This window comes from Flavobacterium sp. HSC-32F16 (assembly GCF_024171645.1).
In the GTDB taxonomy this organism is placed as follows: Bacteria; Bacteroidota; Bacteroidia; order Flavobacteriales; family Flavobacteriaceae; genus Flavobacterium.
On the sequence record NZ_JALKAC010000010.1, the window covers coordinates 57672 to 115342 of the forward strand.

70 protein-coding genes (1 of these 70 only partly in view) are annotated in these 57671 nt (G+C 31.6%); 1 reads left to right on the top strand and 69 read right to left on the bottom strand.

Annotated features, from left to right (window positions below):
- The 36 genes from L1276_RS21460 to L1276_RS21635 form a co-directional block, all read right to left on the bottom strand.
- Positions 1–918, bottom strand: partial view of a GDP-L-fucose synthase gene (locus L1276_RS21460; protein WP_253791462.1) — the 5' portion only. 18 nt of this gene lie to the left of the window's left edge; only the first 918 of its 936 coding nucleotides appear in the window; its start codon is at positions 916–918; its stop codon lies off the left edge, out of view.
- Between the two features lie 17 nt (positions 919–935).
- A complete protein-coding gene (gmd, locus tag L1276_RS21465) occupies positions 936–2048 on the bottom strand; it encodes a GDP-mannose 4,6-dehydratase (RefSeq protein WP_253791464.1) in 1113 nt (370 codons plus the stop codon).
- A 29-nt stretch (positions 2049–2077) separates the two neighbouring features.
- Positions 2078–2962: a glucose-1-phosphate thymidylyltransferase RfbA gene (rfbA, locus tag L1276_RS21470; protein WP_253791466.1), complete on the bottom strand. Its 885-nt coding sequence runs from the start codon at positions 2960–2962 to the stop codon at positions 2078–2080.
- A 35-nt stretch (positions 2963–2997) separates the two neighbouring features.
- The gene (gene rfbD, locus L1276_RS21475) at positions 2998–3843 is read right to left on the bottom strand and encodes a dTDP-4-dehydrorhamnose reductase (RefSeq protein ID WP_253791468.1); all 846 of its coding nucleotides are present in this window, start codon (positions 3841–3843) and stop codon (positions 2998–3000) included.
- Positions 3843–4391: a dTDP-4-dehydrorhamnose 3,5-epimerase gene (gene rfbC, locus L1276_RS21480; protein WP_253791469.1), complete on the bottom strand. Its 549-nt coding sequence runs from the start codon at positions 4389–4391 to the stop codon at positions 3843–3845. The genes rfbD and rfbC overlap by 1 nt, the downstream gene beginning before the upstream one ends.
- A gap of 31 nt (positions 4392–4422) precedes the next feature.
- The gene (locus tag L1276_RS21485) at positions 4423–5556 is read right to left on the bottom strand and encodes a DegT/DnrJ/EryC1/StrS aminotransferase family protein (protein WP_253791470.1); all 1134 of its coding nucleotides are present in this window, start codon (positions 5554–5556) and stop codon (positions 4423–4425) included.
- Positions 5549–5974, bottom strand: coding sequence for a WxcM-like domain-containing protein (locus L1276_RS21490; RefSeq protein ID WP_253791471.1), 426 nt, complete (start codon positions 5972–5974; stop codon positions 5549–5551). Before L1276_RS21490 ends, L1276_RS21485 begins: the two co-directional genes overlap by 8 nt.
- Positions 5964–6935: a glycosyltransferase family 4 protein gene (locus L1276_RS21495; protein ID WP_253791472.1), complete on the bottom strand. Its 972-nt coding sequence runs from the start codon at positions 6933–6935 to the stop codon at positions 5964–5966. Before L1276_RS21495 ends, L1276_RS21490 begins: the two co-directional genes overlap by 11 nt.
- 36 nt (positions 6936–6971) lie before the next feature.
- Positions 6972–7865 carry an NAD-dependent epimerase/dehydratase family protein gene (locus tag L1276_RS21500; protein WP_253791473.1) on the bottom strand — a complete coding sequence of 298 codons (894 nt, stop codon included), beginning with the start codon at positions 7863–7865 and terminating at the stop codon, positions 6972–6974.
- A gap of 1 nt (position 7866) precedes the next feature.
- Entirely contained in the window at positions 7867–8970 is a 1104-nt protein-coding gene (locus L1276_RS21505) for a glycosyltransferase family 4 protein (RefSeq protein WP_253791474.1), read from the bottom strand.
- 26 nt (positions 8971–8996) lie between these two features.
- Positions 8997–10364, bottom strand: coding sequence for a hypothetical protein (locus L1276_RS21510; protein ID WP_253791475.1), 1368 nt, complete (start codon positions 10362–10364; stop codon positions 8997–8999).
- Complete coding sequence (locus L1276_RS21515; protein WP_253791476.1) at positions 10361–11155, bottom strand: glycosyltransferase family A protein; 795 nt, start codon at positions 11153–11155, stop codon at positions 10361–10363. Before L1276_RS21515 ends, L1276_RS21510 begins: the two co-directional genes overlap by 4 nt.
- Positions 11152–12327: a hypothetical protein gene (locus L1276_RS21520; RefSeq protein ID WP_253791477.1), complete on the bottom strand. Its 1176-nt coding sequence runs from the start codon at positions 12325–12327 to the stop codon at positions 11152–11154. Before L1276_RS21520 ends, L1276_RS21515 begins: the two co-directional genes overlap by 4 nt.
- A 14-nt stretch (positions 12328–12341) precedes the next feature.
- A complete protein-coding gene (locus tag L1276_RS21525) occupies positions 12342–13424 on the bottom strand; it encodes an EpsG family protein (RefSeq protein WP_253791479.1) in 1083 nt (360 codons plus the stop codon).
- A gap of 68 nt (positions 13425–13492) precedes the next feature.
- Complete coding sequence (locus L1276_RS21530) at positions 13493–14383, bottom strand: glycosyltransferase family 2 protein (protein ID WP_253791481.1); 891 nt, start codon at positions 14381–14383, stop codon at positions 13493–13495.
- The gene (locus L1276_RS21535; RefSeq protein ID WP_253791483.1) at positions 14384–15523 is read right to left on the bottom strand and encodes a glycosyltransferase family 4 protein; all 1140 of its coding nucleotides are present in this window, start codon (positions 15521–15523) and stop codon (positions 14384–14386) included.
- Positions 15516–16484 (bottom strand): glycosyltransferase family 2 protein, encoded by a 969-nt coding sequence (locus L1276_RS21540; RefSeq protein ID WP_253791485.1) that lies wholly within the window; start codon positions 16482–16484, stop codon positions 15516–15518. The genes L1276_RS21535 and L1276_RS21540 overlap by 8 nt, the downstream gene beginning before the upstream one ends.
- The gene (locus tag L1276_RS21545; protein ID WP_253791498.1) at positions 16485–17966 is read right to left on the bottom strand and encodes an oligosaccharide flippase family protein; all 1482 of its coding nucleotides are present in this window, start codon (positions 17964–17966) and stop codon (positions 16485–16487) included.
- Positions 17967–18980 carry a glycosyltransferase gene (locus L1276_RS21550; protein ID WP_253791499.1) on the bottom strand — a complete coding sequence of 338 codons (1014 nt, stop codon included), beginning with the start codon at positions 18978–18980 and terminating at the stop codon, positions 17967–17969.
- A 10-nt stretch (positions 18981–18990) separates the two neighbouring features.
- Positions 18991–19521, bottom strand: a complete 531-nt coding sequence (locus L1276_RS21555) for an acyltransferase (protein WP_253791500.1) — start codon at positions 19519–19521, stop codon at positions 18991–18993.
- 52 nt (positions 19522–19573) lie between these two features.
- Positions 19574–20680, bottom strand: a complete 1107-nt coding sequence (locus L1276_RS21560; RefSeq protein ID WP_253791501.1) for a DegT/DnrJ/EryC1/StrS aminotransferase family protein — start codon at positions 20678–20680, stop codon at positions 19574–19576.
- Positions 20677–21228, bottom strand: a complete 552-nt coding sequence (locus L1276_RS21565; RefSeq protein ID WP_253791502.1) for an acyltransferase — start codon at positions 21226–21228, stop codon at positions 20677–20679. Before L1276_RS21565 ends, L1276_RS21560 begins: the two co-directional genes overlap by 4 nt.
- Entirely contained in the window at positions 21225–21641 is a 417-nt protein-coding gene (locus tag L1276_RS21570) for an FdtA/QdtA family cupin domain-containing protein (RefSeq protein ID WP_253791503.1), read from the bottom strand. Before L1276_RS21570 ends, L1276_RS21565 begins: the two co-directional genes overlap by 4 nt.
- Positions 21631–22035: an FdtA/QdtA family cupin domain-containing protein gene (locus tag L1276_RS21575; RefSeq protein ID WP_253791505.1), complete on the bottom strand. Its 405-nt coding sequence runs from the start codon at positions 22033–22035 to the stop codon at positions 21631–21633. Before L1276_RS21575 ends, L1276_RS21570 begins: the two co-directional genes overlap by 11 nt.
- Positions 22036–22047: 12 nt before the next feature.
- Entirely contained in the window at positions 22048–23121 is a 1074-nt protein-coding gene (locus tag L1276_RS21580) for a Wzz/FepE/Etk N-terminal domain-containing protein (protein ID WP_253791507.1), read from the bottom strand.
- A 7-nt stretch (positions 23122–23128) separates the two neighbouring features.
- The gene (locus L1276_RS21585; protein WP_253791509.1) at positions 23129–25630 is read right to left on the bottom strand and encodes an SLBB domain-containing protein; all 2502 of its coding nucleotides are present in this window, start codon (positions 25628–25630) and stop codon (positions 23129–23131) included.
- Between the two features lie 48 nt (positions 25631–25678).
- Positions 25679–26725 carry a dTDP-glucose 4,6-dehydratase gene (rfbB, locus tag L1276_RS21590; RefSeq protein WP_253791511.1) on the bottom strand — a complete coding sequence of 349 codons (1047 nt, stop codon included), beginning with the start codon at positions 26723–26725 and terminating at the stop codon, positions 25679–25681.
- Positions 26726–26737: 12 nt separating this feature from the next.
- Positions 26738–27745 carry a mannose-1-phosphate guanylyltransferase gene (locus tag L1276_RS21595; RefSeq protein WP_253791513.1) on the bottom strand — a complete coding sequence of 336 codons (1008 nt, stop codon included), beginning with the start codon at positions 27743–27745 and terminating at the stop codon, positions 26738–26740.
- 32 nt (positions 27746–27777) lie between these two features.
- On the bottom strand, positions 27778–29067 hold the full coding sequence (locus L1276_RS21600; RefSeq protein ID WP_253791515.1) for a nucleotide sugar dehydrogenase: 1290 nt from the start codon (positions 29065–29067) through the stop codon (positions 27778–27780).
- Between the two features lie 291 nt (positions 29068–29358).
- Positions 29359–29823, bottom strand: coding sequence for a UpxY family transcription antiterminator (locus L1276_RS21605; RefSeq protein WP_253791518.1), 465 nt, complete (start codon positions 29821–29823; stop codon positions 29359–29361).
- Between the two features lie 93 nt (positions 29824–29916).
- Positions 29917–31308 carry a UDP-glucose 6-dehydrogenase gene (locus L1276_RS21610; protein ID WP_253791519.1) on the bottom strand — a complete coding sequence of 464 codons (1392 nt, stop codon included), beginning with the start codon at positions 31306–31308 and terminating at the stop codon, positions 29917–29919.
- A 22-nt stretch (positions 31309–31330) separates the two neighbouring features.
- Complete coding sequence (locus tag L1276_RS21615; protein ID WP_253791521.1) at positions 31331–32314, bottom strand: SDR family oxidoreductase; 984 nt, start codon at positions 32312–32314, stop codon at positions 31331–31333.
- Positions 32315–32321: 7 nt separating this feature from the next.
- Positions 32322–34775, bottom strand: coding sequence for a polysaccharide biosynthesis tyrosine autokinase (locus tag L1276_RS21620; RefSeq protein WP_253791523.1), 2454 nt, complete (start codon positions 34773–34775; stop codon positions 32322–32324).
- 14 nt (positions 34776–34789) lie between these two features.
- Positions 34790–35578: a polysaccharide biosynthesis/export family protein gene (locus tag L1276_RS21625; protein WP_253791525.1), complete on the bottom strand. Its 789-nt coding sequence runs from the start codon at positions 35576–35578 to the stop codon at positions 34790–34792.
- Between the two features lie 70 nt (positions 35579–35648).
- Positions 35649–36269: a recombination mediator RecR gene (gene recR, locus L1276_RS21630; protein ID WP_253791527.1), complete on the bottom strand. Its 621-nt coding sequence runs from the start codon at positions 36267–36269 to the stop codon at positions 35649–35651.
- A 176-nt stretch (positions 36270–36445) separates the two neighbouring features.
- On the bottom strand, positions 36446–36811 hold the full coding sequence (locus L1276_RS21635; RefSeq protein ID WP_253791529.1) for a CoA-binding protein: 366 nt from the start codon (positions 36809–36811) through the stop codon (positions 36446–36448).
- 151 nt (positions 36812–36962) lie between these two features.
- On the opposite strand from L1276_RS21635, the gene L1276_RS21640 reads away from it, so the two are divergent.
- Positions 36963–37592 (top strand): MarC family NAAT transporter, encoded by a 630-nt coding sequence (locus L1276_RS21640; RefSeq protein ID WP_253791531.1) that lies wholly within the window; start codon positions 36963–36965, stop codon positions 37590–37592.
- 75 nt (positions 37593–37667) lie between these two features.
- Here the strand turns inward: L1276_RS21640 and ctlX are convergent, their stop codons facing one another.
- From ctlX to rplC, 33 genes are all read right to left on the bottom strand, one after another.
- Positions 37668–38603: a citrulline utilization hydrolase CtlX gene (gene ctlX / locus L1276_RS21645; RefSeq protein WP_253791533.1), complete on the bottom strand. Its 936-nt coding sequence runs from the start codon at positions 38601–38603 to the stop codon at positions 37668–37670.
- An 88-nt stretch (positions 38604–38691) separates the two neighbouring features.
- On the bottom strand, positions 38692–39606 hold the full coding sequence (locus L1276_RS21650; RefSeq protein ID WP_253791536.1) for a dimethylarginine dimethylaminohydrolase family protein: 915 nt from the start codon (positions 39604–39606) through the stop codon (positions 38692–38694).
- Positions 39607–39669: 63 nt separating this feature from the next.
- The gene (locus L1276_RS21655) at positions 39670–40947 is read right to left on the bottom strand and encodes a citrate synthase (RefSeq protein WP_253791538.1); all 1278 of its coding nucleotides are present in this window, start codon (positions 40945–40947) and stop codon (positions 39670–39672) included.
- Positions 40948–41103: 156 nt separating this feature from the next.
- Complete coding sequence (gene eno / locus L1276_RS21660; RefSeq protein WP_053470835.1) at positions 41104–42396, bottom strand: phosphopyruvate hydratase; 1293 nt, start codon at positions 42394–42396, stop codon at positions 41104–41106.
- A 102-nt stretch (positions 42397–42498) separates the two neighbouring features.
- The gene (carA, locus tag L1276_RS21665; protein WP_253791540.1) at positions 42499–43617 is read right to left on the bottom strand and encodes a glutamine-hydrolyzing carbamoyl-phosphate synthase small subunit; all 1119 of its coding nucleotides are present in this window, start codon (positions 43615–43617) and stop codon (positions 42499–42501) included.
- 241 nt (positions 43618–43858) lie between these two features.
- Complete coding sequence (rplQ, locus tag L1276_RS21670) at positions 43859–44350, bottom strand: 50S ribosomal protein L17 (RefSeq protein ID WP_042565880.1); 492 nt, start codon at positions 44348–44350, stop codon at positions 43859–43861.
- A gap of 36 nt (positions 44351–44386) precedes the next feature.
- Positions 44387–45379 (bottom strand): DNA-directed RNA polymerase subunit alpha, encoded by a 993-nt coding sequence (locus tag L1276_RS21675; protein ID WP_008464329.1) that lies wholly within the window; start codon positions 45377–45379, stop codon positions 44387–44389.
- Between the two features lie 21 nt (positions 45380–45400).
- Positions 45401–46006, bottom strand: a complete 606-nt coding sequence (gene rpsD / locus L1276_RS21680; RefSeq protein WP_029272055.1) for a 30S ribosomal protein S4 — start codon at positions 46004–46006, stop codon at positions 45401–45403.
- Positions 46007–46095: 89 nt separating this feature from the next.
- Positions 46096–46479, bottom strand: coding sequence for a 30S ribosomal protein S11 (gene rpsK, locus L1276_RS21685; protein WP_053470832.1), 384 nt, complete (start codon positions 46477–46479; stop codon positions 46096–46098).
- A gap of 8 nt (positions 46480–46487) precedes the next feature.
- Positions 46488–46862 carry a 30S ribosomal protein S13 gene (gene rpsM, locus L1276_RS21690; protein WP_012022478.1) on the bottom strand — a complete coding sequence of 125 codons (375 nt, stop codon included), beginning with the start codon at positions 46860–46862 and terminating at the stop codon, positions 46488–46490.
- Positions 46863–46864: 2 nt separating this feature from the next.
- Entirely contained in the window at positions 46865–46981 is a 117-nt protein-coding gene (ykgO, locus tag L1276_RS21695; protein WP_002987490.1) for a type B 50S ribosomal protein L36, read from the bottom strand.
- 12 nt (positions 46982–46993) lie between these two features.
- Positions 46994–47209 (bottom strand): translation initiation factor IF-1, encoded by a 216-nt coding sequence (infA, locus tag L1276_RS21700; RefSeq protein WP_007136545.1) that lies wholly within the window; start codon positions 47207–47209, stop codon positions 46994–46996.
- Between the two features lie 7 nt (positions 47210–47216).
- Positions 47217–48563 carry a preprotein translocase subunit SecY gene (gene secY / locus L1276_RS21705; protein ID WP_017495008.1) on the bottom strand — a complete coding sequence of 449 codons (1347 nt, stop codon included), beginning with the start codon at positions 48561–48563 and terminating at the stop codon, positions 47217–47219.
- 13 nt (positions 48564–48576) lie between these two features.
- Complete coding sequence (gene rplO / locus L1276_RS21710; RefSeq protein WP_017495009.1) at positions 48577–49029, bottom strand: 50S ribosomal protein L15; 453 nt, start codon at positions 49027–49029, stop codon at positions 48577–48579.
- A gap of 11 nt (positions 49030–49040) precedes the next feature.
- On the bottom strand, positions 49041–49223 hold the full coding sequence (gene rpmD, locus L1276_RS21715; protein WP_017495010.1) for a 50S ribosomal protein L30: 183 nt from the start codon (positions 49221–49223) through the stop codon (positions 49041–49043).
- A gap of 12 nt (positions 49224–49235) precedes the next feature.
- Positions 49236–49760, bottom strand: coding sequence for a 30S ribosomal protein S5 (gene rpsE / locus L1276_RS21720; RefSeq protein ID WP_085950926.1), 525 nt, complete (start codon positions 49758–49760; stop codon positions 49236–49238).
- Between the two features lie 3 nt (positions 49761–49763).
- Positions 49764–50114, bottom strand: coding sequence for a 50S ribosomal protein L18 (gene rplR, locus L1276_RS21725; RefSeq protein ID WP_253791542.1), 351 nt, complete (start codon positions 50112–50114; stop codon positions 49764–49766).
- Between the two features lie 11 nt (positions 50115–50125).
- On the bottom strand, positions 50126–50668 hold the full coding sequence (gene rplF, locus L1276_RS21730) for a 50S ribosomal protein L6 (RefSeq protein ID WP_253791544.1): 543 nt from the start codon (positions 50666–50668) through the stop codon (positions 50126–50128).
- Between the two features lie 18 nt (positions 50669–50686).
- The gene (rpsH, locus tag L1276_RS21735) at positions 50687–51085 is read right to left on the bottom strand and encodes a 30S ribosomal protein S8 (protein ID WP_029272051.1); all 399 of its coding nucleotides are present in this window, start codon (positions 51083–51085) and stop codon (positions 50687–50689) included.
- 78 nt (positions 51086–51163) lie between these two features.
- Positions 51164–51433: a 30S ribosomal protein S14 gene (gene rpsN, locus L1276_RS21740; RefSeq protein WP_031456037.1), complete on the bottom strand. Its 270-nt coding sequence runs from the start codon at positions 51431–51433 to the stop codon at positions 51164–51166.
- A 3-nt stretch (positions 51434–51436) separates the two neighbouring features.
- Entirely contained in the window at positions 51437–51988 is a 552-nt protein-coding gene (gene rplE, locus L1276_RS21745; RefSeq protein WP_017495015.1) for a 50S ribosomal protein L5, read from the bottom strand.
- Positions 51989–51990: 2 nt separating this feature from the next.
- Entirely contained in the window at positions 51991–52305 is a 315-nt protein-coding gene (rplX, locus tag L1276_RS21750) for a 50S ribosomal protein L24 (RefSeq protein WP_253791546.1), read from the bottom strand.
- A gap of 11 nt (positions 52306–52316) precedes the next feature.
- Positions 52317–52685, bottom strand: a complete 369-nt coding sequence (gene rplN / locus L1276_RS21755) for a 50S ribosomal protein L14 (RefSeq protein WP_007803649.1) — start codon at positions 52683–52685, stop codon at positions 52317–52319.
- Positions 52686–52687: 2 nt separating this feature from the next.
- On the bottom strand, positions 52688–52948 hold the full coding sequence (gene rpsQ / locus L1276_RS21760) for a 30S ribosomal protein S17 (RefSeq protein WP_007803646.1): 261 nt from the start codon (positions 52946–52948) through the stop codon (positions 52688–52690).
- 17 nt (positions 52949–52965) lie between these two features.
- Positions 52966–53157, bottom strand: coding sequence for a 50S ribosomal protein L29 (rpmC, locus tag L1276_RS21765; RefSeq protein ID WP_008464297.1), 192 nt, complete (start codon positions 53155–53157; stop codon positions 52966–52968).
- Between the two features lie 12 nt (positions 53158–53169).
- Positions 53170–53595 carry a 50S ribosomal protein L16 gene (gene rplP / locus L1276_RS21770; RefSeq protein ID WP_017495016.1) on the bottom strand — a complete coding sequence of 142 codons (426 nt, stop codon included), beginning with the start codon at positions 53593–53595 and terminating at the stop codon, positions 53170–53172.
- Positions 53596–53614: 19 nt separating this feature from the next.
- Positions 53615–54373, bottom strand: coding sequence for a 30S ribosomal protein S3 (gene rpsC, locus L1276_RS21775; protein ID WP_012022487.1), 759 nt, complete (start codon positions 54371–54373; stop codon positions 53615–53617).
- A 5-nt stretch (positions 54374–54378) separates the two neighbouring features.
- Positions 54379–54792: a 50S ribosomal protein L22 gene (rplV, locus tag L1276_RS21780; RefSeq protein ID WP_007803631.1), complete on the bottom strand. Its 414-nt coding sequence runs from the start codon at positions 54790–54792 to the stop codon at positions 54379–54381.
- A 6-nt stretch (positions 54793–54798) separates the two neighbouring features.
- Positions 54799–55077: a 30S ribosomal protein S19 gene (gene rpsS / locus L1276_RS21785; protein WP_012022488.1), complete on the bottom strand. Its 279-nt coding sequence runs from the start codon at positions 55075–55077 to the stop codon at positions 54799–54801.
- Positions 55078–55083: 6 nt separating this feature from the next.
- A complete protein-coding gene (gene rplB, locus L1276_RS21790) occupies positions 55084–55908 on the bottom strand; it encodes a 50S ribosomal protein L2 (RefSeq protein WP_035650459.1) in 825 nt (274 codons plus the stop codon).
- Between the two features lie 9 nt (positions 55909–55917).
- A complete protein-coding gene (gene rplW, locus L1276_RS21795; RefSeq protein WP_012022489.1) occupies positions 55918–56208 on the bottom strand; it encodes a 50S ribosomal protein L23 in 291 nt (96 codons plus the stop codon).
- Between the two features lie 7 nt (positions 56209–56215).
- Positions 56216–56845, bottom strand: a complete 630-nt coding sequence (gene rplD, locus L1276_RS21800) for a 50S ribosomal protein L4 (RefSeq protein ID WP_056200553.1) — start codon at positions 56843–56845, stop codon at positions 56216–56218.
- Entirely contained in the window at positions 56845–57462 is a 618-nt protein-coding gene (gene rplC, locus L1276_RS21805) for a 50S ribosomal protein L3 (protein ID WP_253791548.1), read from the bottom strand. The genes rplD and rplC overlap by 1 nt, the downstream gene beginning before the upstream one ends.
- Between the last annotated feature and the right edge of the window lie 209 nt (positions 57463–57671).

Genomic DNA, 57671 nt, shown 5'->3' on the forward strand with positions numbered 1-57671 from the left:
ATCTCTTATTTCTTTATAAACCTTCCTGATACCTTCTTCTAGACTCGTTTTAGCTTTCCATCCAAAGCCATTTAGCTTTGAAACATCCATTAATTTACGAGGAGTTCCATCAGGTTTAGAAATATCCGTTAGAATTTCTCCTTCAAAACCAACTATTTTTTTTACTAAAACGGCCAAATCTAAAATTGAAATATCCTCTCCCACACCAACATTTACTAATCCTTGTTCATTATAATTTTCCATTAAAAACAAAGAGGCATCAGCAAGATCATCAACATATAGAAATTCCCTTTTAGGGTTTCCTGTGCCCCATATAGTTACGGAGTTTTCATTATTACGTTTTGCTGTAATAAACTTCCTCAACATCGCAGGTAGGACATGCGATTTTTTTAGATCATAATTGTCATTAGGTCCATATAAATTGGTTGGCATAACCGAGATAAAATTACATCCAAATTGACTTCTATATGCATCACACATCTTAATTCCTGCAATTTTAGCAATTGCATATGGCTCATTAGTTGGCTCTAACTCTCCAGTAAGCATATATTCTTCCTTTAGTGGTTGAGGTGCCATTTTGGGATAGATGCATGAAGATCCTAAAAACATTAACTTTTTTACATTATTTAAACATGATTGATGGATAACATTATTTTGTATCATCAAATTTTCATAGATAAAATCTCCTCTGTAAGTATTATTTGCTAAAATTCCACCAACCTTTGCTGCTGCTAAAAAAACATAATCTGGCTTTTCTGTCTGAAAGAAATCAGCGACATCCTGTTGATTTCTCAAATCTAATTCTGCAGAAGTTTTTAAAATAAAATTTGTAAAACCTTTTATTTTTAACTGACGTAAAATAGCTGAGCCTACCATGCCACGGTGTCCCGCTACATATATTTTATCACTTTTATTCATTCATAAATTTCTGAAAATTATTCAAATTGATTTTTTATAAAATAACCCGCGTCTTTCAAAACCTTTTCTTTTTGAAAATGTTCAACATCTGCGGCCATCATTTCTTTTACTAATAATGGCAGATCATATTTTGGTTCCCATCCCAGTTTTGTTTTTGATTTCGTTGGATCGCCAATTAATAAGTCAACTTCCGTTGGCCTAAAATATGCGGCGTCTACAACTACAACTTCTTTTCCTGGTTCAATTTGATAGGCAGGATTTGAACATGAAACTATATAGCCTTTTTCCTCAGTACCTTCTCCTTTAAATTCAATTTTTATACCAACTTCACTAAATGACATTGTAACAAAATCTCTAACGGTTGTTGTTACTCCCGTAGCAATAACATAATCTTCCGGCTGATCTTGTTGCAGGATTAGCCACATTGCTTCTACATAATCTTTAGCATGCCCCCAATCGCGCCTAGCATCTAGATTTCCTAAATACAAACAATCCTGAAGTCCTAGAGCCATTTTAGAAACAGCTCTCGTAATTTTACGGGTTACAAATGTTTCTCCTCGCAATGGGCTTTCATGATTAAATAAAATTCCATTACAAGCAAAAATACCATAAGCTTCGCGGTAATTAACAGTTATCCAATATGCATAAAGCTTCGCCACAGCATATGGAGATCTTGGATAAAATGGGGTTGTTTCTGATTGAGGTACAGCCTGAACTAAACCATACAACTCTGAAGTTGAAGCCTGATAAATTTTTGTTTTTTTAGTAAGATTCAATATTCTCAAAGCTTCTAATAATCGAAGTGTCCCAACTCCATCAGCATTTGCCGTATATTCAGGAGTATCAAAACTCACTTTTACATGGCTCATTGCTCCTAAATTATAAATTTCATCCGGTTGTACTTCCTGAATGATCCGAATAAGATTAGTTGAATCGCTCAGATCTCCATAATGCAATTTAAAACGAATATTTTTCTCATGAGGATCTTGATACAAATGCTCAATACGATCTGTATTAAATAAGGAACTGCGACGTTTAATACCATGTACCTCGTATCCTTTTTTTAAGAGTAAATCTGCTAAATAAGCGCCATCTTGTCCCGTAATCCCTGTTATAAGTGCTATTTTCATTTTTTAATTTAACCTATTAAATATTCCATTTATATATTAATGGTCTTTTTCTTTTGTTTAAGAAAATCTAATAAATAAGTACCATATCCAGACTTAAGCAATGGTTGAGCTAATTCTTCAAGTTCAGCATCATCAATAAATCCTTGTCTCCATGCAATTTCTTCTATACAACCTACTTTTAAACCTTGCCTTTCTTCTAAAACCTGTACAAATTGACCTGCTTGCATTAAGCTATTAAATGTACCTGTATCTAACCATGCTGTACCTCTGCTTAAAATACCTACTTTTAAGGCTTTCTTTTCTAAATATACTTTGTTAACATCGGTAATTTCATATTCACCACGAGCACTTGGCTTAATATTTTTAGCAATTTCTACTACTGAGTTATCATAAAAATACAATCCCGGAACTGCAAAATTAGATTTTGGTTCTTCAGGCTTTTCTTCAATAGAAATTGCATTTAGATTTTCATCAAATTCTACAACTCCATAACGTTCTGGATCAGAAACATGGTATGCAAAAACAACACCTCCCTCTGGTTTTGTATTAGATTTTAAGAGTTCTTGCATATTAGAACCGAAAAAAATATTATCTCCGAGTATTAATGCTACATCATCATTACCTATAAACTCTTCTCCAATTACAAAAGCTTGTGCAAGACCATTTGGAATAGCTTGTTCTGCATAACTAAATTTACATCCTAAACTGGATCCATCCCCCAATAATTTTTTAAAATTTGGTAAATCATGTGGAGTCGATATGATAAGGATTTCATTTATTCCAGACATCATCAAGGTTGATAAAGGATAATAAATCATTGGTTTGTCATAAACAGGCATCATTTGCTTGCTCATTGCTAATGTCAAAGGATGTAAACGTGTGCCAGATCCTCCAGCTAAAATAATTCCCTTCATAAATCTTGATTTTAAATTAGACCCTATGATCTTAATTATATAAACATATTTTTTAAACTTTTCTTATAATCAGGTATCTGCAGCTTATAAGTCTCTTTTATTTTTTTCTTATCCAATAATGAAAAATTGGGACGCTTTGCCGGAGTAGGATACGATGAAGATTTAATTCCCCCAATTTTACAATTATATCCTCCAAATTCTTTTATAGAAAGTGCAAACTCATACCAGCTAATTTCTCCTTCATTTGAATAATTATAAATCCCCGGAACCCAATTCGAAGATCTTAAGACATCAATCATTGCTTTGGCCAAATCTGCGGCGTATGTTGGTGAACCAATCTGGTCATTTACAACATTTATTTCGTCTCTTTCCTGCATTAATCGCTGCATCGTTTTAACAAAATTGTTTCCAAATTTACTATAAACCCAAGAAGTTCTAATAATAATTGAATTTGGATTTTCTTTCAAACAACTTAATTCACCCGCTAATTTACTCTCCCCATATACATTTATCGGCTTAGTCTTGGCTTCTTCATTAAGAGCTGAAGAAGAAGATCCATCAAATACGTAATCTGTTGAAATATGAATTAATTTTATATTGTTTTCAAAAGTATATTTTGCAATTAACTCTACAGAAAGATGATTTATTGTAAAAGCCAGTTCTTTTTCAGTTTCAGCCTTATCAACTGCAGTGTAAGCACCACAGTTAAAAATAATATCAGGTTTTATTTTGTTTAATTGATTTTTAAGCAATTCTAAATCATCTAATGTGACTTTTGTTCTGTCTGCAAAAATCCATTCAAATTCTGGATAAGATGTTGACAAAACAAAAAGTTCAGATCCTAATTGTCCACTGGCTCCTGTTACAAGAATCTTTTTCATTAGAATAAACTATTACAATTATCAATGAAAGGAAGTATTTGATCTTTTTCAGAAACAATCGCGTCTTTTAAATCCATTCCCCAATCAATATTTAATGAAGGATCATCATATTTTATACCACCTTCAGAAGTCTTATTATAGAACTGATCGCATTTATACATTACTGAAGCAGTTTCACTAATAACCGAAAATCCATGAGCAAATCCCTGAGGTACTAACAACTGTTTTTTATTTTCAGCAGATAACAATACACTGAATGCTTTTCCATAAGTAGGTGAGTCTTTTCTTAAATCTACAGCAACATCAATGATTTCACCTTCTAAAACACGTACTAATTTAGTTTGTGCAAATGGAGGATTTTGATAATGCAAACCTCTTAAAGTTCCTTTTTTTGAGAATGATTGATTGTCCTGAACAAAATCAATATGGATATCTAAATCTTCAAATTTGGTTTTGCTGTAAGATTCAAAAAAATATCCCCTCTCGTCTCCAAATACTGTTGGCTCTACAATTACTAAATCTTTTATAAACGTTTTTTCAATTTTCATTTTAAAATATAACTCTTCTTTATTTTTTATTTCAATTAAAAAAAGCCTCAATTACTTTTCTAATTCTATTTTTATCTTCATTTGTTAAGTTTGATCCTGATGGCAAACATAAACCATTATCAAATAATTCCTCAGCAATTTTGCCTCCGTAATAAGGAAATTCACAAAAAATTGGCTGTAAATGCATCGGTTTCCAAAGGGGACGGCTTTCAATGTTTACATTTTCGAGTGCCAATATCAATCCCTCCTTATTTTTATTATTATTTGGTTTTATGAGAATTGTATTCAGCCAAAAATTTGAAAAATGAGTTTCATCGAATACTTCCGAAAGCTCTACGTTTTTTATACCTTTAAAAATCTCTTTATAAAAAAAATGATTTTTTCTTCGGGCCTCAATATTCTTATCTAAGATTTTTATTTGTCCTAAACCAATACCGGCACAAATATTACTCATTCTATAATTATATCCTATTTCACTATGTTGATAATGAACTGCAGCATCTTTTGATTGATTTGAATAAAAAATTGCTTTCTCTTTTATCTTTTTGGAATTCGTAATTAGTGCCCCTCCGCTTGAAGTGGTGATAATTTTATTACCATTAAACGAAAGAATCCCAAGAGTACCAAAACTCCCGCATTTTTTACCTTTATAAGTACTCCCTAAAGCTTCTGCACTATCTTCAATAACAGGTATTCCATATCTATTCGCAATAAAATGAACTTCATCAACTTTATAAGGTATTCCATATAAATGAACGGCAATAATTGCTTTAGGCTTTTTTCCTTTTTCTATTCTATCTTTTATAGCCCTTTCAAGATTCTCAGGACAAATATTCCATGTATCAGATTCACTATCAACAAAAACAGGCACAGCCCCCTGATATAAAATAGGATTTGCAGATGCTGCAAATGTCATGCTTTGACAAATTACTTCATCACCAGCTTTTACATCTAATAAAATCAACGCTAAATGAATAGCAGATGTTCCGGAATTTAATGCTGTGACATATGATTCTTCATTAAAATAATTCTCAAGTTTAATTTCAAAATCATCAACATTTGGCCCTCCGGAAGTTATCCAATTTGTTTCTAATGCCTTCTGAACATATTCTTGTTCAAAGCCACTTTGCACTGAGAGTGATAAATAAATTCTTTTATTATCCATTTAAAGACCAGTAATCTGAAGGATAACGAACATCATCTTCCTTAACATTTACAAGTGGCAAAGTCGAAAAAGAAATGAGCTTTGAATTTGTTTCTAAAGATTCTATAGCGTTGGCATAACCTGCTGGAACATGAACTATTTTACTATCCGATTCAGAAACCATAACAGTTTCAATGACTAAATCTTGTGAAGGATTTTCCCAATTATCGATTTTTATAAAATGAATTTTGAAAGAACCATTTAAACAATAAAAGTTTTTTGAATCTAATTTATGGCCTTGCCATCCCCGAATAGGATTTTCATCAGAATTACTGATGATATAAAACCTCTCAATTCCTTTAAAATCAAAATCATTTACATACGAGATAGTGCCGCGGTGATCTGAAAAATTTCCTCCCTGAATAATTTTAGGAATCATGTTTTAATTTTAAATTATTCTTGCTTATTAAATAAAACTTAGATGTATACACAAAAAGTAAAGGTATAAGTACAATTAAAAACAAAAATAAATCTTCAACTTTATTATAAAGAGTTATCACAAAAAATGAAACCCCAGTTTGAACTAATGCATAAAATAAAGAAACCAATCTATGTTGTATTTTATATTCATTACTCAATACCTGGTATAAGTGTAAACGATGGGCTTCAAAAATATTTTGTTTTAAGTACAAACGATGAATAATTGTGCAAACAGCATCGACTCCATAGACTGCTAAAAATAAAAGCCAAACTAGAGAATTTGTAATTAGAATAAGTTTTAAAATCAAATAAATTATCCAGAAAGCAATTGCAATGCTCCCCACATCTCCTGCAAAACATTTTGCTTTTTTTCTATAATTGAAAAATAAAAAAACCAGACTTGCAATTATTCCATACTTTATTAATTCTCCATCGATAAAAAGTTGAATTTTTGTATTCACATACAGTAATGCTCCCATTACTGATAAAGTATACAAACCAGTAATTCCATTTATTCCATCCATGAAATTATAGGCATTAATTAATCCTATCGCTAAAACATAAGCAATAAATATGCTCCAAATGGGCATTAAGTTAAACAAGCTCAAATCATAAAAAATCAAAGTAATTGATAAAAAATGAATCGAAATTCTAATTTTATTTGATAAACTTTGAATATCATCCCAAAAGCTGACCAAACTAACTAATGTTATTCCAGTGAAGAAAAAATAATTATTTTGTATATGCTGTACAAAATATAATAAAGCCGAAAACCAGAAAATTACTCCACCTCCTCGCAATGTTATCTCAGTATGTGAGCTTCTTTTATTTGGTTTGTCAATTATATTAAAATGATCAGCGACTCTAAAATATAATAACATCAAAGTCATTAAAATAATTCCAAGTATTGTATATTTCATTGTTTAGTTATGAAACTTTTAATTTTTTAAAAGATATTAATACAAATTTTCTCGTTTTAGATAATCCAAAACAGGCTCAGGGTTCCAATCTAAAAATTTTCTTGCTTTTGAATCATTAAAAGTTAAGTCTGAAGTTATTTTTTTAACTTTTAGAGAATTAATTGGAGATTTATTACCTAGAACATCTCCAAATTTCCCAATAATTCTAGCCAAAGATAGTGGTAAATTAAATTGTTGCTTTTTCTTTATTGAAATTTCACGACTTAACTCACTAAAACTTGGATTAACTCCATCTGTAAGATTATAGATCCCACCAATTGTTGCAACTTTCAAAATAAAACTAGGAATGTCTTTTGCCAAAACCATACTTTTTTTCGCCTTACCTCCTCCTATGTTGAAATAATAGCCTTTCTGAATAGCTTTTATCATTGCTCCTAAATTACCTGGAGGTCTTTTGCCAACCAATAATGGCAACCTTAATATGCTGCATATAATATTATTATCTTCACACCATTTTTGAATTAATTTTTCGGCTTCAATTTTACTTAATCCATAAGGATCTTTAGCCAATAATGCATGTTCTTCGCTTATATCATTTCCTATTTCTTGTCCATATACTGCAACTGAACTTATAAAAACAAACATTTTTGGTAAACCAGATTTTTCTAATCCTCTCAATAAATTTAATGTACCTAAAACATTTACATCGTAAAATTCTTTCTTTTCAGATTCAGATCTTGGTACAACGTGAGCCTTACCTGCTGAATGAACAATTAAATCAAAAATTTGATGAAAAACGGGAACTTCATTCTGTAAAGAACAGTGGTAACTTCCATTATTTCTATTTAAATCAAAGATATTATAATAATAAAACTCTTTTTTAATTAAAGTTCCTAGAAAACCATTTGACCCTGTTATTAAAATATCCAATTTATGATTTGTTTAATAGTGAAGAAAATACAGCTACTGTTTTTTGATACATTACTTTATCAGTAAAACTATCTAAGTAAATTATCCTGGATTTTATTCCAAAATCTTTTGTCAGTAATCTATTATCTCTCAATTTTATGATGCTATTACGTAAATAATCTGCATCTCCTTCCTTGATAATAAAACCATTAACATTATCTTCAACACATTCTGCTGCACCTCCCACGTCTGACACTATTATTGGCATACTAGCTGACATTGCTTCTATTGTTGAAATTGGAAAACCTTCCCAATTTGAAATTAAAGCAAAAACATCATGTTCTTTTATAATTTCTTTTGCATCAAGACGTAAACCAAAATACTTGATTTCACAAGATGAATTTAGCTTATCAGAGAACGATTTCGTTTTTTCTAAAAGAGGACCATCTCCAATAAAATTTAATTTAATACCAGAAATATCTTTACAAACATTAATCAAAAATTTTTGATTTTTTTGATTGTCAAATCTTGCAACCATTACAATAGAAAGTGGTCTATCATTTGATATGTCTTTATTGTTAGGCTGCACAAAAGCATCCTCAACTCCATTATGAATTACAGCTAATTTAGACGCTTTAAATTTTAATTTTCTAGCCATTTCTAAATCGTAGAATGATACTAGAATATATTTATTGACCATAAATGAAAGTATTCTTTCTATTATAGATCCAATTATTCGTTTTAAAAGAGGGATTCCTTTACTAAAAGACCAGCCATGAACTGTTAAAACAACTGGCAGTTTTAAACTTTTACCTATAACTCTTCCTAAAAGCCCTGCTTTTGTTGAATGTAAAGAAATTAGATCTGGCTTTAACAACTTAATAATATTCCGAATTTCATAAAAAGCCTTTATATCATTAGTTAACGAGAAGTTGTTAGAAAATGATGGAACATTAAAATAGGGAATATTATACTCATTAAGCAAATTAGCAAAGGGACCTATCTCTCCTCCAAAAATAACATTTACATCATTACCTTCTTCTTTTATTTTTTTGGCTATTAACGAAACATGTGTTTGTGCACCTCCTATTGTATCACCTCTGGTTATAATAATTAATATTTTCATAATATTTCTAAAATAAGTAAATAACTCTACTCATTAATTTCTAATGTAACATTCTTTGATTTTACTGAAGAATATGGGTTTCCGATAAACTTTGATTCTTCTATTTTGTATTTTTTTTGAGGATCATTTGAAAAAAAAGACATTTCTGATCCTCCAAAATTTATAAATTTACAATATGAAAAAATTGTGTTGCTATCAGCAAAGAAAAAATTAGTATTATTCCCCTTAATTGTAGATCTTTCAACCTTAACTAATCCAACTACACTTTGATATGCATTTTGTCTTCCATTAAAATCTAATTCAGAATCGCTTACATATATTTGAGCAGTACTATGATAATTTAAAAATGCCAAAGCATCACCATGATCATTTCCATCATTAAACCCTACTTTTATTATAGATTTATTTAAATAAATTTTTGAAGAATCATTAAGAACATTCGCAATAGCAAAATTGAAGTCCTTAAATTTTACATTATTTAATCTAAAAATTGTTTTAGCAGTTTCTTCAATATGCAAACATTTAGCATAACCCTGAATATCAATATTATTCATACTAACATTATATGGAAATATAGAATACTCAAATGTTAACGCTGATCTGCTTCTTTTTTTATTACTTATTTTACCTTCAAAAGAACAATCGTTAATTGTTATATTAGCATTCTCACTAACTTTTGCATGATAAATAGCATCTCCAAATGCATCCATATCAATTTTATTTGCAAATTGAGTATACCCTCTGCCTCCAACATTTTTAAATTTACATTTTGTAATCGTACTGTTCAAAACATCATGAATTCTTAACCCATAACCTAAAATATTTGTAAAAACACAATTTTCAACACTTACTTTTTCAGCTATTAACTGTGCTGCAATGTAAATATCATCATCAAACGAATCCACATTTTTAGTAATTTCTTGTTGCACCCCATCAATTATTAATCCTGAAATAAATATTTCAGTACCTATATTTTCGTCAGGGTTCTCAAGTGTATGAATAGAATTTATTTTTCGTCCTATCGAAATAAAAACATGTTCTTTAAAAGGAGTTAGTTTGTATGCACTTCTAGTATCAGTAATTTTTGGAGAAATAATTGCTTGATTTGATATAATTTTAATTTTATCACCTCTTACCAACTCTATTCTGATGGATTTGTTCAAGTTATAGCTCTTTTTGCTTTTTGGTATATATAGAGTTTTTCCATTTTTCACACAATATAAAATTGCTTTTTCAAAAGCATCTGAGTCATCAGCTATTCCATTTCCTAATGCACCAAAATCTAACACAGAGATCTTATTCTCAATAATAATATCATTTTGGAAAGTAACAGAGCCAAAACTGAAAATTGATAAATGAAATAGACCAAATAATATTATAAATCTAATGTTCATGATAATTTCTTTTTAACATAAAAAATTAAAAGTATTCTTCTGATATATTTAATTTTTTCAACAGCTATTATTTTTATATAAGTTTTAAAGCTTATTAATTGATCTGAATAAAGATTTTTATAACACTTTAAAACCCCCTTATGCATTAGTCTTAGGTTTGATGATAATCCATTTTGCCCAAAAGACATTTTATTATCAACATTTGCAGCATCAACATAATCTAATAAATATCCTTTGTGTTTAGAAAGTATATTTAACCATAAATAATAGTCTTCCGCAAAATTCATTTTCTCATTAAAACCACCTATTTCAAGGAATGCTTCCTTATTTAAAACTACGCAAGGAGTTAAGAAATAATTCTTAAAAAGTAGTTTTTTAAAAAAAATTTCTCCAACATGACTTATTGGCGCACCTAAATATTTTGTCGAAATAATTTTATACTGATTATTTTCTTGAAAAAATGACTTAACAGTTTTAATGTGATCAGGATACCATATATCATCGCTATCCAAAAAAGCAATGTGAGTACTCGTTGCTAGTGAAACTGCCTTATTTCTTGCAGCTGAAGGACCAGCATTTTCTTGTTCGGATAAAACTATTTTTATTTCACTATTTATAGTTTTAATGACTTTCTTAATAATTACAAGTGATTTATCTATGCTGCCATCATCAACAATGATAATTTCATCTACATTTTCAGTTTGACTTAAGATAGATTCTAAACATTTTGTAATCGTTCTTTCAGAATTAAAATTAGGAATGACAGCTGAAATTGTGATACTATTTTTCATAAAATTGACTTCAGCTTTGAAGAAATACTATTCAAATCATTATCTGCCTTAAATTGCCTCATATTATTTTTGAACATTTCTATTTTTTCTTTGTAACCGTCATTATTTATTTTAGTAATGATCTCCTTAATTCCATTGAGATCATCACAAAGAAATCCTAACTCGCCAAAACTCTCAAATAGCCATAAAAAATAGTCGTTCTTTATAGATATTATTGGCACTTCCAATCGGATAGCTTCAAAAATGGCACCGCTTGCGCAAAGTTTATAGGAACTATTATCATAGAAAAAAATTATAAAATCTAATTTTGAAATTTCTAATTCAAAATTTTCCTGTGTAACAAAAGAATCTGAATATAAATTTTTAACCAATCCATTTTGATAATTATGCAGTTCAGGAAGTACTCTTCCAATTGTCAGCAAATTAATTTTATTGTTAATTATATCGGTTTTAAAATATTCACCTAAATCATAAATGCAATTAGAATTTTTTGACACCATTTGCGTTCCAATCGAACCGATAGTCAATATATTATGATCTTCTTTTTCAGCTATGTTTTCTTTATTTACAGAAAAATTATATGGATGTAATATAGAGTAGATTTTATTTAATGTAGAATAGCTTAATAAATTAACTAAACTTTTTTTAATATTATCTCCCAGTACTATATACTTAGTTCGTTTACTGCTTAAAAAAAAAGCTAGTTTAAGAATAACTCCTAATAAAATTTCAGATTTTCTTTTTCCCTTAATTTTCAAGAACTCAAGCTCTCCATGCAATATAATAACGTGTTTTGTTTTTCTCTTAAATAAAAGAAGAATATTTAAAAAAAGATGTCCTGTTGGAAACAAGCATGTCCATATAAATGTCTCATTCTTATGCAATACTCCAACTTTAAATATCTTAAGAATTTGTCTCCACTCTCCAATAATTCTAGATCTCCATTTGAATTTTTTTTGATCATAAAATGCTTCGTATGGCAAATATTTCAAATTTGGAATATTTGAAAACTGCAAATTTAATTTAACTGCTTTGATATGGTTTTGTTCAGCAATAAAAATAACTTCTCCTGATGGATAAGCATTCGAAATCATTTCCACAAAACAGCTATTCACCTGAAAATGAACCTCTCCTACATGAGAAACCTCACTAATTACTATTGTATCTTTCATAATGAATTGCTTTCTTATATATTAAAAACTGACTTATAAGGCACATATAGATCATAATAAGAATTAACTAAGGCATTAAATCTTGTCCATGAGAAAAAAACAATTAGGGCAAATATAATTACCATAATATTTTTTCTAGTTTTAAAAAAATACAAAGAATATCCTATAAGAAAAATTTCAAATAAAAGAAAAGGAACAGATGCTCTAGCAAATACAGCTAAATCTTTTGCAAATACAAAATAGGTTAGATTTCCAACCATATAAAGATTAAAGTAACCTTGAAAATATAAAAAATTCCCTTTTGACCTATTTTTTACGAATATAAAGAAAGGTATAAATAAAAACCTTTTTGTGACTCCCAGTAAATACATTACAATTGGATTGTTGGTTGTATTTAATACTTCACTATCTTCATTAAGATAATTATTTATTTTTGCGCCAATAAACCCATCAATCCCTAAAGCCCTTAAAACTAAATCTAAAATCAATGTCCCAATTCCAATCAATCCTAATGCTACACAAAACGCTGCCAAATAATAAAAAGTCTTATCACTAATTTTACTCCAATAGATATAATAAGCAAAAAAGTATAATATTGAAGAATAATGAATTGAAGCCGCTAAGGTTACAAACAAAACAAAAAAAACAGGTTGCTTCCTTATAATAAAAACAGTACTAAATAGTGTCAAAGAAATTGCCAAATTTTGACGTACAGCAAATATATCGGCAAAATAATAGCAAAAAAATAATAAAATAAGTGTAAAAAAGAACTCTTTATGAAATTTATAAAAGTAAGAGAACTTCAATGCCAAACATAAAAAAGAAAAAATTGTTAGAAAGACAGTATAATTAGATGTATACTCCCTAATTTTCCCCACTAGAGCAATATATCCCGGTTCAAAATTTACAGTATGAGCATCAGAAAAATAAAAGAAAGTATCATAGTAAGACTCCCAATCTGTACCACATTCCCATCTTAAACTAGAAAATGTCCAGAAAACTAGAAAAAATAAACACGCTCCTGTTACCAAAAATATCTTTCTTTGATTTTTTTCAAAGCGAACATAATCAGTAAAACTTAAAGTGGTTAATATCAAAAATAAAATTATGTAGGTTCCCAATATTTAAATATAAATTTCAAACAAAATGTATTAGTTAACGTATTTTAACTAATCAATGAGATAAAAAACTGGGATTTTTCTTTAAGTGTTAATCTCTTATCTACTAAAACAGGAAGCCTTACAATTAGATACACAAACCTAAACATGTAATAATTTAGGATAAAAGAATTTTTTCTGAAATACTTAAACATTCCATCGTTGATCATAATTCTTTTCTTTGCTGAAAAATCTTCTTCGGCAACGCTTGCTCCCTCTAGATGTATTATTTTGGGATCTTTAATCAAATAGCGTTTTAATTCTAATTTGTGTATTTGCAACTGCAAATCCGTCTCTTCAAAATACATAAAAAAAATTGGATCAAATTTTCCTGCTTTAAAAAACAAGTCTTTTGTCAAAAACAAATCTGCTCCAGTTATGTAATCAACTTCTAAATAGGAATTATTATCAAATTTTGGAATGTACTTTGTAAATGGGAATCTAAATAACTTCGATAGATAATTATTTATAACATTGAAAATAATTTTTCTTTTAAAAGGGAACTTCTCTGCTGAATGGATAAAATCTTCTTTTTCATCCACTAACATGCTTCCTAAACATCCTATATTTAAGTTAGAATTTTTTCTATAAAAATCTAAAAAATGGAAAATTGCATTATTTAACAAGATAGTATCTGAATTCAAAAGAAATAAATGTTCTCCCTTAGCAAATTCTGCACCTAAGTTATTAGCCTTTCCAAAACCTAAATTTTCCTTTGATTCTATAAGTAAAACTTCAGGAAAATTTTCTTTTACAAACTCCTGTGAACCATCTATTGATGCGTTATCAACAATAATAATTTCAAAATTAACCTCTTTTGTATTTCTGTAAATTGATGCAATACAGTTTGCTAATAATTCTTTAGTATTATAATTTACTATAATGATTGAAACATCCATTTACAATTCCTTAATTACTTTAACATTCATGAATGTGATTATATTATGACAAATATTCTTCCAATAAAAATTTTCATATGCAAAATTCTGAATAGAAACACAGTCCTGAAATAATTTTTCTTCAGCATTTACTTTTTCATTTAGAACTTTAGAAAGTTCAATGTGATTGCCAATTGGAAAAATACCTCCCAATCTCGCATTATCTGTAACATCATACGCTGTATTTAGATCAGTTGAAACAACCATACATCCAGATTTAATAGCTTCGAGAAAAACTAGTGGAAAGCCTTCGGATATTGATGTTAAAACGAAAATCTTTGCTCTTTTATATTTATAATTTAAAGCTTTACGATCAGAAATTGGACCTGTGAATGAAATTTTATCTGTAAGATCAGGATTGTTATTCATGAACTCATCGATATAAGTATTAAAGCTTTCCTCAATTGGACCAATAATTTCCAGTTTCCACTTATCATTTAATTTTGAAAACTCTTTGAATCCTTCAAGGAGTACTTCATTATTTTTTTCAAATGATCCTATACGACCAACCGTAATAATTAAATTTTCTTTATCGGCGTAATCTACATCTTTCCTTACCCCATAATCGTAAAAACCGTTTGGAATATATTTAACCACGTTTTTAAATATATCTTGTGTTATCGCAAATTCATGAAGTTTTTTACTTTCTAAACTAACTAAATCAATTTTTTTTAGAAGGATTTTGTATATAAATTCTTTAACACGAGTAAATTTCCAACTTCTAATTGAATCATTTACATCCATTTTTAAATAAACTCTGGCTTCCGGATTTCTAAAATTCAAAACTTTAAAAATATACAATAAAAACAATTGTTTTATAGAGAAATCGTAAACCTGTAAAACATCGAATTTTTTAAAGTTAAAAAAAATAAAATTTAATAAATTTAGAAAGTTGCTCTTAAAAACTTGTTTTATAAAAACTTGTTTTAAACCTTTAACATCTGTTTCTAAATATGGATAATCACCATTATTGTAGCTTGCAACTGTAGATTCATAATTAAATTCTTTATAAAGAACATAAGGAATCATACCAATATCCTTAATAAGATGGACATTTTCGCATGGAGTAAAAATTGTCAAAAATCTAATATTCCTATCCATTTTGACTTTTATTAAGATAACTTGAATAAAGCTTAATTAAGGGTGTATGACATATGAAAAATTTAACAAAACCTTTGAAACCAGTTCCAATTAAGAAATTTGAATGATAAATTGCTCTTTCAAAATGTCTGTCTTTAATAAAATTAGTTGCTAGAAAATTATGGTGCAATTCTTTAAGTTTTTTAATATCAATATCATCACTTGGATATTTATTAATATAGTATTTCTTTATATCCAAAACGGCATTTTCAAATTTTTCAGTCTTTTCGTAGTTACTTTTATTATTACTGATAGACCCATCTGCAACTGTGTAAGTTATAGTCTCTACGGGCATATATTTAAACTTCGTATGTTGTATCATTTCTAACCACATTGGGTAATCTTCCATTAGAAAACCAAGAGTTATAAATTTATCGAAATCAATATATTTACAGAAAATTTCTTTCCTAAAAATCACTGTTCCCGCTGAAATAAAATTACCTTTAAGTAAATTTTGGTACATTTTTTTTTCATCAACAACAATTGTTTTTGAACTGCTAAAAATTTCAGTATTATCATTTAAGCTGACATTCACTATTCTATAGTCAGTAAAAACCAATCCAAAGCTTTTCTCTTTTTCTAAAAACTCGACCTGCATTTCGATTTTATGAGGATTGTGCCACCAATCATCACCTGCACAAACTCCTAAATATCTGCCTCTGCTTTTTTGTATACAATCAGTATAATTTTTAAGCAGTCCTTTATTTGGCTGTTTATCCATAAGGTGGATGATATCAGGATATTCTTCAGCATATTTTTCACAAATTAGCCTCGTGTTATCATTTGGAGATGCATCCTCACCAATAATAATTTCAAATTTATATTTTGTTTGTTGCTCTAATACACTTTTAATTGTACGTTCAATTGTAGCTTCTTGGTTATAACAAAGGATAACTACTGATATAAGAGGTTCTTCTGACATTTATTTTCTTTTTATTATTCTGTTAAGAAGTATTTTCATATCCATAATTAAACTTAAATTATATACTGAATAGATAATAGAAAATAGTAATGCAATAACAGAGAGTGTTAAACGAAAAAAACCCGTTAAATATTCATGAGAAGAAAAAGCCGCTGCTAAAAAAACAAACATTATAAATATAACTTTAATATTTTTAATAGATATGTTTATACCAAACCGCAAGTAACTATATAGATATGTAAATAACATTGCTAAAAACTGAGAGATAAAAAAAGACAAACCGACACTAAAAAAACCATAAAAATCCCAACTTAAATAAATCAGAGCTAAGTATATTAAGGTATAAGAAATACTAAAAAAAACATATAGTTTTCCTAATCCCTTGGCTAAAAATACATAACCGCATGCCCAAGCAATTATTTTGAAGAAATCCCCCATGACCTGCCATTTTAAAATAGCCACAGAACCCATGAATTTTGAAGAATATAATACTTTAACAGCTATATCAGCAAAACCAACCATACCAATTATTATAGGTGATCCCAGAAGAAGAACAATATATAATTGTGTATTTACTGCGAGATTTAATTTCTTATTATCATCATGAATTGATGCCAGTTTTGGATAGTAATCTCCGGCCATAGCACCTAAAACAATCGAAAGATACATTGTAGCAATTGTATTTGCGGCAGTAAATAAACCTACCCCTTCAACTCCTACTTTATCAGAAATAAATCCTCTCAGTAATAATGACATTAACTGGTCAAACGCACTTACAAGTATGGTAAAAATCCCAATTCTAATCATACCTCTTGCGCTTAACCAAGATTCTTTAAATGAAATCTTTCCGTATTTAGGAATATCTAACTCTCTATAAAAATAATAAGTCACTAAAAAGCTTACAAGACTCCCCACCACTAGAGAAGAAATAATCCCCTTCTCCTTCAATAAGATATATAATATAACTGAGAAAAATGAGCTAATGATGTTTGAAACGACTGATGCCTTAGCCATTAGTGAAATTGACCTTTTTCCCTGCATTACAGACGTAAACCCAGAACTTAATGTCAAAAAAAATATTGAAGTTGATAAAAATACAAATCCAATAGCATAAGTATTGTTGTTAAACAAAAACTGACTTAAAGGTAAGCTAAAGACAATTGTTATTAAAGCTCCAAAAAAAGCAGAAATTAAAACCCATCTGTTAAAGATTTTTACCGTTTTTGATAAACTAGTATTATCTTGATTACTGTCTGCAATCGAAATATCTCTAACCCCACTAAAAGGTAGTCCTAAACCCGCTATATTTTTAATCATATCACTAGCGGTAGTCAATATACCAACAATTCCAACACCAGAGGCGCCTAGAATGACGGCAACAATTTTGGTTTTAACTAAGGAAATTAAAATGTTTATAATTTGACTTCCTCCAACAGTTCCTGTAGACTTTAAAACTGCCTTAGACTCTTGATTTTCACTCATCTAAATTTGAAATCCTATCTCTTTATATTGGTCTTTAAATCTATTAGCCCATCTAAGCCAATTATCTACAGAAATCAATTTATCAGTATTTTTATTAAGTATTTTTATTATATCATCTTCTAATATATCCTTTGGATAGCCTGACATTGGATTTAGTTCATCAGTAAACCATGACTCATTCAAAATATCGTTATAAATAAAAGGATTAAAGTCTATTCCTGTGAACATATTAGTAGCGGAAGAACTGAAACTTGTAGTCACAACATCTTTTTTAAAAACACCGTACCTAGCCTCTTTTTCTGTATTATAAAAGTTTAAAGCTTTTATTAGCTGTTCATCCTCGTTTACTACTCCTGAAAAATTATTCCATAAGTGTGAATAATATTTTTTAGAAAAAATAGCGCCTGCAACATTATAAATTGTATAGTAATTGATTTTGCTTTTATTTTTAATTCTCAATTTATGCATTATTGACCAAATTTTAAATGGGTTACTAGCAAAAAATTTTTTAAATAAAAATTCATTTTTTATTAAAAGAGAGGGTTTGATTTCATTTATGCTTTGAGATATCTCTTTAAGTTTTCCAGAAACCAACCTTGGATTACCAAAACAGAATAGTTTTAATATACACAATTTATTTGTTTCTAACAAATTGTAAATTTCATCTATATAAATCTTCTCTGTAAACCAGAAATCGTCTTCTAACAATATAAAATACTTATCCTTGTTCTCGTTAATACTGGACAACCAGAATTGGGTTGGGATCTCCATTTCCTTTATAACTTGTCCTTGAGAAATAAATTTTTCTATTTTGTTTACCTTTTCATCATAAAATGGGGATAGTTTTACCTTAACGCTAGGATACTTATCTTTTATTTTTTGTAAGTATTTAGGATGAGTCCCATCATCTAATATTATGATAGACAAATTATCATCAATTACATTTAACAAAATGCTTTGAATACATCTGTCTAAATAATATGGTCTGTTAAATGATTTTATAAAAACATTCATATATAATTTATTAGATACTTTTAAGAATTTTTGCAGGCACACCCCCTATAATAACATTAGGTGGGAATTTTCCCGAAACAACAGCTCCAGTAGCAACTATTGAATTATCACCAATTTCGGAATTCTTTAAAATAACAACATTATTACCAATCCAAACATTTAAACCAATTATAACTTTACCAATTTCTCCTAATTGATTTCTATTATGAGGCTCTATTCCATGTGCTTCATGATCCATTACAGTAACATTTTGCCCAATCAATGAATTATCACCAATCTCAATATAGTTTGCTGCTAAAAGAAAAATATTATTATTTGTCTTAACATTGTCTCCGATTTTTATTCTTGAGTTATCATAACGAGCTTGAATTTCGATGCTTCCGCGTCTGTTAAAACCTCCGATCTTATAACCAAACAAGCAATCATATCCAATTTCAACATACCCTTTACCAGTACAAACTGTATGTTGTTGTATTTCTAATCTTTTCTTAAAAGTAATTTTATTTAAAAATAAAGCACGACAATTAGGAAGTAAAAACAAATAAAAAAAATTACTCCGACGAATAAAAGTGCTAAGTAATATTCTAAACCTATTAAACACCATACAAATTTATCTTATTAATGATAGTAGTAACGTCATCATCAGATAAAACAGGGCTTATTGGTAAACTTAAAACCTGTGCATGAATAATTTCTGAAATTGGAAAATTTAAAGTATTCCATTCTTTATATGCATCTTGTTTGTGAGGAGGAATAGGATAATGAATTACAGTTTGAATATCATTTTTAGACAAATAATTTTGAAGATCTGCTCTATTTGCTGTCCTTATTACAAAAAGATGCCAAACATGAGCATCCCTTTCAGTAGTGGATGGTAATATTATTTTTTCATTAGTGATCTCTTTTAGATATCTTTCCGCTATTTTTCTCTTATATTCAGTCTCCTCATCAAGCTTTGCTAACTTTACTGAAAGAAAAGCTGCCTGTAGTTCATCTAAACGACTATTAATTCCTTTGTATCTATTTTCATATTTTATATGAGAACCATAATTTAATAAAGCTCTTATTGTTTCAGCAAGCTTATCATCAGAAGTTGTAATTGCACCACCATCTCCCAAAGCTCCTAAGTTCTTTCCTGGATAAAAACTAAATCCAGCTGCATCCCCAAAATTACCCGCCTTTTTTCCTGAATAGCTAATAGCACCGTGTGATTGGGCACAGTCTTCAATAACCTTTAGATTAAATTTTTTTGCAATTTCCATTATTGCATCCATTTCGCATAATTGACCATACAAATGAACCGGCAAAATAGCTACAGTCTTTCCAGTTATTAATTTTTCAATGTTCTCAGGATCCAAATTATAAGTTTCTAAATTTGGTTCTACTAATACAGGGATTAAATTATTTGCAGAGATTGCTAAAATACTAGCAATATATGTATTAGAAGGAACTAAAATTTCGTCCCCATCTTTAAATATATGAAGTTCTTTGTAAGCTCTAATTATAAGAATTAAAGCGTCTAAACCATTAGCCACTCCAATACAATGCTTGGTATTACAATAATTTGCAAACTTTTCTTCAAATTCTTTTAATTCGGCTCCCATAATGTACCAACCAGAATCTAAAACACGTTCAAAAGTTTGAACTAAATCTTTTTTATAGGTTTGATTGATCTGATAAAGATCTAAAAATTTTATCATTTTAAAATTGGTTTATATCCATCTAAATAATACTCTTCTCCTGTTAGTTTATCTATTAAATTTATATCTAACAAAACACAATCTTGAGTTATATATCCTTTATGCTTTGCTGGATTACCATACCAAACTGTATAAGGATCGATAGATTTTGTTATTACACTTCCTGCTCCAATAAAGGCTAGTTCTCCTATTTCAATTCCAGCTATAATAGTTGAATTCGCACCTATAGAACAACCTTTTCTTAACATTGTTTGTTTAAATTCTTTAGGATATCTTTTTGACCGAGGTATTAAGTCGTTGGTAAATGTTACATTAGGACCTATAAAGACATTATCTTCAATCCTAACACCATCCCAAATCTGAACTCCCGATTTAATAGTGACATTATCACCGATTAAAACATCATTTTCTATAAAGCAATTACAATTTATATTACAATTACTTCCTATAACAGCCTTTTCTAAAATTACTGTAAACTGCCAAATAGAGGTACAATCTCCAATTCTAATAGATTGCACATCTGCTAATTGATGTATTTTACTATTCATTTTATATAATTCATGTAGTCTTCATAGTTCCTTAAATAATCTGTTTCCGCATAAGTATGTGATGCAAGAACTAAACAAATAGATCCTGAAGAAAAGTTTATCTCCGATGCCCAAATTCCTGGTGGTATATGAAGCCCAAGATCCGGTCTATTAAGCAGTACTTGTCTTTTTGTTATTCCATCATCTAATAAAACTTCAAAACTACCACTTGTAGCAACTAAAAACTGATGACATTCTTTATGGGCATGAGCCCCTCTAGATTCACCACCTGGTATATCATATAAATAAAAAATACGCTGAATTGTAAAAGGAATCTCAATGTTATTATTTATTGATGTAATATGTCCATTTCTATCACCCTGCTGTTTGAGATACACAAGACTACAATCAAAAACAGTTTTTCTATTTGTCATTAATCTCTTTTTTTAATTCTTCAAAATCTCTTATATAATCTTCCGTAGAAAAAAACTCACTAGAAACATGAAGAGCTAATGAATTTGTAGAAAAATTTTCAATATGCCTCCAAGTTTTTGCAGGCAAATACAAGCCATAGTAACTTCTATTCAAGGAATATTTCTCAAGTGAACCATCTATATTAGTAATAATTACATCAAAACTACCACTTAGCGCTATAATAATCTCTTTTTGTGTTTTATAGGCATGTCCACCTCTTACTTCTCCGCCAGGAACATCGTAAGTCCAAAATGTTCTTTTAATTTCAAAAGGTACTTGATTTGGATACTGCATAAAAGTAAGATTACCTCTAGGATCATGAATTTTTGGGAAATCTATAATTAATGGTTTCATTATATGTAAAAATTACTTTAAGTTAACTCCAGAAAACAGTTTCTTAAAAAATAAAAAAATAAAGATCATAAATACAGCTAAAAAACCCCCAATCACAAGCCCTTTGGTTTTTCCAAAACGCTCTTTTGGCAACGGCAAAATCGGTCTGTCAATTATCTGAATCAAAGGTGTTTCTTTTCTAAGATTAACTTTTGCAAGTTCAGACTGTTTAACAAGCTCAGCAAGAATTGCTGTATTGGTTTGTACATCTACTTGTCTACGAGATGATGGTGCCCGCTGAACATTATGGGCAGGATTTAACATAAATGTATTATCATTTGCTATCGCAACACCGCTTATAGCATTGTTCAATTCCCTTCTAATGGAGTCTGTCTGCCTATATAAAATCTCCATATTCATACGGGCTTTCTTGCTTTTTGTTTCAACATAAAACTTACCCACCTGTGATGCAAGTGCCTCACAAAAATATGCAGAAAACAATTCATCACCCGAAGCGACCTCAATGGAAGTAATTGCAGTTTTTTTGTCTTTTTGTTCGACAGATAATGTACCCTTAGATAAATTATTATAAATTAGTCCTAAAATACTATCTTGAACTCTAGTAAAACTTTTACGATCACTATTTGGCAGAAATTGAACATTTTTAAACTTAGATTGTGTATTCCAGCTATCACGCCATTTATTAATATGAATATACATCTCGGCTAAGGAAATTATCTTTCCTTCTACCTTAACCGGTGTCAATAAGGTTTTCTCAACCATACTACGAGATTTAAATAACTCTGTTAAGTTTGATCCCGAAAAAACCCCGCCTCCATTACTGCTAACACCTAAACCTAAAGAACCTGCAAGACTAAATGCACCTCCTAGGCCTCCTGATGAATTTTCATCTTCTAAAACAAAAGATAATGTTGCGGTATAAATAGGCTTTTTGTTAAATGAGTACGCCACACCAAGCATACCTCCAATTATTCCTACAATTAAAATTACTTTCCATTGACTAAGAAAATAATTAAAATATTCCTTTACTTTTTCTAATACATCTTTAAGCAAAATTTCATCGCTTTCTGTAGCCATATTTTTCATTAAAAATTTATTTAAAAGCAGTAACAATTAATAATGCCAGACTAGCAAATGCAGTACCTAAACCAGCCCACTCTCCTGCACTCATTTTCTTTGTTTCTGGTTTCTCTGGAACAACTATCTGAGAATCTGGAGTTACTTTTGGATAAGATCTAAAAAAAAGAAATGACGTAGTAACCGATGCTTTTCCATTAGGATATATAATGTAGGCTTTCTTTTTCCAGCCTTTACTATCTACACCACCAACAGAGTTTATGTAATATTTAAATCCTTTACCACTTCTATAAGGAATTTCGGACGTAAGCAAAACATTACCTGTGACCTTTACCCCTTCATTATATATAGAAACTTCAATTTCATCTCCTGGAAATAAAGTGACATTAGAGTAATGATTTTTATCTTTAACTATTTTTTCCCAATTAACAGGAATTGTAGAGTATTTCAATTCGTCTCTTAGTTTTTTAGATAACTTAGAACTAAGTGTATCTTTACTTTTAAAATTTGACTCCTCTGTAATTCCTTCTTTTTTATCTAATGTTTCTTTTTTTTCCAGATTGAGATTTATATTTTCTAATTGTTCAATCTGTTCTTCCTTAATTGGTCTCTTGATTTTCATACCGTCTAGATTAGCAATAGAAGTAAGTCCTCCCGCTCTCATTACAATATTATAAACTGTTTCTTTTTTGTTTGCTAAAACGTACTTACCTGGATAAGTAACGGCACCGCTAACTTTGACCATTTCTGGTTTTTCATAAACTGCCATTCTACGAATATTGATAACATCAAATGGTTTTAAAACAAAGTTTTTAATTTGTTCATTATTGCCAGCTGTAATTTCAAGCTCAACTAATTCTATACGTTTTGGATCAGCATCGTCAATTTCATCTGATTTAATCATTCTTGCTATTTCAACTCTTTTTGAAGCTGAGCCGGTTAATCCGCCAACCTGAACAACTAAATCATTTAGGGTTAAATTATCAAAATATTCATACTCTCCAGGATTCTTTACTTCTCCATCAATTGTAATTTTATATTCTTCTCTAAATTCCAATATTGAATAAACAGTAACGATGTCTTCTCTTTTTAACTCAATATCTGCATTTAAATCTCCAGACATAGCTGCACTTAAATCTACATTTACAATTTCGGTAGTTAAGTCTGTTTTTAGACGAATAACTCTTGCCCTTTTTGTATATGCATCTTCCTTAAGACCTTCTGCTCTGGTAACAAGATCCGAAATCCTCATTCCTTCATTATAAGAGTAGTAATCAGGTCTAAAAACTGCGCCTTCAATTTTAATACGATTTTCAAATCGATTTAAAATTTTTGTAATTCTAAAAACATCTCCTGATTGTGGCTGATAAGTATTATATTCACTTTCGTTTATATCATGTACCTTAAATTCCTTTCCTGTCTTTTGCAATACATTTACGGATGCTGTATATGCGAATTCGTTAAATCCAGAAGCATAATTTAATAAATCAGAGAACTTCTCTCCTGCTTTCATTTCAAAAATCCCTGGGCGCTTTACTTCGCCTTCCACAGTTACTCTTTGACTGTAAGCTGGAATTCGAATTACATCATTTTCTTTTAAACCAACATTATCGGATTGATCTCCTTTTACTAGAAACCTGTAGATATCAATGTTTTTATAAACTTTATTATTTCTTATTAATTCTATATTTCTGTAACTTCCATTTTTTCCTGGACCGCCTGCTAAATGCAAAGCATTATAAACTGTTGCCAAAGAAGAGATCGAATAATTGCCTGGTTGTTTACCTCCAACAATTGTTACTTTGATCGTGCGAATTTGACTTAAACTAACCGCAACTTGTGATTGACCTGATCGAACGGTACTATACACTTTTGCTATTGCTGCTTTTATCTTTTGAGTTGCTGCCTCGATTGACAAACCAGAAACAGCTATTTGTCCAACATAATCGATGGTTACTTTTCCCTCTACACTAACAGGAATACTAGCATTAAATTCCTGAACTCCATAAACGCTAACTTGTAATTCATCTCCAGGTCCTAAAACGTAATTCAAAGGAGTGGCTAATTTCAAATCTGGTTCAAAATTTAAAGTTGGATTATCAAACAACTCTGAACCAAAAATCAAAGAGTTCAGAGAATCTTTTATTTTTTCATTTTTAATTTTTTCTTGTTTTCTTCCAAACTCAGAATCCTTATCCGCTTTTTTTGATTTATCCTGATCTTTATCTTTATTTTTGTCCTTTCCTGAAGTGTTCTTTCTTTCGTATTCTGTAACACGAGTTCGTAATTTATCAAATTCTACCTGACTCATTCCTTTTGATAAAGCCATAGATTCCACATCATTAATAGTCGCTTTATTACTATTTAATTGAGAAACGATTTTTGCGATTTCATCATCTGACAAATAATCTACTTTTACAGTACTGAGGTCTTTAGATTTTATAATATCCTGAGCATTTGCATTAAAAGACATTAATAGAACAAAAAACAGAGCAAGAACGTAAGTTATTTTTTTCATATTGAATTATAATTTAAACTTAGGTTTAAATATTTTATATTATTTCCGTTATGAATATTGCTTTTCATAATAATCTTTATAAGAACCCGATGTTACGTTTTTTAACCAATCTTCATTATTAAGATACCAATTTATTGTCTTTTCCAGACCTTCTTCAAAAGTAACAGAGGGCTTCCATCCTAGTTCTTTATTTATTTTTGACGCATCAATTGCATATCGCAAATCGTGACCAGGTCTATCTTTAACATACGTAATCAAGTTTTGAGACGTTCCTGATTCTCTTCCTAATTTTTGATCCATTATTTGGCAAAGAAGTTTTACCAAATCAATGTTTTTCCACTCATTAAAACCTCCAATATTATAAGTTTCATGATTTTTTCCTTCATGAAAAACTAAATCTATAGCAATGGCATGATCTTCGACAAATAACCAATCACGTGTATAATTTCCGTCACCATAGACTGGCAGTGGCTTATTGTTTATAATATTATTTATAAAAAGAGGGATTAACTTTTCTGGAAAATGATATGAACCATAATTATTTGAACAGTTTGTTAAAACATAAGGCAGACCATAAGTTTCTCCATAAGCTCTAACAAAATGATCAGAACTCGCTTTGGAGGCAGAGTATGGAGAATTTGGATCATAAGCGGTAGTTTCAGTAAATAGCCCTTCAGCTCCTAAAGATCCATATACTTCATCTGTACTAATATGATAAAACCTCTTTCCTTCAAAATTCCCTTTCCATTGTTTTTTTGCTGCATTTAGCAAGTTCATGGTTCCAATAACATTGGTCTTTACAAATGCTAATGGATCTTCAATAGAACGGTCAACATGTGATTCAGCCGCTAAATGTAAAACTCCATCAAAATTATGTTTTGAAAAAAGATTGTCTATGAAATTTTCATCAACAATGTCTCCTTTTATAAAAGTATAATTTGATTTATTTTCAATATCTTTTATATTTTCTAAATTTCCCGCGTATGTTAGTGCATCTAAATTATAAATTTGATATTCCGGATATTTATTTACGAAACGTCTTACTACATGAGACCCAATAAAACCAGCTCCGCCAGTTATAAGAATTTTTTTCATCTTAAACCTAGATTAATTTAATAAATCTGAATTTTGTTTTTCTAATGCACTGTACACATCTTTTACGTCTTGTGAATTTTCCTTTTGCAAAATTAAATTTGCAGTTTGTGTATGTACAAATATGGTATTTCTCAATCCTAAAAAAGTAGTATGACTGTCACATCCTATAACCATATTTCCATTTGCGTCAATTGGATGCCCTTTAGAAACTAAATATTCATAAACAGACTCAAAAGAGCCTAGATCCGACCAAGAAAATGAAGCCGGAACTACTTTAATTTTTTTGCTTCGTTCCATTACAGCATAATCAATACTAATTGAAGGGATTTGCATTGATAAATCAAAATCTAAGAATCCTTCTTTCGAGGCTTCCCAAACTTCTTTAGATTTTTCATAAACATCTGGCTGAAATTGTTTTAATTCCTCTAAAAGAACTCCTGCTTTGAAACAGAACATACCACTGTTCCACAAAAAGTTGCCTCTTGCTATAAATTCTTTTGCAGTAGTTTCATTGGGTTTTTCACGGAATGAGATTACTTTATCTCCTTTGGACTCAATATAACCGTATCCTGTTTCAGGTTTCGTTGGAATAATTCCAAATGTTACTATATACCCTTCTTTTGCTTTTAAAACAGCTTCCTGAATGGCATTATTATAATCATCCATTTTATCAATAATATGATCAGAAGGAGTGATAATTAAAACATCGTCAGGATTAGATGCAAAAGCAGCAAATGCAATTGCAGCTGCAGTATTTCTAGGCGTGGCTTCTACAATATTCAAATAAGCAGTCTTGGTTTTATCCATTACTTTCCCACTTAAATGATGATTATCTACATTTCCTACCACCATAACTTTATCAGCTAAATGACTATTTCTTTCAACAGTCATCTCAAATAAAGATTTATTTTCAAATATCTCCAAATATTGCTTTGGCTGGCTTTTACGAGAAAGCGGCCATAACCTACTTCCTACTCCACCAGTTAAAATTACATGTATGATTGAATTGTTATTTTCCATTAAGTATTAAATTTAAAAAGAAGTCAGAGTAATTACAGTCTGTTATCTGCAATTGTTCCCAAAACTCCTTTTACATCATATAACAAACTATTTTCTTTTTGCAATTGTGAAAAATTTAATTTCAAAAATTCTTTGTGTGCTACTCCTAAAACTATAGCATCAAATTTTTCTATTGGTAAAGAATTAATAGTTTCTAGTTTGTACTCTTTTTTAACCTCTTCAACATTTGCTAAAGGATCATAAATTGTAACTACTATTCCGTATTCTTTTAATGCTTTTATTACATCAACTATTTTGGTATTTCTAACATCAGGACAGTTTTCTTTAAATGTAATTCCAAGCATTAATAAATTAGCGCCATTCACTGAAACGCCTTTTTTAATCATTAATTTCACAATCTGAGAGGCTACATACTCTCCCATACTGTCATTCAAACGTCTTCCTGCCAAAATTATTTCGGGATGATATCCAAATTCCTGTGCTCTTTGTGCCAAATAGTAAGGATCTACACCTATACAATGTCCACCAACGAGACCCGGTTTAAATGGCAGAAAATTCCATTTTGTAGCAGCAGCAGTTAAAACCTCCTGTGTATCGATATTCATTAAATTGAAAATCTTAGCTAATTCATTTACAAAAGCGATATTTATATCACGTTGAGAGTTCTCAATTACTTTTGCGGCTTCGGCTACTTTTATTGACGGAGCTAAATGAGTTCCTGCAAGTATAACAGATTTATATAATTCATCTACTTTTAAACCTATTTCAGGTGTTGAGCCCGAAGTAACTTTTAAAATTTTTTCTACAGTATGTTCTTTGTCTCCCGGATTTATTCTTTCTGGTGAATATCCTGCAAAAAAATCTTCATTAAACTTCAAACCTGAAACCTTTTCTAAAACTGGAACACATTGTTCTTCTGTAACGCCGGGGTAAACTGTTGATTCATAAATCACAATATCTCCCTTTTTAAGTATTTTCCCAACTGATTCGCTGGACTTATACAACGGTGTTAGGTCAGGACGATTATTTTTATCAACTGGAGTTGGAACTGTTATGATGAAATAATTACAATTTGTAATATCTTCAAGTTTATTTGTACAATATAATCCAATCCCAGCATTTTGATTATTAACCAATACACTTTTTAAGGTTTCAGAATCAATCTCTAAAGTTGTGTCTACTCCGGAATTTAAACTTTCAACCCTTGTTTCATTTATATCAAATCCAACAACTGGATATTTTGTAGCGAATAATCTTGCTAAAGGCAAACCAACATAACCTAAACCAATCACAGCTATTTTTATGTTTTGTTCCAATTTCATTACTTTTTTTAAATTTCAGTCACTAAAACTCACGGCTTCGCCCTTCTGAGTCACAAACCTTTGCCTCAGATGCCCTAAAATCATTTTCGGCAAATATAAGATATTCACATTACTTAATCAATACGGTTTCCCGTATAACTAAAAAGAAATCGTATTAATTTTTTCCAAAAAAAACAAAAGACTCTTAATCAGTGAATAAAGATTTTATTTACAAATAAAAAGAGAGCATAAAACATTAAATAATGATTAAACTCTCTTTATATTTAATATGTTTCCTATTTAGAAACGGAATTATTTATATTTTATTTTCAAAACACAGCCTAATGATTCAAGAACTAAAATATAATGTGTTTTTGAGACCTCCTGAACTATTGCATTTTGATTACTAAATACTCCTTTTTCTAGTTTAATTCTATCTCCAACCTGTATCTGCGTTACTGATACATCTGCAATATTTGATGCATTTAAACTATTTTTAATTACAGTTATTTCCTCATCACGCACAATTGCAGGTTTTCCTAACCAAAATAAATACCTTACAACTCCTGCAATCTGAAAAACAGAATTTCTATCTATATCTTGTAACTGTACAAAAACATAGGAATTAAAAAGCGGTACTTCAACTTTTTTCTTTCTGTCAGACCATTCCTTAACCTGAGTAATTAATGGACAATAACACTCAATTCCTATTTGAGTAAGTTTTTCGGCTACTTTTTTCTCCCATTTCGGTTTTGTATATACTACATACCAATTCATAATTTTTGCTTATCTTGAAAATAAAATTCTTTTATCAGCCTCTGCAATATCTTCATTTCCATATTTAAAATTTCACCTCAATTTATCGGTCAATTACGAACCAATTGCGCTATATACAAATCCAATAGACTGTAATTCTTTTGCATTCAAAATATTTCTTCCGTCAAAAACAAAAGCAGGCTTATGCATAGACTCATAGATCTTCTGCCAATCGTAAGTGGTAAACTCATCCCACTCTGTTAATACTGCTATTGCATGCGAATCTTTACAAGCTTCATAAGCATTTTCAAACACTGTTACCGCCTTAGCATTTTGTTCTGCATTTCTTGTCTCTAAATAATCTAAATCGCCAAGCATCTTCTTTCTTGAAACTTTCGGATCATAAACAGAAATTTTGGCTTGTTCATTAATTAAATCATCAGCTACATAAATCGCAGCTGACTCTCTTGTATCGTTTGTATCTTTTTTAAAAGCCCAGCCTAGAAATGTAATTTTTTTATCGGCTACTGTGTTATATAACGTCTGAACAATTTTATTTGAGAATCTTCTTTTTTGATGATCATTCATAATAATTACCTGCTCCCAATAATCTGCAACTTCATTTAAACCGTACGATTTAGCAATATAAACCAAGTTTAAGATATCTTTTTGAAAACATGAACCTCCAAAACCGACAGAAGCTTTTAAGAATTTTGGCCCTATCCTGCTATCCATACCAATTGCTCTTGCAACTTCATTCACATCTGCACCTGTTTTTTCACATAATTCAGACATTGCATTAATTGAAGATATACGTTGTGCTAAAAAAGCATTTGCGGTTAGTTTTGACAATTCCGAAGACCAAACATTCGTAGTTAATATTTTATCTTTGGAAACCCAATTTGCATAAACATCAACTAAAGCATTAATTGCAACTTCACCATCTGGAGTAGAATCTCCGCCAATTAAAATTCGATCTGGATTTAATAAATCTGCAACTGCAGTTCCTTCTGCTAAAAACTCTGGATTTGACAAAATCTGAAACTGAACACCATTTCCAGTATTATCTAATATACTTTTAATTGCCTCGGCAGTTCTAACAGGTAAAGTTGACTTTTCAACAACAATTTTATTCTGTTTTGCAACTTTCGCAATTTGTCTGGCACATAGCTCAATGTATTTCAAATCAGCTGCCATCCCTTTTCCTTTACCATAAGTTTTGGTTGGTGTATTTACCGATATAAAAATAACCTGAGCTTCATCAATTGCCTTTTCTACGTTTGTTGAAAAAAACAAATTTCTTCCTCTTGCTTCTGCTACAATTTCTGAAAGTCCCGGCTCATAAATAGGAATATTGTCAGTATTCGGGTCATTCCAATCATTTATTCTTTGTTCATTCAAGTCTACAACCGTAACTTGAATATGGGGACATTTTTGAGCAATTACTGCCATTGTTGGACCTCCAACATAACCAGCACCAATACAGCAAATTTTTGTAATTTCCATTTACTATCTTATTATCTTATTTTTATTTCAAATTATTCCAATACCAGCTTACCGCCTGTTTTAATCCCTCCTGTAAAGAATACTTTGGATTATATTCTAATAGTGTTTTTGCTTTTTCTATACTTGCTAATGAATGAGGAATATCGCCTGCTCTGTTTTCTCCATAAGTGACTTCTACATCAGCAATTTTCGGATCAAACTCTGATAAATATTGCTTTAAATATTTCACTAAATCATTTAATGTATTTCGATCTCCGAAAGCAGTATTATAAACCGTATTAATTGCTGTTTGATTTTGAGTCCTTATTGCTAAGTCATTCATCTGAATCACATTATCTATATAAGTAAAATCACGTGAATAATTGCCATCACCGTTAATTATCGGGCTTTCATGATTCATTAGCTGTCTAACAAATTTCGGAATTACAGCCGCATAAGCCCCATCTGGATCTTGTTTTCTTCCAAAAACATTGAAATATCTTAAGCCTATTGTTTCTAACCCATATGTTCTGCTAAAAATTTCAGCATACAATTCATTTACATACTTTGTAATGGCATAAGGAGATAAAGGTTTCCCTATTACTTCCTCTACTTTTGGCAACCCTTCAGAATCTCCGTAGGTAGATGAACTCGCCGCATAAATAAAACGTTTTACTTTTGCATCTCGAGAAGCGACTAATATATTTAAAAAACCAGAAACATTTACATCGTTCGTTGTTATTGGATCATTTATAGATCTTGGTACAGAACCCAAAGCTGCCTGATGCAAAACATAATCAACACCTTGAACAGCTGTTTTACAATCTTCAAGATTTCGAATGTCCCCTTCAATTAATTTGTAATTAGGGTTTTCTATAAAATCCTGTAGGTTGTGCCGATGTCCTGTAGAAAAGTTATCTAAACAAATTACTTTATGTCCTAATTTTAAAAAATACTCCGATAAATTTGAACCAATAAATCCCGCACCTCCGGTAATTAATATTGTATTATGAATTGTAGTTTCCATTTGTTTATCATTGTTTTTTTCTAAATAACTTAGAAATCATTTTCAAAAAACTGCTTTTTTCTTCTTCTTCATGGTATCCATTTGAATAAGCTCCATAACCGTAGCCATACCCATAGGTAGATCCATATTTTGCTTTATTTTCGAAACCGTTAAAAACAATGCTTGCATTACTTAATTCACCTCTTTTGATTCTGTTATTAAGCAACGTAATCATATCTTTCTTCGTATAATTCTGCCTTACTATATATAGCGTAACATCAGCGTATTGAACCAACTCTAACGAATCTGAAACTAACCCAACTGGAGGTGTATCCAGAATAATATAATCATACTTTTGCTTTAGTTCCTCTATCAATTCTGTCATGGCATCGCTCAAAATCAATTCTGATGGATTTGGCGGTATAGGCCCTGATAATATTACATCAAGATTGGCAATTTGGGTTGAATTTGTAATTTCTTCCAGAGTATTTTGTTTGATCAAATAATTCACAACACCTATTTGATTATTAGTCAAACAAAATTCATCTGCCAAACGAGGTTTTCTCAAATCAAGACCAACAATTACTGTTTTTTTCTCACTTAAAGCAAAAACTGTAGCAATGTTTATAGAGCAAAATGTTTTTCCCTCTCCACTAATAGATGAAGTGATCATCAAAGTCTTAGAACCGCTTAATTGCTGCCTTTTATATAAAAACTGTAATGAAGAACGAATACCTCTAAACGCTTCTGAAAGTGCCGACTTAGGCTTATCAAACACAGCCAGACTAACTGAATTTTTATTAAATCCTACTACTCCTATTATTGGTATTTCGGTTAATTTACTGATATCTTCTGTATTTTGTATTGAACTGTTTATGAAAAAAATCGCAAAAACAAACATTAAGGGAATTAATATTCCTAAGAACAAAGCCAATACATAGTTTGCTGAAGTTTTTGGACCAATTAATCCTCCTCCAATATCCTTTGCCGGATCAATAAAATGAATATCAGACAAATTAGAAGCTTTTACAATTTCTGCTTCATTTCGCTTCTGAAGAAATTCAGTATAAACATTATCACTTAAATCGTATTTTCTTTTAATTTTCAACAATTCCTGCTGCTCTTCCGGAAGTCTTTTTACTGTGCTTTCCGCCTGACCAATTTTGGCATTTACTAATGACAAATCATATAGCAAAGAGGCTTTTGCAGATGCTATATTTTCAAGTAAAACACTTTTTACGGCCTGCATTTGATTATCAAAATCCTTAAAAATCTTATCGCTTTTTACTGCATACGCCATTTCTGATCTTTGGGTAGACAAAGCAATAAGTTTTGAAACACTTGCTACAATGTTTGGATCTTCAATTCCTGCCACAGAAGGTGCCGGAAGTCTTGAATAATCAACACTATTATTTAAATATGTTTTTAAAGAATTATAGTAACTGATTTTTCTAGTAACCTGATCCTTTTCAACATCAAAATTCATAATTTTATCTGAGATTTTTGCTCCTCCTTCTTCAATCTCAAATATATTTTTATCTTTTCTAAAAGTTTTCAATTCATTACCTGTCTGCTTTAATTGAGATTCCATAGCAACAAGAGTACTATCAATAAATCTAATTGTATTAGTTGCAAACTGGTTTTTACCATCTAGCTGAATCTTGATTAACATTTTTACTGTCGAATTTAAGTATTCAACCATTCTGGCTTTATTAGTTCCCTGCATACTTAATGTCAACAATGAACCTGAACTTTTATCTCCATCAACATTTATTCCTCGATAGCGGGCGACAGTTCCGTCAAAATCATTAAATCGGACAAAATACTCTTTCCCTTTGTAAAAACCAGGATTATCATTAATTTGCAATTTCCAATTTAAAAACGGTAAAGAAACGCGTTCTCCAACTTTATATTTTTTTGCAAAAGTTACAGGTTGTACCGAAGTGTTACTATAAGTATTATTAGAATAAGTTATTAACGAAACTGAATTACTCTCAAATGGAATTTCAATTTGATATTCATTTTCACTTAAAAACTTAATCTTAATTAAAGTCCCTGCAATTTGTCCTTTTGTTTTATCAATATCAATATAAAAGGGAACTGCTCCATAAGAATCAATTATGTTGTATTTCCCTTGCTCTAAATAGTCGATGTAATACTGCAATTTATCTACAACCAGTTCGTTGTGAGATCTTGATTGCAGTATTGTAGAAATTCCATTAACTTGGTCTGAAATTCCTCCCCAATTAAACACCAAACTTGTATTAGATGTAAAAAAAGGATTACTTTCTTCCTTAATAGAAATCATATTCTGCATTCCATAAATTTTCTCTTTACGAATATTTACCTGATATGCAATAGTAAAGGCTACTAGCAAACTTGCTAAAAACCATTTCCAGTAACTTAAAAATTTCAGCAAAAAACCCTTAAAATCAAAATTTGAATGATTCTCAAAAATGGAAAAATCTTTTATGTCTAACATCTTTTGAATAGAGTTTAATTTTTGATTATCAAATAAACAGTTGTTGCCAATGACAGTAAAGTTATAATAGTACCTATAGATTGTATCCCAGTCTGCCCAGTTCCCCAAGTTTTCTGTCTTAGAGGCTTAACATATATGTAATCATTTGGCTGTAAAGTATAATATGGTGATTTCATTACATTAACATCGGTAAGATCAATATCGTTCATTTGTACTCCCGTAGGAGTTTGACGTATAACTGTAACTGCCTTTCTATTTCCTACTGTAGTTATATCGCCTGCATTTGCGATAGCTTCCATGACATTAAGATTTTCTTTGAATAATGTTTTTGTGCCTGGGGATGTTATTTCACCATTTATTGTATATCTAAATCCAGCTAATTTTACTGTTACAAAAAGACTAGCTTCACTTTTAAAATGTTCTTCGAGAAGTTGTTTCTCAATTTTAACACGAACTTCTTCTAAAGTATAACCTATAACATTAATTTCTCCTAAAATGGGCATTCTAATATTACCATGATCATCCACAGTGAATCCATCAAAATATAATGAAGATTCAGTTTTACCAGTAGCAGTGCTTTCTGTTGTATTAAAAATAGACACCAGCTTTGGATCGATTGCTTTTATACTAACACTTAAAACATCATTAGTTTGAAGTCTATATGGCTTAGATTCTACTGCGACAATATTATTTTGTTCACTTGAAGAATTTTTATCTTGCAGATAAACAAGATCTTTTATCGGAATGCAAGAGGTAAATAATGCACTAATTAGTATAAGTATATAAAAGCTTTTTTTTGTCATTGGTCAAATTTTACCGCAAATATAGCTTTTCCTTTAATCTTCAGGAAATCTATATGTCAATTGATCTTATTTAATTGTTTTTGAAAGTTTTTTCGAATGGAACACGGTGCAAAATACTTCTGCCAAGTGTAATTTCATCGGCATATTCTAACTCATCACCAACTGATATTCCTCTTGCAATCGTAGAAATTATAATTTTGGATTCCGCAATTTGTTTATAAATGTAAAAATTGGTGGTATCACCTTCCATTGTAGAGCTTAGTGCAAAAATAATTTCAATTACTTTTCCTGCTTTTACTTTTTCGACTAAACTGTAAATATTTAACTGACTTGGACCAACTCCTTCTATTGGAGAAATCTTACCTCCCAATACATGATAAATACCTTTATACTGACCGGTATTTTCAATTGCCATAACATCTCGAATATCTTCGACAACACAAATTGTCTGGTGATTTCTTAATGAGTTTGCGCAAATCTCACACACTTTTGTATCTGAAATATTATGACAGTTTTCGCAAAACTTAATATCTTCACGCATATTTAACAGCGCTTGTGACAAAAAACCAGTTTGTTCTTTTGGCTGTTTTAACAAATGAAGAACCAAACGCAATGCTGTACGCTTGCCTATTCCTGGTAATTGCGACATTTCGTTAACTGCTTTTTCTATTAGTTTTGATGAAAATTCCATGAGGACAAAAGTAATACTTTTAATGGTTCAGCGTAATCAGAGTAAGCTAAATTCCATACTAAAAAAAATTCAAATAACACTCGCAGTATCTTTCTGGCCCAGATAGAAGCGATATCCTTTTATGGCGAACTTCGCCATAAAAGATATAGCGGAGAGCTGGAAAAAGCTCCTAAAATTTAATATTGATTTGTCGCTAATAAAACCAAGGTACAAGCAACTTCAACTTGAATATTATTTAGCTCTAATAACTGATAAAGTTCAGGATTTTCAGTTCCAGGATTAAAAATCACTCTTTTAGGCTGTGCTTCTACAATGTAATTATAGTAATCGCGTTGACGTGTAGGATTTAAATATAAAGTTACTGTATCTATATTTTTAACAGGAACAGCTTTTGTGTGAATTTTTACACCAGCCACTTCTCCTGTATTTTGACCAATTGCTAGTACTGTATGTCCTTTTTGAGTTAATGCATTTATCGCTCTAAAAGCATAACGGTCAGGTTTTGTAGTTGCACCAAGCAACAATGTTTTTTTATTTTTCATTATCTTAGAATATTTGACAAAAGTAGTCAAAAAGCACGAGTTTAATTTATTCTATTGATTTAGAATATTGACTCTAAAAAACAATATCATGCCATTATTTTGTATCCAGATATTAAAATTTGACTATTTTTACCTCACTAACCAATATTGTATGGATTTATTTATTTACCTATTTGCGGCACTTTTTTCAGTATTAAACCCAATTGGTACTGTTCCAATTTTTGTTGGATTAACACAACATGATTCTCAAAAGGAACGTTCTAGAATTTCTTTATGGACTGCCATAAATGTTGGTATTATTTTATTGGTTTCTTATTTCATTGGTCAATATGTGCTTACATTTTTCGGGATTAGTATAGATGCTCTTCGAATTGCTGGCGGAATCGTAATTGTAAACTCTGGATTTTCATTACTTTCTGGCAAATTCAATAAAAAACGAGGCATCAATAAAAAAATTGAAAACGAAGTACAGCAAAGAAATGATATCGCATTAACTCCATTAGCAATACCAATGCTTGCGGGTCCAGGCTCAATTTCATTATTAATTGCGTTTTATCAAGAACACCATCAAATAGAAGAAATTCTTTTTTCTTGTCTTGCGATTTTAGCAATAGCCGTTGTGATTTTTGTTATTCTAAAAAGCGCACATTATCTGGCAAGGATTTTAGGTGCATCAGGAATTGTTGCGATTTCTAGAATTGTTGGCTTTATAGTAATTTCTATCGGAATTCAATATATTGTGAGTTCAATCGTAAATATCATTAAGGGAAATTTAATGTAGTTTAACTTACATAAACAAAAAACGGGATAATAACTTAAAGTTATTATCCCGTTTTTTGTTTATATTTTTAACTATTTAATTTCTTGGTAAAAATACTTCAGCCATCATGCATCTTGCGCTTCCGCCACCACAAGCTTCAATAGTATCTAAACTTGAACTTAATATTTCAGCATGTTTTTCTAATTGTTGAATTTGCTTTGGAGTTAAGCTTTGATGAGCTGATGCACTCATAACGATATATTTTTTTTCGTTTGTCCCACGAACTTCCAACATATTTCCGGCAAAATTATTTACCTGATCCTCTGTAATTAAAATGATCTCTTTTTTATCATCTTTCAAATTATCAAGAACCATTTTGCGCTCTTTCTTATCATCAATACAATCTGCACAAATAACAGCAAACGTTTCACCCAGACACATCATAACGTTTGTATGATATATTAGCTTACGTTCTCCATCAACAGTTTGAAAAGCTTCGAAAATTACGGGAGCATAATCAAAATCTTCACAAAATTCAATAAATAGTTCTTCGTCTGCACGAGGAGATAATGCACAATATGCTTTTGCATTAGCACGATCTAAAAGTAAACTTCCTGTCCCTTCTAAAAAATAACCATCATCTTCTGCAGATGTATAATCCATTATATTAGAAATTTCGAAACCTTTTTCCTCCAAAGTATCCAAAATATCTTCACGACGCTCTGGGCGACGGTTTTCGGCAAACATTGGATAAAGTGCTACATCTCCATTTTCATGAAATGAAACCCAATTATTTGGAAAAATGCTATCCGGAGTATCTGTTTCCAAAGTATCTTCGATTACAGTTACGTCCACTCCTACTGCTCTAAGTTTTTCAACAAAATCATCAAATTCTTGTTGCGCTTTAGCATTTACCGTACTTGGCAATAAACCGTCTAATACTTTTTGGTAATAATTATTTACGGCAGTCTGTTCATTCATTCTGAAGGCAACAGGCCGTATCATTACGATTGCATTTGTTGTTTGTTTCATTTTAATATTTTTTTTTTCAAGTTTGAAGTTTCAGGTTTCACATCTTAAAAGAACTTGAAACCTAAAACTTGAAACTCAAAAATCATTTTTAGTCTCTAATTAATGGTAAAGTTGAACATCTTAATAACCCTTCTTGTTTTGCTATTTCGGCATACGGAATTTCTTCTACAGTAAAACCTTGTGCACGAAGCCAGTTATTTAATCTCGTGAAATTTTTCTCAGAAACAACAACATCTTTATCTATCGAAAACACATTAGAAAACATATTGTACATTTCGTCCCTTTCAATATGGAAAAGATTTTCTTTTCCAAAAAGGTTTACGAGATACAAATAATCTGATTCTTCACGAAAACCTCTTTTATAAATAATTCCTTTGTCTTTTCCTACAGGCTGAAAGCAGCAATCTAAATGCAATGCATTGTCACGAGCTTCTAATTTCGATTTAACTAAATCAAACTCTTTGACAATTTTATTGGGAAACAATTCTTTTATAAAATTAACACCTTGCATATTTGTTCTTGCCGTTATATAATCTTTATAATCACTTCCTTTATAGGTTCCTATAAAAATGTGATCATTCCAAAGCATGACATCTCCACCTTCAATATGAACTTCTTCTGGCGGACGAACTACTTTCAACGAATCAATTTGATCAATTACATATTGAATAGCATCTAATTCACGCTCACGGTCTGGTAAAATATTCGATTTTACAAAAACATCATCAATTACAAAACCAATATCCCTTGCAAAGATTTGATTATAGTTCTGAATCAATTCCGGACGATAAACCGTTACATTGTATTTCTGAAAAACAGCATTAAAAGCATCCATTTCTGCAACCATATCTTTTTCGATAGGATACGTTCCTGCTTTAATGTGTTCCAATGATTTAGGATCATAGGCTTCATCTAATGAAGGAGTTGGCCCATTGTGAACGGCAGAACCCAAAACTACAACACGTAACCTTGATGTTTCGTTCTTTACATTTAATTGCAACATAACTTTATTATATTTTGAGCAAAGATAAAAAAAGCTTTACAGTTAAGTAAAGCTTTAATTTTTTTATTTATTAGACTTAAAGTCTCTTAAAGGATGTCCTGTATAAATTTGTCTTGGTCTTCCTATTGGTTCTTTATTTTCTCGCATTTCTTTCCATTGTGCGATCCAGCCTGGAAGCCTTCCAATTGCGAACATAACAGTAAACATATCCGTTGGAATTCCTAATGCTCTGTAAATAATCCCAGAGTAGAAATCAACGTTTGGATACAAATTTCTTGATTTGAAGTAATCATCTTCAAGAGCAGCTGACTCTAATTTTTTAGCAATTTCTAAAATAGGGTCTTCAACACCTAAAGTTTCTAAAACTTCTTTAGCGGCTTTTTTTATAATTTTTGCTCTTGGATCAAAATTTTTATAAACTCTATGCCCAAATCCCATTAAACGGAAAGGATCATTTTTATCTTTTGCTTTCGCCAGAAATTTATCAGTATCTCCTCCATCTTTATTAATTTCTTCAAGCATTTCAAGTACTGCTTGGTTTGCACCTCCATGCAGCGGCCCCCAAAGAGCAGAAACTCCAGAAGAAATAGAAGCAAATAACCCTGCATGAGATGAACCTACCATTCTAACTGTAGATGTAGAACAGTTTTGTTCGTGATCTGCATGAAGGATAAATAATTTATCTAAAGCATCAACTATAACCGGATTTGCGGAGTAAGGTCCTGTAGGTAATTTAAACATTAACTGCATAAAATTATCCACATAACCTGTTGTGTTATCGTAGTAGTTTAATGGATAACCCATAGATTTTCTGTAAGTCCAAGTTGCAATTACAAGAAATTTACCCATTGTTTTACAAATGGCTTCGTACATTTCTTTTTCATTATCCACATTAACTGCTTTTGGATTAAATGCTGTTAAAGCACTTGTCAAAGCAGACAATACTCCCATTGGGTGAGCAGTTTTTGGGAAACCATCGATGATGTTTTTCATCTCTTCGTTTACCAAAGTATGCTTTTTAATACCATTCTCGAATTGCTCTAATTCCTGAGTAGTTGGTAATTCTCCAAAAATCAAAAGATAAGAAACTTCTAAAAAGTTAGCTTTTTCAGCTAAGTCTTCGATTGAATACCCTCTGTAACGTAAAATTCCTAATTCTCCATCTAAAAAAGTAATTTCACTTTTACATGATCCTGAATTTTTGTATCCTGGATCAAGAGTAATAATACCAGTTAAATCACGTAATTTGTTAATATCGATAGCTGATTCATTTTCACTCCCTGTGATTATTGGAAGTTCAATTTTTTTACCATCTATTTCTAATGTGGCTATTTTTGACATAATATAATTGGAATAATTCTATAAAATAATAATTTACCAAATCTAAGGAATTTAAGACTAATTAAAAAAAGAATCCTGCTATGAATTTGTTAAAACTCCAAAAAAAAACCATTCGTATTAACGAATGGTTTCTTTTCAATATATAACTCTTACAATTTATTTAATCTTGAAAGCATTTAATCCCGGGAAATAAGCAGTACTTCCTAACTCCTCTTCGATTCTTAATAATTGATTGTATTTTGCCATACGATCAGAACGAGATGCAGAACCTGTTTTAATTTGTCCACAGTTTAAAGCAACCGCTAGGTCAGCAATTGTATTATCTTCTGTTTCTCCAGAACGGTGAGACATTACTGAAGTATATCCAGCATTTTTAGCCATATTAACTGCAGCGATAGTTTCTGTTAAAGTACCAATTTGATTTACTTTTACTAGGATTGAATTAGCAATTCCTTTTTCAATACCTGTAGATAAACGTGCAACATTAGTAACAAATAAATCATCACCTACTAATTGTACTTTATTTCCAATTTTTTCTGTTAAATATTTCCATCCATCCCAGTCATCTTCGTACATACCATCTTCGATTGAGATAATTGGATATTTTGCAGCAAGTTCAGCTAAATAATCAGCCTGCTCTTCAGATGTTCTGATTTTTCCAGTTTCACCTTCAAATTTAGTATAATCGTATTTACCGTTTACATAAAATTCAGAAGCAGCACAGTCAAGAGCAATCATAATTTCATCACCGAAAGTATATCCTGCTTTTTCAACCGCGAGTTTAATAGTATCTAAAGCATCTTCAGTACCACCAGCTAAATTTGGTGCAAAACCTCCTTCATCACCAACAGCAGTACTTAAACCTCTATCATGTAATACTTTTTTCAAGCTGTGGAAGATTTCAGTTCCCATTTGCATAGCGTGCGTAAAAGAAGTTGCTTTTACAGGGAAAATCATAAATTCTTGAAATGCGATAGGTGCATCAGAGTGAGAACCACCATTTATGATATTCATCATTGGAACAGGTAACGTATTGGCAGAAACACCACCAACATATCTGTATAATGGTAATCCAAGTTCATTTGCCGCGGCTTTAGCAGCAGCTAAAGAAACTCCCAAAATAGCGTTAGCTCCTAATTTAGATTTATTTGGAGTTCCATCTAAATCGATCATTAATTGATCAATTGTATTTTGTTCAAAAACAGAAGTTCCAACTAATTCTTCAGCAATAACAGTATTTACATTGTTCACTGCATTTAAAACTCCTTTTCCAAGATAAGCTTTACCTCCGTCACGTAATTCAACAGCTTCATGTTCTCCAGTTGATGCTCCAGATGGAACAGCAGCTCTACCTAAAACACCGTTTTCAGTTACTACATCAACCTCAATAGTTGGATTACCTCTGGAATCCAGAATTTGTCTTGCGTGAACTTTAATTATAATACTCATTATTTTTGTTTTTTATTAATAGATTATAGATTTTTTTTCGAAATTATAAAAATATTTAATATTAAAAACGAATTTTATCTATTAAACATCTTTATTTATTAACTACATCGTTTTAGACACAGCTAGTTTTATATTCTCAACAAATTGATCAAACAAATAAGATGAATCATGCGGACCCGGACTTGCTTCTGGGTGATATTGTACTGAAAAACAATTCTTATTTTTCATTCTCATTCCCGCCACTGTACCATCATTTAAATGTACATGAGTGATCTCTAATTCCGGATGATTTTCTAACTGCTCTTTTTTAACTGCAAAACCATGATTTTGAGAAGTGATTTCTCCTTTACCCGTAATAATGTTTTTTACAGGATGATTTATCCCACGATGTCCATTAAACATTTTATAAGTCTGAATACCATTAGCTAAACCAATTACTTGGTGACCTAAACAAATTCCAAATAACGGTCTATCTTCAGCTAAAATCTTTTTCGCCACTTCTATAGCTCCAAATAATGGATCTGGATCTCCAGGCCCGTTAGATAAGAAAAAACCATCTGGATTAAATGAATTTAAATCCTCGTATGTAGAATTATAGGGGAAAACTTTAATGTAACAATCTCTCTTTGCTAAGTTTCTCAATATGTTCTTTTTGATCCCAAGATCAAGTGCCGAAATCTTATATGCTGCATTTTCATCTCCTACAAAATAAGGCTCAGTAGTTGACACTTTTGATGCCAGCTCTAAACCTTCCATGTCCGGAACATTTGCTAATTCCTTTTTTAAATCTTCAATTGAAGTTCCATCCGTACATATTACAGCATTCATTGCACCATTGTCACGAATGTAGCTTACAAGAGCTCTTGTATCAACATCAGAAATACAAATTAAGTTTTGCTTAGCAAAGTAATCTTCCAGACTTCCAGAAGCATCTACTCTTGAATAATTAAAGCTAAAGTTTTTACAAACCAAACCTGCAATTTTGATACTGTCTGATTCAACTTCTAAATCATTTACACCATAATTACCAATATGCGGATTAGTCGCAACCATAATTTGACCAAAATAAGAAGGATCTGTAAAAATCTCCTGATACCCGGTCATTCCAGTATTAAAACAAACTTCACCAAAAGTTTTACCGCTGATCCCGATAGATTTACCATGAAAAATAGTTCCATCACTTAGTAATAAAATGGCGCTTTGTCGTGTTGTGTATTTCATTCTTTAATTTGTATTGTTTTTAATCGTCTTATGAAACTTTTACGGCTTCAACTGTAATTAGATATTTTGCAAATTTACTTCTTTAAAAGAGTGCTGCCAAGATTTTTTAAAATTTTCATTCATAAAAATAAAACCTTGACCATAAAATAAGTTAAATTTTACATTCTAAAAAAAATCAAAAAAAAAGGATAAACTAAAAATTAGCTTATCCTTGATTTCTATAGAATCATTACTTTCATAATTATTCAGAAGCTTCAGTAGTCGATTCTGATTCAGCAGCTGGAGCTTCAGAAGTAGTCTCCTCAGCTTTTTTTGCTTTACCACCACGACGGCTTTTAGCTTTTTTAACTTCTTTTTTACCACCATTGTAAAGTTCATTGAAATCTACAAGTTCGATCATTGCCATATCAGCATTATCTCCCAAACGATTTCCAACTTTAATGATACGAGTGTATCCACCTGGACGGTCTCCAACTTTAGCAGCTACATCTCTGAACAAATCAGTTACAGCATATTTGCTACGTAAGTATGCAAAAACAATACGACGATTGTGAGTCGTATCTTCTTTTGATTTTGTGATTAAAGGCTCAACGAATTGTTTAAGCGCTTTAGCTTTAGCAACAGTAGTGTTAATACGTTTGTGCTCGATAAGAGAACAAGCCATATTAGCTAACATAGCTTTTCTATGTCCAGTCTGTCTGCTTAAGTGATTGAATTTTTTTCCGTGTCTCATTGCTATTTTAAATTTAATCCCGCAAGCGGGATTGAATTATTCTTTATCTAGTTTGTATTTAGCTAAATCCATTCCAAAAGTTAAATTCTTAACTGCAACAAGTTCATCAAGTTCAGTTAAAGATTTTTTACCAAAATTACGGAATTTCATTAGGTCATTTTTATTGAACGATACTAAATCACCAAGTGTATCAACTTCAGCCGCTTTCAAGCAATTTAATGCTCTTACAGATAAATCCATATCAACAAGCTTAGTTTTAAGCAATTGTCTCATATGCAATGACTCTTCATCATACGATTCTGTTTGTGCAATTTCGTCAGCCTCAAGTGTAATTCTTTCATCAGAAAACAACATGAAATGGTGAATTAAAACTTTAGCAGCTTCAGTAAGAGCATCTTTTGGATTAATAGATCCATCAGTTTTGATTTCAAAAACTAATTTCTCGTAATCTGTTTTTTGCTCTACACGGAAATTTTCGATTGCATATTTTACATTTTTTACCGGAGTAAAAATAGAATCTGTAAAAATCGTTCCAATTGCAGCATTTTGTTTTTTGTTCTCCTCAGCAGGAACGTATCCTCTACCTTTTTCGATTGTTAAATCGAAGTTCAGTTTGATTTTAGAATCTAAATTACAGATAACAAGGTCTGGATTCAAAACTTGAAAACCTGAGATAAATTTTTGAAAATCACCTGCTGTTAATTGATCTTTACCAGAAACAGAAATTGTAACTGATTCATTATCGATATCTTCAATTTGACGTTTGAAACGTACTTGTTTTAGATTAAGGATAATTTCGGTAACATCTTCAACAACACCTGAAATAGTAGAAAACTCATGATCTACACCTTCGATACGAACAGATGTAATTGCATAACCTTCTAACGCTGAAAGCAAAACTCTTCTAAGTGCATTACCAACTGTCAATCCATAACCAGGTTCTAAAGGTCTAAATTCGAATTTACCTTCAAAATCGGTTGAATCGATCATGATAACTTTATCGGGCTTTTGAAAATTAAATATTGCCATAAATTTCGACTAAGTCAATTATTATTTGTTGTACAACTCTACGATTAATTGTTCTTTAATGTTTTCTGGAATTTGAAGTCTCGCAGGTACAGAAACAAAAGTTCCTTCTTTAAGATCATTGTTCCAAGTAATCCATTCATAAACATGACTTGAATTTGATAAAGAACGCTCGATAGCCTCTAAAGATTTAGATTTTTCACGAACTGCAACTTTATCACCAGGTTTAAGGTGGTAAGAAGGAATATTAACAACTTCACCGTTTACTGTAATGTGTCTGTGAGATACTATTTGACGAGCACCTCTTCTAGATGGAGCAATTCCCATTCTAAAAACAACATTATCTAATCTTGCTTCACATAGTTGTAATAAAACTTCACCAGTAACTCCTTTAGTAGCTGATGCTTTTTCGAATAAATTTCTGAATTGTTTTTCTAAAATTCCGTAAGAATATTTAGCTTTTTGCTTTTCCATTAACTGAACAGCGTACTCAGATTTTTTTCCTCTTTTTTTAGCCATCCCGTGTTGTCCAGGTGGGTAATTTCTTTTTTCGAAAGACTTATCATCTCCGAAGATTGCTTCGCCAAATTTACGAGCGATTCTTGTGCTAGGACCAGTATATCTTGCCATTTTGAATTGTTTAAGATTGAGATTATGAATTCAGGTCTTATCCTTCGATAATCTATTTTCAATCTAGGTTATACTATAATTTTTGAGTATTAAACTCTACGTCTTTTTGGAGGACGACATCCGTTGTGAGGCATTGGAGTAACATCGATAATCTCAGTAACTTCAATTCCACCGTTATGAATAGAACGAATAGCAGACTCACGTCCGTTTCCTGGTCCTTTTACATAAACTTTTACTTTTTTAAGTCCTGCCTCAAGAGCTACTTTACTACAATCTTCTGCTGCCATTTGAGCTGCGTACGGAGTATTCTTTTTAGAACCTCTGAAACCCATTTTACCAGCTGAAGACCAAGCAATAACTTCGCCTTTCTTATTTGTCAAAGAAATAATAATATTGTTAAAAGTTGAAGAAACATGAGCTTCACCCGTTGATTCAACGATAACTTTACGTTTTTTTGCAGTTGCTTTAGCCATATTACTTATTATTTAGTTGCTTTTTTCTTGTTAGCAACAGTTTTTCTTTTACCTTTTCTAGTTCTAGAGTTGTTTTTAGTTCTTTGTCCTCTTAATGGAAGACCAGATCTATGACGAATTCCTCTATAACAACCAATATCCATTAAACGTTTGATGTTCAAAGAAACTTCAGAACGTAATTCTCCTTCAATTTTGTAAAATGAAACAGCATCACGAATCGCTCCGATCTCGTCATCATTCCAATCTTGAACTTTTTTATCTTGGCTAACTTGAGCTTTCTCTAAAATCTCAATAGCTCTACTTTTTCCTAATCCGAAAATATAGGTAAGTGCTATAACACCTCTTTTGTTTTTTGGGATATCTACCCCTGCTATTCTTGCCATAATTATCCTTGTCTTTGTTTAAATCTAGGATTCTTTTTGTTTATCACGTACAATCTTCCTTTTCTACGCACGATAATGCACTCGGCACTTCTCTTTTTTACTGATGCTCTAACTTTCATAGTGAATATCCTTTAATATCGATAAGTAATTCTTGCTTTTGACAAATCGTAAGGACTCATTTCTAGTTTCACTTTATCACCAGGTAATAACTTGATATAATGCATTCGCATTTTTCCAGAAATATGAGCAATTACTATATGTCCATTTTCTAACTCCACACGGAACATCGCATTTGATAATGCTTCAATGATTGATCCGTCTTGTTCTATTGCTGATTGTTTTGCCATAAATATATTAAGCTACTGCTTTTCTATTTTTACCAGTCTTCATTAAACCATCATAATGTTTGTTTAACAAATATGAATTGATTTGCTGAATAGTATCTATCGCAACTCCAACCATAATTATTAATGAGGTACCTCCAAAAAACATTGCCCAAGATTGTTGTACATCCATAATACTTACAACAATAGCTGGGAACACAGCAATCAAAGCAAGGAATAAAGATCCTGGGAAAGTTATTAAAGACATCACTTTATCTAAGAAATCTGAAGTTTCAGCTCCGGGACGAACTCCTGGAATAAAACCACCACTTCTTTTTAAATCATCAGCCATTTTGTTAGTAGGTACAGTGATTGCAGTATAAAAGAATGTAAATACAATAATTAAAGTTGCAAAAACAAAATTATACCAAAAACCAAACATATTACTAAATGCACCAACAATAGATTGTGATGTATCTGACTTAGACAGTCCAGCTACAGCTGCAGGGATAAACATAATTGCCTGAGCAAAAATGATTGGCATAACTCCAGAAGCATTAAGCTTAAGAGGAATCCATTGTCTATTACCACCTGCCAAATCTTGCTCATAATCACCAGTTGTTGTACGACGAGCGTACTGAACCGGGATTCTACGTACTGCCATTGTAAGCAACACACAAGAAATGATCACTAATAACCACACAATAATTTCAATAACTAACAACATTGGACCTCCATTGTTATTGGTAACTCTCGTTGTAAACTCTTGAATAAAAGCTTGCGGTAAACGAGCTAAGATACCAACCATAATTAATAATGAAATTCCATTTCCAATACCTTTATCTGTAATTTTCTCACCAAGCCACATAGCAAAAATTGTACCTGTAACTAAGATGATAACAGACGAGAACAAAAATTCAGGAGAATTAAAGCCTAGTAGAAAAGCACTACCAGGCAATGTTCTGTATAAATTATAGATATAAGTTGGACCTTGAACCAGTGTAATAGCTATAGTCAACCAACGAGTGATTTGATTAATCTTTTTTCTACCACTTTCTCCATCATTTTGAAGTTTTTGCAAATAAGGAATCGCAATTCCCATTAACTGAACAACAATAGATGCAGAAATATAAGGCATAATACCTAAAGCAAAAACTGAAGCTTTAGAGAAAGCACCCCCAGTAAACATGTCTAGGATAGATCCTAAACCATTTTTAGTTTGTCCCGCTAAACCTGTTAATTGAGTTGCGTCAATTCCAGGAAGCGTAACGTGTGCACCAAAACGATATACTAAAAGCAATCCTAATGTAATTAAGATTCTGTTTTTCAGTTCTTCGATTTTCCAAACATTACTTATTGATTCAATAAATTTCTTCATCTTAATAGATAAGTTATATAGTTACAGCTTCTCCACCAGCAGCTTCAATAGCAGCTTTTGCAGTAGCAGTAAATTTGTGGGCAGTTACTTTTAATTTTGCTTTCAATTCACCTCTACCTAAAATCTTAACGATTTCATTTTTGGTAGCTAGACGATTTGCTACGAAATCTGTCATTGAAACAGAATCAGTAATCACACCATTGTCTACTAACAATTGAAGCGTATCTAAATTAACACCTTCGTATTCTTTACGATTGATGTTTGTGAAACCAAACTTAGGCACACGTCTTTGAAGTGGCATTTGCCCTCCTTCAAAACCAATCTTTTTAGAATAACCAGAACGAGATTTTGCTCCTTTGTGACCTCTTGCAGAAGTACCACCTTTTCCAGAACCTTCTCCTCTACCTAATCTTTTATTTTGATTGTGCGTTGACCCTTCAGCTGGTTGTAAGTTACTTAAATTCATAACAGTATTTGTTATTTAGCTTCTTCGACAGAAACTAAGTGTTTAACTTTGTTTATCATACCAAGGATAGCAGGGTTTGAATCATGCTCTACAACTTGTCCCATTTTACGTAGACCTAAAGCTTCTAAACCTCTTTTTTGAGAAAGAGGACAGTTGATTTTGCTTCTTACTTGTTTTACTAATAATTTAGCCATAATTTCCTTGAATTAACCTTTAAAAACTTTTTCTAAAGAAACACCTCTTTGTTTTGCAACAGTGTGAGCGCTTCTCATTTGTAATAAAGCATCAAAAGTTGCCTTAACTACGTTATGAGGATTTGATGATCCTTGAGATTTAGATAATACATCGTGAATACCAACTGATTCAAGAACTGAACGAACAGCTCCACCAGCAATAACTCCTGTACCATGAGAAGCAGGAATTAAGAATACACGCGCACCACCAAATTTACCTTTTTGTTCGTGAGGAACTGATTGACCATTCAAAGGAATTTTTACTAAATTTTTCTTAGCATCTTCTACTGCTTTCGCAATTGCTTCAGAAACGTCTTTAGATTTTCCTAATCCGTGACCAACTACTCCGTTTTCATCACCTACAACTACAATAGCAGAAAAACCGAAAGCTCTACCACCTTTTGTAACCTTAGTAACACGATTAACACTTACCAGACGATCTTTAAGTTCAAGACCACTTGGTTTTACCAATTCTACATTTTTGTATTTAGACATAATATATTAGAATTTAAGTCCAGCCGCTCTTGCGCCTTCTGCTAATGATTTAATACGACCGTGATATAAATATCCACCTCTATCAAAAGTAATGGTATCAATCCCAGCTTTTAACGCTTTCTCTGCAACTAGTTTTCCAACAGCAGCAGCGATTTCAACGTTAGTACCTTTTCCTATTTCTTTTTCTCTCGAAGATGCAGCTAATATAGTAACTCCATTTACATCATCAATAAGTTGAGCATAAATTTCTTTGTTACTTCTAAATACAGATAGTCTTGGTTTAGCAGCTACACCACTAATCGTTTTTCTAATTCTGAATTTAATTCTCTGTCTTCTTTCAGATTTTGTTAATGACATAATCTTATTTTTTAAGCTGATTTACCTGCTTTTCTTCTTAATACTTCACCCACAAATTTAACACCTTTACCTTTGTATGGCTCTGGCTTACGGAAACCTCTGATTTTCGCAGCAACTTGACCTAAAAGTTGTTTATCAAATGATGTTAATTTTACGATTGGGTTTTTACCTTTTTCAGATATTGTTTCTAAAGCTACTTCTGGAGCAATTTCTAAAACAATATTGTGAGAATATCCAAGAGCTAAATCTAACTTTTGACCTTGGTTTGAAGCTCTATAACCAACTCCAACTAATTCTAGTTCTTTTGTAAAACCTTCAGAAACACCGATAATCATATTATTGATCAAAGATCTGAATAATCCATGTTTTGCTCTGTGGTCTTTATGATCAGACGATCTTTCAACTAAAACTTGATCGCCTTCAACAGTTACATTTACGTCCGAAAACTCCTGAACTAATTGACCTTTTTTTCCTTTTACTGTAATATTACCGTCCTTAACTTCAACAGTTACACCAGCAGGGATTACAATTGGGCTTTTACCTATTCTTGACATCTTATCTAGTGTTTAAAATTAGTATACGTAACAAATTACTTCACCACCTACATTTAATTGCTTAGCTTGTTTTCCTGTCATCAAACCTTTTGACGTAGAAACAATAGCAATTCCTAATCCGTTAAGGATTCTAGGTAATTTGGCAGCACCTGCGTACTTACGTAAACCAGGTTTACTAATTCTTTGGATATCTTTAATCACAGGCTCTTTAGTATCTTTATCATACTTTAAAGCAATTTTGATAGAACCTTGAACAGTGTTCGTTTCAAATTTGTAACTCAAGATATAACCTTGATCAAATAAGATCTTAGTTATTTCTTTTTTTAGATTAGAAGCTGGAATTTCAACAACTTTGTGGTTTGCAGCCACAGCGTTACGAACTCTAGTCAAATAATCTGCAATAGGATCTGTATACATATGTATTTGATTGCGATTATGGTTTTCAGGAAGCACTCTGCCTCCTGAACCTTTAATCAATTTATAAACTTTTTTAAATTACCAGCTGGCTTTTTTAACTCCTGGAATTAATCCATTGTTAGCCATTTCACGGAAAGTTACACGTGAAATACCGAATTGACGGATATAACCTCTTGGTCTTCCAGTTAATTTACAACGGTTGTGTAAACGAACAGGTGAAGCGTTTTTTGGTAATTTTTGTAAACCTTCATAGTCACCAGCTTCTAATAAAGCTTTTCTCTTTTCAGCATACTTAGCTACCGTTTTTTCTCTTTTCACCTCACGGGCTTTCATTGATTCTTTAGCCATGTCTTAATTCTTTTTAAAAGGTAATCCTAATTCAGCCAATAATGACTTTGCTTCCTTGTCTGTTTTTGCAGTAGTAACAAATGTAATATCCATTCCTGAAATTTTGTTTACTTTGTCAATATCAATTTCTGGGAAAATGATTTGCTCCAAAACTCCAAGATTGTAGTTACCTCTTCCGTCGAAACCAGTAGCTTTGATACCACTAAAATCTCTTACGCGTGGTAAAGCAGAAGTAATAAGTCTATCTAAAAACTCATACATTCTTTCACCACGTAAAGTAACTTTTGCTCCAATAGGCATCCCTTTTCTCAATTTGAAAGACGCAACGTCTTTCTTTGAAATTGTAGATACTGCTTTTTGTCCAGTGATCTTTGTTAACTCATCAACTGCATAGTCAATAAGTTTTTTATCAGATACAGCTGCACCAACTCCACGGCTCAAAACGATTTTTTCAAGTTTTGGAACTTGCATAACGTTTGTATATCCGAACTCTTCTTTAAGAGCAGAGATTACTCTACTCTTATATTCTTCTTTTAGTCTAGGTGTATATGCCATTACTATAGTACTTGATTAGATTTTTTTGAAAATCTTACTTTCTTATCTCCTTCTACTCTAATACCAACTCTAGTTGTTTCCTTAGTTTTAGGATCAATTAGAGAAATGTTAGAAATTTGAATAGAAGCTTCTTTCTTAACGATACCACCTTGAGGGTTTTTAGCACTTGGTTTTGTATGTTTTGAAACCATGTTTACACCTTCAACTATCGCTTTATTTTTCTCACGGTAAACACGTAAAACCTTACCTTCTTCACCTTTATGGTCTCCAGCAATGACTCTTACGATATCTCCTGATTTTATTTTTAGCTTTATCATCTTAAAACGAATTAAAGCACTTCTGGTGCTAATGATACAATTTTCATGAATTGTTTTTCACGAAGTTCTCTTGCTACCGGACCAAAAACACGTGTTCCTCTCATTTCCCCTGCAGCGTTCAAAAGAACACATGCATTGTCATCGAAACGGATATAAGAACCATCAGCTCTTCTCACTTCTTTTTTGGTACGCACAACAACTGCAGTTGAAACAGCTCCTTTTTTAACGTTACCGTTAGGAGTTGCATCTTTAATAGATACTACAATCTTGTCACCAACAGAGGCATACCTTCTTTTGGTACCTCCTAAAACACGGATAGTTAAAACTTCTTTTGCTCCCGTGTTATCTGCTACTTTTAGTCTTGATTCCTGTTGTACCATAATTATTTAGCTCTTTCTAAGATTTCAACTAATCTCCAACATTTTGTTTTACTTAAAGGACGCGTTTCGCTAATTCTTACAGTATCTCCAATGTTACAGTCGTTTGTTTCGTCGTGTGCAACATATTTCTTAGTTTTCAACACGAACTTACCGTATAACGGGTGTTTTACTTTTCTTACTTCAGCAATAACAATAGATTTATCCATTTTATTTGAAGTAACAACACCTATTCTTTCTTTTCTTAAATTTCTTTTTTCTTCCATCTTTCAGCAGAATACAATTATTGTAACTCTCTTTTAGTTAACTCTGTAGCCAATCTTGCAACTGTTCTTCTAACGCTTCTAATTTGAAGTGGGTTAGCAATTGGAGAAATAGCGTGAGCCATTTTTAGGTCAGCATATACTTTCTTAGTTTGACTAAGCTTTTCTTGCAACTCCGCTGCAGAAAGATCTTTTATTTCTGATTGTTTCATAATAAATATAAATTATGCTTCGAAATCTCTAGCAACGACGAATTTAGTTTTTACTGGAAGTTTCTGAGCTGCAAGACGTAAAGCCTCTTTTGCAACTGATAATGGAACTCCTCCAACTTCAAACATAATTCTTCCTGGTTTAACAACAGCAGCCCAATACTCAACTGCTCCTTTACCTTTACCCATACGTACTTCAAGAGGTTTCTTAGTGATAGGTTTGTCTGGAAATATTTTAATCCATAATTGTCCCTCTCTCTTCATGTAACGAGTTGCAGCAATACGCGCAGCCTCGATTTGACGAGAAGTTAAGAACATTCCATCTTCATGTACAGATTTAATACCAAACATTCCATTTGAAAGTTCATGCCCTCTTTGAGAGTTACCTTTCATTTTACCTTTTTGTACCTTACGGTATTTTGTTCTTTTAGGCTGTAACATTTTTCTTTAGTTTAAAAATTTACTTTCTTTTACGAGCGTCTGGTTTTCCACCTTTATTAAAGTTAGATTTACCTCTAGGGGCATCTCCACCTTTACCACCGCCAGTACCAGATTGTTTTTTATCCATTCCAGCAAGTGGAGAAAGATCTCTCTTTCCATAAACTTCACCTTTCATGATCCATACTTTGATACCCATTCTACCGTAAGTAGTGTGAGCTTCAGCCAAAGCATAGTCAATATCAGCTCTGAAAGTTGATAGAGGAATTCTACCTTCTTTGAAACCTTCTGAACGAGCCATCTCTGCACCATTCAAACGACCAGAAATCAAAACTTTGATACCTTCAGCGTTCATACGCATAGAAGCAGCAATAGCCATTTTGATTGCACGTCTGTAAGAAATACGGCTTTCGATTTGACGAGCGATGCTTGTCGCCACAAGATAAGCATCTAACTCAGGTCTTTTAATTTCAAAGATGTTGATTTGAACCTCTTTGTCAGTAACTTTCTTAAGTTCTTCTTTTAACTTGTCTACCTCTTGTCCACCTTTTCCGATAATGATACCAGGTCTAGCAGTAGTGATAGTAACGGTTACAAGTTTCAAAGTTCTCTCGATGATTACTTTTGATACACTAGCTTTTGATAAACGAGCGTGGATATACTTTCTGATTTTGTGATCTTCGGCAAGTTTATCACCGTAATCATTTCCACCATACCAGTTTGAGTCCCACCCTCTGATGATACCAAGTCTATTTCCAATTGGATTTGTCTTTTGTCCCATGCTGCTTAAGAATTGCTTTGTGTGTTATTGATAGCTCCAAGCACGATTGTTACGTGATTAGAACGTTTTCTTATTCTGTGTGCACGACCTTGTGGAGCTGGACGAAGTCTTTTCAACATCATTCCACCATCTACTCTGATCTCTTTAACAAATAATCCAGCTTCTTCTAAATTACCTTCACTATTTTTTTGCTCCCAGTTGTTGATTGCAGATAACAATAGTTTTTCTAATTTTCTTGAAGCTTCTTTAGAACTGAATCTTAAGATGTTAAGTGCTCTTTCTACCTTCTGACCTCTTACCAAGTCCGCTACTAAGCGCATTTTTCTAGGTGAAGTAGGGCAGTTATTCAATTTTGCGAAAGCAATAGACTTATTAGCCTCTTTTCTCGCATCTGCTGTTTCTCTTTTACGAACTCCCATTGCTTCTTATTTTTTACCTTTATTTTTTGCTCCAGCATGACCTCTAAAAGATCTAGTTGGTGAAAACTCTCCTAATTTGTGACCTACCATGTTTTCTGTTACGTAAACTGGTACAAATTGACGACCGTTATGAACTGCGATAGTTTGTCCAACGAAATCCGGAGTAATCATAGAAGCTCTAGACCAAGTCTTTACTACACTATTTTTACCACTTTCTACGTTTTCCTGAACTTTCTTGTCTAATTTATAATGAACGAAAGGTCCTTTTTTTAATGAACGTGCCATATCTTATTATTTCTTTCTACGTTCTACGATATACTTGTTACTCGGGTTTTTCTTAGAACGAGTTCTGTAACCTTTAGCTGGCAATCCGTTTCTTGAACGTGGGTGCCCTCCAGAAGAACGTCCTTCACCACCTCCCATAGGGTGATCAACTGGGTTCATCGCTACTGGTCTAGTTCTAGGTCTTCTTCCTAACCATCTTGTTCTACCTGCTTTTCCAGATACAACTAATTGGTGGTCAGAATTAGAAACAGCTCCAATTGTAGCCGAACAAGTTAACAAGATCAATCTTGTTTCACCAGATGGCATTTTAATTGTTGCGTATTTCCCGTCTCTTGCCATTAACTGAGCAAAAGTTCCAGCTGAACGAGCAATAACCGCTCCTTGTCCTGGACGTAACTCAATACAAGATATAACAGTTCCAAGAGGAATTCTGCTTAAAGGTAATGTATTACCAATTTCAGGTTGAGATTCTGGACCAGAAACTAATTTCTGACCAACTTTCAATCCGTTTTGAGCAATAACATAAGTTTTCTCTCCATCAGCATAAGCTAACAAAGCGATAAATGCAGTACGATTTGGATCGTATTCGATTGATTTCACTGTAGCTGGAATTCCATCTTTAGTTCTTTTGAAATCAATAATACGATATCTCTGCTTGTGACCACCACCCGTATAACGCATGGTCATCTTTCCTTGACTATTTCTACCTCCAGAGTTTTTTATCGGCGCTATCAAAGAGCGTTCCGGCTTATCAGTTGTAATGGCGTCATAACCATTCACAACTCTAAATCGCTGACCTGGGGTAATAGGTTTTAATTTTCTTACTGACATTTTTCTATCTTAGATATTGTTGTAAAAATCAATTGTTTCTCCTTCTTGTACTTGAACAATTGCTTTTTTGATTGCATTTGTCTTTCCACTGATTAAACCACTTTTAGTGTATTTAGTAGATCTATCTGGTCTCACATTCATTGTATTAACAGAAACGATAGTTACTCCATAAGCAGCCTCAACAGCTTTCTTAATTTGAACTTTGTTTGCTTTTTTGTCAACAACAAATCCGAAGCGGTTTAGAACTTCACTTTCTTTGGTTACTTTTTCAGTTACTATAGGTCTAATTATGATACTCATACTCCTATTATTTACTTAAATTTTCTTCAATTAACTCTAAAGAACCTTCTAAAAGCACCAAATTATTAGTGTTTAATATTGCGTAAGTGCTTAACTCAGAGCTAGTTACGACATTAGAAGCCTTTAAATTGCGTGACGACAAATATACATTTTTATTTGACTCTCCCAACACAAATAGAGATTTTTTATTTTCTAACCCTAAAGCTTTCAAAACGTTAATGAAATTTTTAGTGTTTGGTGCATCAAAATTAAAGTCTTCAAGAACGATAATATTTGACTCTTTTGCTTTGATTGAGAAAGCAGATTTTCTAGCCAATCTTTTCAAGCCTTTATTCAATTTAAATGAATAACTTCTTGGTCTTGGTCCGAAAATTGTTCCACCACCTTTAAACAATGGATTCTTAATACTACCCGCACGAGCCGTACCAGTTCCTTTTTGTTTTTTAATCTTACGCGTACTTCCAGTTACTTCAGCTCTTTCTTTAGCCTTATGAGTACCTTGTCTTTGATTAGCAAGATATTGCTTAACATCAAGATATACAGCGTGATTGTTTGGTTCAATTGCGAATACTGAATCAGAAAGTTGAACTTTTCTACCAGTATCTTTTCCGTTGAAATCTAATACTTTTACTTCCATTACTTCTGAATGATTACGTAAGAGTTTTTATGTCCAGGAACACATCCTTTAATAACAAGTAAGTTCTTTTCAGCAACTACTTTTAAAACTCTAAGGTTTTGTACTTTTACATTATCTCCTCCCATTCTTCCAGCCATACGCATTCCTTTGAATACTCTAGATGGATAAGAAGAAGCTCCCACAGAACCTGGCGCTCTTAAACGGTTATGCTGACCATGAGTAGCTTGCCCAACACCACCAAAACCGTGACGTTTAACAACACCTTGGAAACCTTTACCTTTAGACACACCTTGTACATCTACAAACTCTCCTTCTTCAAAAATAGAAACATCAATAAGATCTCCTAATTTTTGCTCAGTTGCGAAATCTTGGAATTCAACGACTTTTTTCTTAGCAACAGTTCCAGCTTTTTTAAAGTGCCCTAAAGCAGCTTTAGTAGAATGTTTCTCGTTTTTGTCATCGAAACCAAGTTGCAACGCTTCGTACCCGTCAACACCTTTGGTTCTGACTTGGGTAACAACACACGGCCCAGCTTCGATTACTGTACAAGGAATGTTTTTCCCGTTTTCGTCGAAAATACTAGTCATGCCGATTTTTTTACCAATTAACCCAGACATAAATATTAATTATTAATTACTAAAATTCCCTTCAATTTGAAAATAACAGAAATTTCCAAACAGGGAGTGCAAAAGTAGATATTAAAATTGAATATACCAAACAGTTACAAAAATTAAATCGCTCATAATCAAAATCCAAGCCCAAAAACAACAACAAAAACAACTTCAACTATATCAAAATTTAAAATCCAATCCTGAATACCAAAGCA

Coding starts and splice junctions, on each gene's coding strand:
- gmd (WP_253791464.1), bottom strand. CDS start 2,048: ATGAAAATAGCACTTATAACAGGGATTACGGGACAAGATGGCGCTTAT.
- rfbA (WP_253791466.1), bottom strand. CDS start 2,962: ATGAAGGGAATTATTTTAGCTGGAGGATCTGGCACACGTTTACATCCT.
- rfbD (WP_253791468.1), bottom strand. CDS start 3,843: ATGAAAAAGATTCTTGTAACAGGAGCCAGTGGACAATTAGGATCTGAA.
- rfbC (WP_253791469.1), bottom strand. CDS start 4,391: ATGAAAATTGAAAAAACGTTTATAAAAGATTTAGTAATTGTAGAGCCA.
- L1276_RS21485 (WP_253791470.1), bottom strand. CDS start 5,556: ATGGATAATAAAAGAATTTATTTATCACTCTCAGTGCAAAGTGGCTTT.
- L1276_RS21490 (WP_253791471.1), bottom strand. CDS start 5,974: ATGATTCCTAAAATTATTCAGGGAGGAAATTTTTCAGATCACCGCGGC.
- L1276_RS21495 (WP_253791472.1), bottom strand. CDS start 6,935: ATGAAATATACAATACTTGGAATTATTTTAATGACTTTGATGTTATTA.
- L1276_RS21505 (WP_253791474.1), bottom strand. CDS start 8,970: ATGAAAATATTAATTATTATAACCAGAGGTGATACAATAGGAGGTGCA.
- L1276_RS21510 (WP_253791475.1), bottom strand. CDS start 10,364: ATGAACATTAGATTTATAATATTATTTGGTCTATTTCATTTATCAATT.
- L1276_RS21515 (WP_253791476.1), bottom strand. CDS start 11,155: ATGAAAAATAGTATCACAATTTCAGCTGTCATTCCTAATTTTAATTCT.
- L1276_RS21520 (WP_253791477.1), bottom strand. CDS start 12,327: ATGAAAGATACAATAGTAATTAGTGAGGTTTCTCATGTAGGAGAGGTT.
- L1276_RS21530 (WP_253791481.1), bottom strand. CDS start 14,383: ATGGATGTTTCAATCATTATAGTAAATTATAATACTAAAGAATTATTA.
- L1276_RS21535 (WP_253791483.1), bottom strand. CDS start 15,523: ATGGATAGGAATATTAGATTTTTGACAATTTTTACTCCATGCGAAAAT.
- L1276_RS21540 (WP_253791485.1), bottom strand. CDS start 16,484: ATGTCAGAAGAACCTCTTATATCAGTAGTTATCCTTTGTTATAACCAA.
- L1276_RS21545 (WP_253791498.1), bottom strand. CDS start 17,966: ATGAGTGAAAATCAAGAGTCTAAGGCAGTTTTAAAGTCTACAGGAACT.
- L1276_RS21550 (WP_253791499.1), bottom strand. CDS start 18,980: ATGAATGTTTTTATAAAATCATTTAACAGACCATATTATTTAGACAGA.
- L1276_RS21560 (WP_253791501.1), bottom strand. CDS start 20,680: ATGATAAAATTTTTAGATCTTTATCAGATCAATCAAACCTATAAAAAA.
- L1276_RS21565 (WP_253791502.1), bottom strand. CDS start 21,228: ATGAATAGTAAAATACATCAATTAGCAGATGTGCAATCTATTAGAATT.
- L1276_RS21570 (WP_253791503.1), bottom strand. CDS start 21,641: ATGACAAATAGAAAAACTGTTTTTGATTGTAGTCTTGTGTATCTCAAA.
- L1276_RS21575 (WP_253791505.1), bottom strand. CDS start 22,035: ATGAAACCATTAATTATAGATTTCCCAAAAATTCATGATCCTAGAGGT.
- L1276_RS21580 (WP_253791507.1), bottom strand. CDS start 23,121: ATGAAAAATATGGCTACAGAAAGCGATGAAATTTTGCTTAAAGATGTA.
- L1276_RS21585 (WP_253791509.1), bottom strand. CDS start 25,630: ATGAAAAAAATAACTTACGTTCTTGCTCTGTTTTTTGTTCTATTAATG.
- rfbB (WP_253791511.1), bottom strand. CDS start 26,725: ATGAAAAAAATTCTTATAACTGGCGGAGCTGGTTTTATTGGGTCTCAT.
- L1276_RS21595 (WP_253791513.1), bottom strand. CDS start 27,745: ATGGAAAATAACAATTCAATCATACATGTAATTTTAACTGGTGGAGTA.
- L1276_RS21600 (WP_253791515.1), bottom strand. CDS start 29,067: ATGAAATTGGAACAAAACATAAAAATAGCTGTGATTGGTTTAGGTTAT.
- L1276_RS21605 (WP_253791518.1), bottom strand. CDS start 29,823: ATGAATTGGTATGTAGTATATACAAAACCGAAATGGGAGAAAAAAGTA.
- L1276_RS21610 (WP_253791519.1), bottom strand. CDS start 31,308: ATGGAAATTACAAAAATTTGCTGTATTGGTGCTGGTTATGTTGGAGGT.
- L1276_RS21615 (WP_253791521.1), bottom strand. CDS start 32,314: ATGGAAACTACAATTCATAATACAATATTAATTACCGGAGGTGCGGGA.
- L1276_RS21620 (WP_253791523.1), bottom strand. CDS start 34,775: ATGTTAGACATAAAAGATTTTTCCATTTTTGAGAATCATTCAAATTTT.
- L1276_RS21625 (WP_253791525.1), bottom strand. CDS start 35,578: ATGACAAAAAAAAGCTTTTATATACTTATACTAATTAGTGCATTATTT.
- recR (WP_253791527.1), bottom strand. CDS start 36,269: ATGGAATTTTCATCAAAACTAATAGAAAAAGCAGTTAACGAAATGTCG.
- L1276_RS21635 (WP_253791529.1), bottom strand. CDS start 36,811: ATGAAAAATAAAAAAACATTGTTGCTTGGTGCAACTACAAAACCTGAC.
- L1276_RS21640 (WP_253791531.1), top strand. CDS start 36,963: ATGGATTTATTTATTTACCTATTTGCGGCACTTTTTTCAGTATTAAAC.
- ctlX (WP_253791533.1), bottom strand. CDS start 38,603: ATGAAACAAACAACAAATGCAATCGTAATGATACGGCCTGTTGCCTTC.
- L1276_RS21650 (WP_253791536.1), bottom strand. CDS start 39,606: ATGTTGCAATTAAATGTAAAGAACGAAACATCAAGGTTACGTGTTGTA.
- L1276_RS21655 (WP_253791538.1), bottom strand. CDS start 40,947: ATGTCAAAAATAGCCACATTAGAAATAGATGGTAAAAAAATTGAACTT.
- eno (WP_053470835.1), bottom strand. CDS start 42,396: ATGAGTATTATAATTAAAGTTCACGCAAGACAAATTCTGGATTCCAGA.
- carA (WP_253791540.1), bottom strand. CDS start 43,617: ATGAAATACACAACACGACAAAGCGCCATTTTATTACTAAGTGATGGA.
- rplQ (WP_042565880.1), bottom strand. CDS start 44,350: ATGAGACACGGAAAAAAATTCAATCACTTAAGCAGACAGACTGGACAT.
- L1276_RS21675 (WP_008464329.1), bottom strand. CDS start 45,379: ATGGCAATATTTAATTTTCAAAAGCCCGATAAAGTTATCATGATCGAT.
- rpsD (WP_029272055.1), bottom strand. CDS start 46,006: ATGGCAAGATATACTGGTCCTAGCACAAGAATCGCTCGTAAATTTGGC.
- rpsK (WP_053470832.1), bottom strand. CDS start 46,479: ATGGCTAAAGCAACTGCAAAAAAACGTAAAGTTATCGTTGAATCAACG.
- rpsM (WP_012022478.1), bottom strand. CDS start 46,862: ATGGCAAGAATAGCAGGGGTAGATATCCCAAAAAACAAAAGAGGTGTT.
- ykgO (WP_002987490.1), bottom strand. CDS start 46,981: ATGAAAGTTAGAGCATCAGTAAAAAAGAGAAGTGCCGAGTGCATTATC.
- infA (WP_007136545.1), bottom strand. CDS start 47,209: ATGGCAAAACAATCAGCAATAGAACAAGACGGATCAATCATTGAAGCA.
- secY (WP_017495008.1), bottom strand. CDS start 48,563: ATGAAGAAATTTATTGAATCAATAAGTAATGTTTGGAAAATCGAAGAA.
- rplO (WP_017495009.1), bottom strand. CDS start 49,029: ATGAATTTAAGTAACTTACAACCAGCTGAAGGGTCAACGCACAATCAA.
- rpmD (WP_017495010.1), bottom strand. CDS start 49,223: ATGGCTAAATTATTAGTAAAACAAGTAAGAAGCAAAATCAACTGTCCT.
- rplR (WP_253791542.1), bottom strand. CDS start 50,114: ATGTCATTAACAAAATCTGAAAGAAGACAGAGAATTAAATTCAGAATT.
- rplF (WP_253791544.1), bottom strand. CDS start 50,668: ATGTCAAGAATAGGTAAAAGCCCAATTGTAATCCCTGCTGGTGTAACT.
- rpsH (WP_029272051.1), bottom strand. CDS start 51,085: ATGTATACAGATCCTATTGCAGATTATTTGACTAGAGTTCGTAACGCT.
- rpsN (WP_031456037.1), bottom strand. CDS start 51,433: ATGGCTAAAGAATCAATGAAAGCCCGTGAGGTGAAAAGAGAAAAAACG.
- rplE (WP_017495015.1), bottom strand. CDS start 51,988: ATGGCATATACACCTAGACTAAAAGAAGAATATAAGAGTAGAGTAATC.
- rplX (WP_253791546.1), bottom strand. CDS start 52,305: ATGATAAAGCTAAAAATAAAATCAGGAGATATCGTAAGAGTCATTGCT.
- rplN (WP_007803649.1), bottom strand. CDS start 52,685: ATGGTACAACAGGAATCAAGACTAAAAGTAGCAGATAACACGGGAGCA.
- rpsQ (WP_007803646.1), bottom strand. CDS start 52,948: ATGGAAGAAAAAAGAAATTTAAGAAAAGAAAGAATAGGTGTTGTTACT.
- rpmC (WP_008464297.1), bottom strand. CDS start 53,157: ATGAAACAATCAGAAATAAAAGATCTTTCTGCAGCGGAGTTGCAAGAA.
- rplP (WP_017495016.1), bottom strand. CDS start 53,595: ATGTTACAGCCTAAAAGAACAAAATACCGTAAGGTACAAAAAGGTAAA.
- rpsC (WP_012022487.1), bottom strand. CDS start 54,373: ATGGGACAAAAGACAAATCCAATTGGAAATAGACTTGGTATCATCAGA.
- rplV (WP_007803631.1), bottom strand. CDS start 54,792: ATGGGAGTTCGTAAAAGAGAAACAGCAGATGCGAGAAAAGAGGCTAAT.
- rpsS (WP_012022488.1), bottom strand. CDS start 55,077: ATGGCACGTTCATTAAAAAAAGGACCTTTCGTTCATTATAAATTAGAC.
- rplB (WP_035650459.1), bottom strand. CDS start 55,908: ATGTCAGTAAGAAAATTAAAACCTATTACCCCAGGTCAGCGATTTAGA.
- rplW (WP_012022489.1), bottom strand. CDS start 56,208: ATGAGTATCATAATTAGACCTATAGTAACTGAAAAAGTAACCAAAGAA.
- rplD (WP_056200553.1), bottom strand. CDS start 56,845: ATGGAAGTAAAAGTATTAGATTTCAACGGAAAAGATACTGGTAGAAAA.
- rplC (WP_253791548.1), bottom strand. CDS start 57,462: ATGTCTGGGTTAATTGGTAAAAAAATCGGCATGACTAGTATTTTCGAC.